At 61.5% G+C, this 57,372-nt stretch carries 59 protein-coding genes (1 of these 59 only partly in view); 29 read left to right on the top strand and 30 right to left on the bottom strand.

Going from position 1 to position 57,372, the window contains the following annotated elements; translation table 11 throughout:
- The 7 genes from AB433_RS18885 to AB433_RS18855 all read right to left on the bottom strand — a co-directional run.
- A protein-coding gene (locus tag AB433_RS18885) for a hypothetical protein (protein ID WP_007016047.1) crosses the window boundary here: on the bottom strand, positions 1-788 show its 5' portion. The gene continues 388 nt to the left of window position 1, outside the view; only the first 788 of its 1,176 coding nucleotides appear in the window; it begins with the start codon at positions 786-788; its stop codon lies off the left edge, out of view.
- On the bottom strand, positions 785-1,648 hold the full coding sequence (locus AB433_RS18880) for a DsbC family protein (protein ID WP_007016046.1): 864 nt from the start codon (positions 1,646-1,648) through the stop codon (positions 785-787). Before AB433_RS18880 ends, AB433_RS18885 begins: the two co-directional genes overlap by 4 nt.
- A gap of 8 nt (positions 1,649-1,656) precedes the next feature.
- Positions 1,657-3,033, bottom strand: coding sequence for a TraB/VirB10 family protein (locus AB433_RS18875; protein WP_047824635.1), 1,377 nt, complete (start codon positions 3,031-3,033; stop codon positions 1,657-1,659).
- Positions 3,033-3,842 (bottom strand): type-F conjugative transfer system secretin TraK, encoded by an 810-nt coding sequence (locus AB433_RS18870; protein ID WP_007016044.1) that lies wholly within the window; start codon positions 3,840-3,842, stop codon positions 3,033-3,035. Before AB433_RS18870 ends, AB433_RS18875 begins: the two co-directional genes overlap by 1 nt.
- Complete coding sequence (locus tag AB433_RS18865) at positions 3,839-4,411, bottom strand: type IV conjugative transfer system protein TraE (RefSeq protein WP_007016043.1); 573 nt, start codon at positions 4,409-4,411, stop codon at positions 3,839-3,841. The genes AB433_RS18870 and AB433_RS18865 overlap by 4 nt, the downstream gene beginning before the upstream one ends.
- A gap of 1 nt (position 4,412) precedes the next feature.
- Positions 4,413-4,697, bottom strand: coding sequence for a type IV conjugative transfer system protein TraL (gene traL, locus AB433_RS18860; protein WP_007016042.1), 285 nt, complete (start codon positions 4,695-4,697; stop codon positions 4,413-4,415).
- Positions 4,698-4,772: 75 nt separating this feature from the next.
- Positions 4,773-5,099, bottom strand: coding sequence for a hypothetical protein (locus tag AB433_RS18855; protein WP_039859106.1), 327 nt, complete (start codon positions 5,097-5,099; stop codon positions 4,773-4,775).
- A gap of 342 nt (positions 5,100-5,441) precedes the next feature.
- Here AB433_RS18855 and AB433_RS18850 point away from each other — a divergent pair, with 342 nt between their 5' ends.
- The gene (locus AB433_RS18850; protein ID WP_007016040.1) at positions 5,442-5,807 is read left to right on the top strand and encodes a hypothetical protein; all 366 of its coding nucleotides are present in this window, start codon (positions 5,442-5,444) and stop codon (positions 5,805-5,807) included.
- A gap of 92 nt (positions 5,808-5,899) precedes the next feature.
- Positions 5,900-6,421 (top strand): hypothetical protein, encoded by a 522-nt coding sequence (locus tag AB433_RS18845; RefSeq protein WP_007016039.1) that lies wholly within the window; start codon positions 5,900-5,902, stop codon positions 6,419-6,421.
- Positions 6,422-6,479: 58 nt separating this feature from the next.
- On the opposite strand, the gene AB433_RS18840 is transcribed toward AB433_RS18845, so the two are convergent.
- Complete coding sequence (locus AB433_RS18840; protein ID WP_082135091.1) at positions 6,480-7,328, bottom strand: lytic transglycosylase domain-containing protein; 849 nt, start codon at positions 7,326-7,328, stop codon at positions 6,480-6,482.
- On the opposite strand from AB433_RS18840, the gene AB433_RS20730 reads away from it, so the two are divergent.
- The gene (locus tag AB433_RS20730; RefSeq protein ID WP_156170933.1) at positions 7,327-7,566 is read left to right on the top strand and encodes a hypothetical protein; all 240 of its coding nucleotides are present in this window, start codon (positions 7,327-7,329) and stop codon (positions 7,564-7,566) included. The genes AB433_RS18840 and AB433_RS20730 overlap by 2 nt on opposite strands.
- Before the next feature lie 227 nt (positions 7,567-7,793).
- Here AB433_RS20730 and AB433_RS18835 read toward each other — a convergent pair whose 3' ends face one another.
- On the bottom strand, positions 7,794-8,378 hold the full coding sequence (locus tag AB433_RS18835) for a TetR/AcrR family transcriptional regulator (RefSeq protein WP_047824633.1): 585 nt from the start codon (positions 8,376-8,378) through the stop codon (positions 7,794-7,796).
- 115 nt (positions 8,379-8,493) lie between these two features.
- On the opposite strand from AB433_RS18835, the gene AB433_RS18830 reads away from it, so the two are divergent.
- Genes AB433_RS18830 through AB433_RS18820 form a run of 3 tightly spaced genes read left to right on the top strand, consistent with a single transcriptional unit; the run spans position 8,494 to position 14,255 of the window.
- Positions 8,494-9,639: an efflux RND transporter periplasmic adaptor subunit gene (locus tag AB433_RS18830; RefSeq protein ID WP_007016036.1), complete on the top strand. Its 1,146-nt coding sequence runs from the start codon at positions 8,494-8,496 to the stop codon at positions 9,637-9,639.
- Positions 9,640-9,642: 3 nt separating this feature from the next.
- A complete protein-coding gene (locus AB433_RS18825) occupies positions 9,643-12,828 on the top strand; it encodes an efflux RND transporter permease subunit (protein ID WP_047824630.1) in 3,186 nt (1,061 codons plus the stop codon).
- Between the two features lie 2 nt (positions 12,829-12,830).
- Positions 12,831-14,255 carry an efflux transporter outer membrane subunit gene (locus tag AB433_RS18820; protein ID WP_039859099.1) on the top strand — a complete coding sequence of 475 codons (1,425 nt, stop codon included), beginning with the start codon at positions 12,831-12,833 and terminating at the stop codon, positions 14,253-14,255.
- A 34-nt stretch (positions 14,256-14,289) separates the two neighbouring features.
- Here AB433_RS18820 and AB433_RS18815 read toward each other — a convergent pair whose 3' ends face one another.
- The 3 genes from AB433_RS18815 to AB433_RS18805 all read right to left on the bottom strand — a co-directional run bounded on the left by AB433_RS18815 (position 14,290) and on the right by AB433_RS18805 (position 16,529).
- Positions 14,290-15,279, bottom strand: a complete 990-nt coding sequence (locus AB433_RS18815; protein ID WP_007016033.1) for a 5'/3'-nucleotidase SurE — start codon at positions 15,277-15,279, stop codon at positions 14,290-14,292.
- A gap of 211 nt (positions 15,280-15,490) precedes the next feature.
- Positions 15,491-16,105 carry a hypothetical protein gene (locus AB433_RS18810; protein WP_007016032.1) on the bottom strand — a complete coding sequence of 205 codons (615 nt, stop codon included), beginning with the start codon at positions 16,103-16,105 and terminating at the stop codon, positions 15,491-15,493.
- A 148-nt stretch (positions 16,106-16,253) separates the two neighbouring features.
- On the bottom strand, positions 16,254-16,529 hold the full coding sequence (locus AB433_RS18805; RefSeq protein ID WP_039859059.1) for a hypothetical protein: 276 nt from the start codon (positions 16,527-16,529) through the stop codon (positions 16,254-16,256).
- 241 nt (positions 16,530-16,770) lie between these two features.
- Between AB433_RS18805 and AB433_RS18800 the strand changes: the two genes are divergently transcribed.
- Positions 16,771-17,163, top strand: coding sequence for a hypothetical protein (locus AB433_RS18800; protein ID WP_138921583.1), 393 nt, complete (start codon positions 16,771-16,773; stop codon positions 17,161-17,163).
- Positions 17,164-17,812: 649 nt separating this feature from the next.
- On the opposite strand, the gene AB433_RS20240 is transcribed toward AB433_RS18800, so the two are convergent.
- Together AB433_RS20240 and bla are read right to left on the bottom strand one after the other, a co-directional pair.
- Entirely contained in the window at positions 17,813-18,166 is a 354-nt protein-coding gene (locus AB433_RS20240) for a hypothetical protein (RefSeq protein WP_156170932.1), read from the bottom strand.
- 760 nt (positions 18,167-18,926) lie between these two features.
- Complete coding sequence (bla, locus tag AB433_RS18790) at positions 18,927-19,958, bottom strand: class A beta-lactamase (RefSeq protein ID WP_375782405.1); 1,032 nt, start codon at positions 19,956-19,958, stop codon at positions 18,927-18,929.
- On the opposite strand from bla, the gene AB433_RS21105 reads away from it, so the two are divergent.
- From AB433_RS21105 to AB433_RS18765, 5 genes are all read left to right on the top strand, one after another.
- Complete coding sequence (locus tag AB433_RS21105) at positions 19,942-20,199, top strand: hypothetical protein (RefSeq protein WP_218916974.1); 258 nt, start codon at positions 19,942-19,944, stop codon at positions 20,197-20,199. The genes bla and AB433_RS21105 overlap by 17 nt on opposite strands.
- A 278-nt stretch (positions 20,200-20,477) precedes the next feature.
- Complete coding sequence (locus AB433_RS18785) at positions 20,478-22,934, top strand: bifunctional diguanylate cyclase/phosphodiesterase (protein ID WP_053059308.1); 2,457 nt, start codon at positions 20,478-20,480, stop codon at positions 22,932-22,934.
- Between the two features lie 52 nt (positions 22,935-22,986).
- Positions 22,987-24,356, top strand: a protein-coding gene (locus AB433_RS18775) for an IS3 family transposase (protein WP_148650901.1) whose coding sequence is annotated in 2 segments (ribosomal slippage) — positions 22,987-23,334 and positions 23,337-24,356 — 1,368 coding nt in all. Because the reading frame shifts where the segments join, the coding sequence is not laid out codon by codon here.
- Positions 24,357-24,430: 74 nt separating this feature from the next.
- Positions 24,431-24,715: an RrF2 family transcriptional regulator gene (locus tag AB433_RS18770; RefSeq protein ID WP_082135088.1), complete on the top strand. Its 285-nt coding sequence runs from the start codon at positions 24,431-24,433 to the stop codon at positions 24,713-24,715.
- Positions 24,716-24,872: 157 nt separating this feature from the next.
- Complete coding sequence (locus tag AB433_RS18765; RefSeq protein ID WP_047824622.1) at positions 24,873-25,826, top strand: alpha/beta hydrolase; 954 nt, start codon at positions 24,873-24,875, stop codon at positions 25,824-25,826.
- A gap of 25 nt (positions 25,827-25,851) precedes the next feature.
- Here AB433_RS18765 and AB433_RS18760 read toward each other — a convergent pair whose 3' ends face one another.
- A complete protein-coding gene (locus tag AB433_RS18760; RefSeq protein WP_047824620.1) occupies positions 25,852-26,271 on the bottom strand; it encodes an OsmC family protein in 420 nt (139 codons plus the stop codon).
- Positions 26,272-26,389: 118 nt separating this feature from the next.
- On the opposite strand from AB433_RS18760, the gene AB433_RS18755 reads away from it, so the two are divergent.
- Positions 26,390-26,725, top strand: coding sequence for a hypothetical protein (locus AB433_RS18755; RefSeq protein WP_047824617.1), 336 nt, complete (start codon positions 26,390-26,392; stop codon positions 26,723-26,725).
- 65 nt (positions 26,726-26,790) lie between these two features.
- Here AB433_RS18755 and AB433_RS18750 read toward each other — a convergent pair whose 3' ends face one another.
- From AB433_RS18750 to AB433_RS18715, 8 genes are all read right to left on the bottom strand, one after another.
- On the bottom strand, positions 26,791-27,144 hold the full coding sequence (locus tag AB433_RS18750) for a GNAT family N-acetyltransferase (protein WP_047824615.1): 354 nt from the start codon (positions 27,142-27,144) through the stop codon (positions 26,791-26,793).
- Entirely contained in the window at positions 27,141-28,106 is a 966-nt protein-coding gene (locus AB433_RS18745; protein WP_047824613.1) for a quinone oxidoreductase family protein, read from the bottom strand. Before AB433_RS18745 ends, AB433_RS18750 begins: the two co-directional genes overlap by 4 nt.
- Positions 28,103-28,981 (bottom strand): pirin family protein, encoded by an 879-nt coding sequence (locus AB433_RS18740; RefSeq protein WP_047824611.1) that lies wholly within the window; start codon positions 28,979-28,981, stop codon positions 28,103-28,105. Before AB433_RS18740 ends, AB433_RS18745 begins: the two co-directional genes overlap by 4 nt.
- Positions 28,982-29,005: 24 nt before the next feature.
- On the bottom strand, positions 29,006-29,605 hold the full coding sequence (wrbA, locus tag AB433_RS18735; RefSeq protein WP_047824610.1) for an NAD(P)H:quinone oxidoreductase: 600 nt from the start codon (positions 29,603-29,605) through the stop codon (positions 29,006-29,008).
- A gap of 37 nt (positions 29,606-29,642) precedes the next feature.
- Complete coding sequence (locus AB433_RS18730; RefSeq protein WP_047824608.1) at positions 29,643-29,924, bottom strand: GNAT family N-acetyltransferase; 282 nt, start codon at positions 29,922-29,924, stop codon at positions 29,643-29,645.
- The gene (locus AB433_RS18725) at positions 29,921-30,559 is read right to left on the bottom strand and encodes a YceI family protein (protein WP_221403571.1); all 639 of its coding nucleotides are present in this window, start codon (positions 30,557-30,559) and stop codon (positions 29,921-29,923) included. The genes AB433_RS18730 and AB433_RS18725 overlap by 4 nt, the downstream gene beginning before the upstream one ends.
- A 72-nt stretch (positions 30,560-30,631) precedes the next feature.
- Positions 30,632-31,312, bottom strand: a complete 681-nt coding sequence (locus AB433_RS18720) for a hydrolase (RefSeq protein ID WP_047824606.1) — start codon at positions 31,310-31,312, stop codon at positions 30,632-30,634.
- Between the two features lie 83 nt (positions 31,313-31,395).
- On the bottom strand, positions 31,396-32,265 hold the full coding sequence (locus tag AB433_RS18715; protein ID WP_047824604.1) for a pirin family protein: 870 nt from the start codon (positions 32,263-32,265) through the stop codon (positions 31,396-31,398).
- A 114-nt stretch (positions 32,266-32,379) separates the two neighbouring features.
- On the opposite strand from AB433_RS18715, the gene AB433_RS18710 reads away from it, so the two are divergent.
- The gene (locus AB433_RS18710) at positions 32,380-33,306 is read left to right on the top strand and encodes a LysR substrate-binding domain-containing protein (protein WP_047824601.1); all 927 of its coding nucleotides are present in this window, start codon (positions 32,380-32,382) and stop codon (positions 33,304-33,306) included.
- A 280-nt stretch (positions 33,307-33,586) separates the two neighbouring features.
- Here the strand turns inward: AB433_RS18710 and AB433_RS21600 are convergent, their stop codons facing one another.
- The 4 genes from AB433_RS21600 to AB433_RS18695 form a co-directional block, all read right to left on the bottom strand.
- A complete protein-coding gene (locus tag AB433_RS21600; RefSeq protein ID WP_260182011.1) occupies positions 33,587-33,712 on the bottom strand; it encodes a hypothetical protein in 126 nt (41 codons plus the stop codon).
- Between the two features lie 3 nt (positions 33,713-33,715).
- The gene (locus AB433_RS18705; protein ID WP_047824599.1) at positions 33,716-34,708 is read right to left on the bottom strand and encodes an IS481 family transposase; all 993 of its coding nucleotides are present in this window, start codon (positions 34,706-34,708) and stop codon (positions 33,716-33,718) included.
- Between the two features lie 248 nt (positions 34,709-34,956).
- On the bottom strand, positions 34,957-35,463 hold the full coding sequence (locus AB433_RS21470; protein ID WP_245626766.1) for a site-specific integrase: 507 nt from the start codon (positions 35,461-35,463) through the stop codon (positions 34,957-34,959).
- A 609-nt stretch (positions 35,464-36,072) separates the two neighbouring features.
- Entirely contained in the window at positions 36,073-37,281 is a 1,209-nt protein-coding gene (locus AB433_RS18695) for a tyrosine-type recombinase/integrase (protein ID WP_047824597.1), read from the bottom strand.
- 48 nt (positions 37,282-37,329) lie between these two features.
- On the opposite strand from AB433_RS18695, the gene AB433_RS18690 reads away from it, so the two are divergent.
- The gene (locus tag AB433_RS18690; protein ID WP_245626765.1) at positions 37,330-38,568 is read left to right on the top strand and encodes a hypothetical protein; all 1,239 of its coding nucleotides are present in this window, start codon (positions 37,330-37,332) and stop codon (positions 38,566-38,568) included.
- A 521-nt stretch (positions 38,569-39,089) separates the two neighbouring features.
- On the opposite strand, the gene AB433_RS18685 is transcribed toward AB433_RS18690, so the two are convergent.
- From AB433_RS18685 to AB433_RS18675, 3 genes are all read right to left on the bottom strand, one after another.
- Positions 39,090-40,352 (bottom strand): replication initiator protein A, encoded by a 1,263-nt coding sequence (locus AB433_RS18685; protein ID WP_047824593.1) that lies wholly within the window; start codon positions 40,350-40,352, stop codon positions 39,090-39,092.
- A gap of 61 nt (positions 40,353-40,413) precedes the next feature.
- Positions 40,414-41,274, bottom strand: a complete 861-nt coding sequence (locus tag AB433_RS18680; protein WP_425389125.1) for a ParB/RepB/Spo0J family partition protein — start codon at positions 41,272-41,274, stop codon at positions 40,414-40,416.
- Between the two features lie 291 nt (positions 41,275-41,565).
- Positions 41,566-42,759: an AAA family ATPase gene (locus AB433_RS18675; RefSeq protein WP_047824590.1), complete on the bottom strand. Its 1,194-nt coding sequence runs from the start codon at positions 42,757-42,759 to the stop codon at positions 41,566-41,568.
- Between the two features lie 202 nt (positions 42,760-42,961).
- Between AB433_RS18675 and AB433_RS18670 the strand changes: the two genes are divergently transcribed.
- The 14 genes from AB433_RS18670 to AB433_RS18610 form a co-directional block, all read left to right on the top strand.
- On the top strand, positions 42,962-43,720 hold the full coding sequence (locus AB433_RS18670; protein ID WP_245626764.1) for a DUF7146 domain-containing protein: 759 nt from the start codon (positions 42,962-42,964) through the stop codon (positions 43,718-43,720).
- A gap of 59 nt (positions 43,721-43,779) precedes the next feature.
- Positions 43,780-47,991, top strand: a complete 4,212-nt coding sequence (locus AB433_RS18665; RefSeq protein WP_047824586.1) for a strawberry notch-like NTP hydrolase domain-containing protein — start codon at positions 43,780-43,782, stop codon at positions 47,989-47,991.
- A 113-nt stretch (positions 47,992-48,104) separates the two neighbouring features.
- Complete coding sequence (locus tag AB433_RS18660) at positions 48,105-48,686, top strand: DUF433 domain-containing protein (RefSeq protein ID WP_047824584.1); 582 nt, start codon at positions 48,105-48,107, stop codon at positions 48,684-48,686.
- Positions 48,683-49,057 (top strand): DUF5615 family PIN-like protein, encoded by a 375-nt coding sequence (locus tag AB433_RS18655; RefSeq protein WP_053059307.1) that lies wholly within the window; start codon positions 48,683-48,685, stop codon positions 49,055-49,057. The genes AB433_RS18660 and AB433_RS18655 overlap by 4 nt, the downstream gene beginning before the upstream one ends.
- A 175-nt stretch (positions 49,058-49,232) precedes the next feature.
- Positions 49,233-51,287 (top strand): ParB/RepB/Spo0J family partition protein, encoded by a 2,055-nt coding sequence (locus AB433_RS18650; protein ID WP_053059306.1) that lies wholly within the window; start codon positions 49,233-49,235, stop codon positions 51,285-51,287.
- Between the two features lie 82 nt (positions 51,288-51,369).
- On the top strand, positions 51,370-52,269 hold the full coding sequence (locus AB433_RS18645; protein WP_047824580.1) for an ArdC family protein: 900 nt from the start codon (positions 51,370-51,372) through the stop codon (positions 52,267-52,269).
- A gap of 105 nt (positions 52,270-52,374) precedes the next feature.
- On the top strand, positions 52,375-53,031 hold the full coding sequence (locus tag AB433_RS18640) for a hypothetical protein (RefSeq protein ID WP_047824578.1): 657 nt from the start codon (positions 52,375-52,377) through the stop codon (positions 53,029-53,031).
- A 128-nt stretch (positions 53,032-53,159) separates the two neighbouring features.
- Positions 53,160-53,429 (top strand): hypothetical protein, encoded by a 270-nt coding sequence (locus AB433_RS20950; RefSeq protein WP_179945003.1) that lies wholly within the window; start codon positions 53,160-53,162, stop codon positions 53,427-53,429.
- A complete protein-coding gene (locus tag AB433_RS21865) occupies positions 53,315-53,644 on the top strand; it encodes a DUF6927 domain-containing protein (RefSeq protein WP_053059305.1) in 330 nt (109 codons plus the stop codon). The genes AB433_RS20950 and AB433_RS21865 overlap by 115 nt, the downstream gene beginning before the upstream one ends.
- Positions 53,641-53,877, top strand: a complete 237-nt coding sequence (locus tag AB433_RS18630; protein WP_047824576.1) for a hypothetical protein — start codon at positions 53,641-53,643, stop codon at positions 53,875-53,877. The genes AB433_RS21865 and AB433_RS18630 overlap by 4 nt, the downstream gene beginning before the upstream one ends.
- Positions 53,878-53,947: 70 nt before the next feature.
- On the top strand, positions 53,948-54,361 hold the full coding sequence (locus tag AB433_RS18625; protein ID WP_047824574.1) for a DUF3768 domain-containing protein: 414 nt from the start codon (positions 53,948-53,950) through the stop codon (positions 54,359-54,361).
- Positions 54,362-54,428: 67 nt separating this feature from the next.
- Entirely contained in the window at positions 54,429-54,701 is a 273-nt protein-coding gene (locus AB433_RS18620) for a hypothetical protein (RefSeq protein WP_179945002.1), read from the top strand.
- 139 nt (positions 54,702-54,840) lie between these two features.
- Positions 54,841-55,359: a DUF736 domain-containing protein gene (locus AB433_RS18615; RefSeq protein ID WP_047824571.1), complete on the top strand. Its 519-nt coding sequence runs from the start codon at positions 54,841-54,843 to the stop codon at positions 55,357-55,359.
- Between the two features lie 330 nt (positions 55,360-55,689).
- Positions 55,690-57,372: ATP-binding protein (locus AB433_RS18610; RefSeq protein ID WP_245626762.1), on the top strand; the 1,683-nt coding region annotated here is incomplete at its 3' end.

Genomic DNA, 57,372 nt, shown 5'->3' with positions numbered 1-57,372 from the left:
CCTGATGTTGCCAGTACCGGGGTCGGCGCGACAGCGGAAAGCTGCATCCACCCGCCTTCGTCGGCGACCGTGTGGACGACACGCGGTTCATGGAAATTGCCCGCACCATCGACATAGGAAGGAAACACGACCTTGAGCACCCTGCGCTCGCGATGGACCAGGTCAGGGCGCACGGCGGCGAGTCTGCCCCGGCCTTCCTGCCCGCTGGCGGAGGTCCTGGTGCTGGAACGCCGGGGTTGCCCCTCGAAGGTCGGTCCTGCGGGAAACCGGGTTTCGGGCACCATGGGCCGCGCGTTCTGGATCAGGCTCAATGCCTGGTCGTCGATCACTGTCGATGGCGCGCAGGTGCCGCCCGGCGCGCTGCACGAAAAACTGCCTTTGACGTTGCTGCCCAGAAAGGTTGTGCAGGCGGCGAGCTGGGTCGCGGCAAGCCCGAAGGCGGCAACGCCCGCCGCGCGGAGAAACCGCGAGCGCGGTTCGCCAGTCGCAAGCTCACCGAGCTGACATGCAAGCGCCCAGAGGGCCAGGCCCTGGTCGAGCGTGAGCGGGCTATCGGACAGGGCGACATATCCATGCGAAAATCGCCAGGCACGTTGACGCAGATGAGCGCATTCCTGGTCGGTCAGCACCCTGCCCTTACCCGGCGAGAACGCGGTTGCGACATCGCGCCACAGGGCGATAGCCAGCTCGCGACCGAGATCGCCGGCGGGTATCCGCACCTGCCCTCTCGAGCGACGCCCGACCGCACGACGCAGGCTCGCCAGTTCGGGTCTGGCAAGCAGGGTCACGAAGAGGCTCCCTTGAGCCAGGTCTCGAGGACGGCGCGCGGACGGAAGCCTTCGATTACCGCGCCGTCAGAGCGCACGATCACCGGCGTTCCGGCAATCCCCTGCTCGCGCGCGAAGCGCTCGTTGGCATCGAGCGGCGAGGTGTCGCAGGGGCTACTGCCGATGATCGGTGCCCCGGCATAGGCTGCCTTGATCGCCTTGCGCCGGTCGCGCGCGCAGAACACCTGGTTGGCCAGATCGCGGCTGCCAAGCAGCGAAATCGGCCGCTCGATCACCCGCACATTCATCGCTTCGAGTTCACTCGCGAGCGCGCGGCAATAGCCGCAGCGAAAATCGCTGAAGACAGTCACTGTCTTGCCCGAAGGGTTGCCCCAGACGATGCCGCCGGCCTCGGGCAGTGCGGCAAGCGACATCGTCCGGGGGTTGCCGGTCGCAGCCGTTCTGGCTGTGGCGGCCGTGCTGATCCCGCGCCGGGGCGCTTCGACGTCCTCGGCTTCGCGCCGGCGTCCTGCCGCGCCGCCAACCAGCAGGTCGGGATTGACTTCGAGCAGGCGCACGGCGGTGAGGTCCTGGCGCGTTTCCATGTCATAGACCCGCCCGATCAGGAGGTAGCGCGCACTCCTGTCGACATAGAAGAGCTGCGAGCCCGCAGTCACTTCGCAGATTCCCTCGACCACCTGGCAATCGATCTTCGAGACCTGCGTGCGTGGCAGGCGCGTCTTGAGCAGCTGGGCAACCGCCGTATCGACGTTGGAAGGCTGCGCGCGCTTGCCCTCACCGGCATTGGCCCAGACCAGCGAGGCGCCGCTTCCGAGCGCGATGGCCGACAGGGCCCAGCCAAGGCGTTTGAACTGCATCATCTTCCTCCTCATCCGTTGATGAACACGCCTTCGAGGAAGACGATTTCGACATCGATGCCGGTCGGCATCTCGATCACGGGCTGGTACTGTTCGGCCCGCTCGATCAGATATTTGGAGACCATGTCGGCCGAGGTCGCGACGCCCTCGCCGAGGCCTCCCTCGAGAATCTCGCCGGTGCCGAGCCGCTGGCGCTTGCCATCGACGGTGACATTGGTGCCGGTAAGGATCGAACTGGTGTTTGCCGAGAACCCGCGGCCGAACCCTCCGGCAAGCCCGGCAAGGAACGCCTGGCCGACCAGTGCGCCCTCGCGGCTGACCACCCGGCCCCTGACCCCGGTCTTGCCGCCAAAGGCTATGAACCCCTTTACTTCGGAGACCGCGTAGCGCCCGTTGGGCTGCGGGCAGGTCATGCGCTGGAGCTTGACGTAGACCTTTTCCGAAGAAAGGTCTCCGCGCGCCGCCCCGTTTACCAGGCATCCGGAAATATTGGTCGTGAGCAGACGCCCATTGTCGTAGACCGAGCGTGCAGGCCCGGTGATGCGCAGCACCACGGGCAGCGGATCGGTCTGGCTCTGGACGCCGGCATTGGCGTCGACCCCGACGATGACGCGCGCCAGAGCAATCGAATTGGGCGGCAGGTAATTGGCGCTGTCGGTGTAGACCGTATTGCCTTTCGGCACGGGCGAGCCATTACTGCTCACCGCGCCCTCGCCGAACGAGACCAGCGCGACCTCGCTGCTCCGCCCCTGCAGGCCCGCCGCAGCGGCGGCTGCTTGTCCTGCGGGGGTGGCGCTACCGGCATTGCCGCGCGGGCTCCCCGCCACCTGGTAGCCTGGCGGGCTGGTGCGCCCGTAGAGCGAAGTGGGTCCGGCATTGCCGCCGACCGGTGACTGGCGCGCGGCGGCGAGCGCTGCCCGCAGTTGTTCGTTCTCCGCCTGGTAGGCGGACAGCACGCGCTCGGTTTCTGGCGAAACGCTGCCGCCCTGTTCACGCGCGAGCTGGGCTTCGAGCTGGTCGGCGCGTTCGGCCTGGGCGGCCAGCGCGCGCATGTTGGTGTCCATCGACATCATCTGCGCTTCGGACTGGGCGCGCCATTCCTTCTCGGCCATGTTCTTGTTGACCATCTCGTCGACCGAGACGCCCTCGACCGCTTCGGCAAGCTCGCCCTCGCCTTTGCCGGGACCGTCGTCGAAGATGTAGAGCGAGCCGATAATGAGCGCTCCCGCCCCTGCTCCGCCAAGCAGCAGCATCTGCTTGCGCCGCGCGGCATCGTTGGCCGCCATGGCATCGCCGAGCGGTGCGGTATCGTCGTCATCTTCGCCGAACCCGTCATCGGCATGATCGAGAGCCTTTGGTCTTTTTTGAAAGAGGCGACGCAGGTCCATCAGCGGGCTCCGTTCGACTGGATGAGGTAGACGGCGGTTTCCTCGCCGGGGCCGATGGCGCTCACGGGGGTCATGAAGGCAAGGCTGCCGCGCGCGGCGAGCATGGTCTCATCGAGGTTCTGCGCCGTGCGTCCGGCATTGCGCACCTTGAGCACCAGGCCCTTCAGTTCCGCGCCGCGCCATTCGCCGACCTGCTGGACTTCGAGCGGGCCAAGCCGCACCGGCTCAAGCACCGAAGCGCGCATGTCGTAGCCATCGATGGGTTCGCCGCGGTACATCGCCTGGGCAAGCCGAACGGCGGCGTCCTCGGGCGATGTGCGCAGTTCCCAGTCGCGCGCGCTGTCTTGAGCGATCGCCTCGTTGGCAACGAAGACCTGCTCGGCGTCCTGCCCTCGCACCTGGCAGACGAACTTGTAGACATAGCCCTTGCGGGTCGTGCCAAAGAACGAGATCGCCGCGCGCGGAAACCCGTCTGGCACGGATATGTAGATGTCGCCGCGCACCGGCTCGTTGACGATCTTGAAGTCTTCGGCCGGATTGCCGGTCGATATCTTGGAAACCGAGGCGAACTGGTCGCCGGCAAGGCTGATACGAGTCAGATCCTTGGCCGACGCGACACATTGCACCGTGCCATTGTCGGCGGTGAGCACGTTCTGGTCGGCCAGCGCCGGGCTTGCGAGGCTTGCAAGCCCGATCGCGATGAGCATTGCCCCGATCGGGCGGCCGGCGAAGGCGAGCGGCCTTCCGGCAAGTGCGCTGCCGACACCAACTAGGCACCAGGCGAGATTGAAGGAGAGCGGCGCGATCATGCCTCGCCTCCGCTCTTGTCCTTGTCGGTCACCTGTCCGAACCCGGCGAGCTTGAGGCTCACACCAGAATAGGACCAGACGTAGCGAAAGGTGCGCGCCTCGGCGGTCACTTCCTTCGAACCAACCACGGTGTGGAGTATGCCATTGACCTCGCTGGTCAGCTCCTCGGGATCGACAGTGAGTTTTTCAATCGTGAAGTACTGAGAGACGTTCGAGCCGTTCTGCTCGCTCATGATCTTCATCAGTTCGGCCTTCATCCGGCCGTGGGTTCTGGGATCGGTGATCTCGAGGATCGATTCCATCCAGTACTGCAGGTTCGAAGGCGAGCGATTGAGCGTGAGCAGCGCGGCATCGCGCGTGACCAGCTCGAGATAGTCCTTGTCGACATGGCTTGAGGAAAGCGTCAGCGGCTTTGCGAGCACTGGCTGGAGCACCACTTCGCGGTCGCGGCTTGCTGCGGTCAGCGTTAGCAGCACGCAGACCCCGAACAGCAGCGCGCAGCCGATCGCTAGGAGATTGCGCTGGCGAAGCAAGCGCTGCGCCTGGCCATGCGAGATCGAGAGGTCCATCTCAGCCTGCCATCACGCGAAGGTGCGAGGGTGGCGTCGCCTTGAGGCCCATGAAGGAGCCCGGCAGGTACCAGTAGGCGGTGTGGATGATCCACGAGACCGCGCGGCCTGCCTTCAACTTGCGCAATCCCCACCAGGCCAGCACGCTTGCAAAGAGCCCAATCAGAATATGTTGAGACAGGACGCCCCAGGCGAAGGGCACGATCATCGCGATGAACTCGTCGAGCGTCCAGAAGCCGATCAGCTCCGGGTCATCGAGATGTGCTGGGACCGTGTACCGGTTCATTGCCGCCGCCACCCTCTTGGCTGTTCCGGCGCGGGGGCCATGCGTGAACCCCTTGAGCCGGAAGCTGTGAATGGATCAGATCGTCGCGGTGACCGCGGCGGTGACGATCGGCACGCCCGTGCCAGCGCCGACCCCGACGCCGACGGGGATCGCGACCTGACCGAGGCTGAAACGGCCCGAGGCGAGCCCGACAATGCCGCCGGCAAGCGAAAGCACGGTGATGATCTTGCCGCCCGAGCCTTCGAGGAAGCCGGTGAATGCCGTGAGTGCGGTGTTGAACGTCCCGTCCGCGCCGGCAAAGGCCGCGCTGCTGCCCACCAGACCCGCGATGGCGAATGCCGCCACGCCTTGCGCGAGTGCCTGGCCCTTCACTTTGCCCATCCCCTTGATCGTCAATTGCATCGCTTCGTCCTTTCGCTGCTTCAGCCGCGTTGTTCGCGGGGCCAGGTCAAAAGGACAGCGATCGGGCTCGCCGGGCAATCGGCAGGACGACCGGCAACCGACTTCGCGGGACATGGATTGCAGAATCGGGAATGCGAAGGGGGTCGCAATTTCCGTATTGGAAACGGCAGATGCCGGATCGGCAAACCGAGAGTTCCGCGCAGACAATTTACAATTTCCGAAAAGGAAATCACGAGTGCCATATTGGAACTCGGGCAATGCGAATCGCAGCCGAAGTGCGGCGACTCGGGATATTAACGGTTCTCGATCATACTCATGGGCGCAGGATCGCGCTTGGAGTTGATGTTGGTGGCAGGCGGAACGCGCAACATCCGCATAACCGTGAGCCAGGAATGCTTCGCGCTTCTGGCCGATGCCATGTGCGAATTTTCCAAGTCGACCGGCCGTTTCCAGAGCCTGCGCTCGACCGTACAGCATGCCTGCGCACGCGCGAAAGGCCTTGAAATTGCGCGCGAGGAGGTTGAGAAGTTCATCTCAGGCCTTCCGCTTGAAGGCTCCATCTCGATCTGGCTCGAAGTCAAACCCGACTGGATCGAAGATTACGATGCAGTCCGCCACAGGATCGCCGAGACTTGTGGCCGGGTTATGCACGACCGGGTCGTGATTGCCTTCGTAGTCTGGCTGGTCCGGACAAATAAACTCCTTTGATTTTTCTGCGAATTATTCGCAAAGATACTGGGTTCTACCCACTTGACATCTTATGGCATCCCATAGAGCGATTGGTTCGGGAGGGTCGTTCGATGCCGCATCGTTCCTTGACGCCTGATACGGTATTCATGCCGCGCCCATCGGCAGATGAGCCTTCCGCATTTTCGTTCGGACCAACCAAAAAACCGCTTACTGAGCAGGACCGCTACAAGCTTCTCATTATTGAGCAGGCCGCGAAACAGGCACTGCCGCTGGGCCATCTTGCAGACCGGATTGGTGCGGGACGCTCGCGTCTCCATAAGGTTCTGCGAAATGGTGCCGCACTGTCCGACGAACTGCGTGACCGGCTGTTTGATGCGCTCGAGCTCGATCCTGTCCGAGCAAAGTTCTGCGTTGTCTTCCTGCACAACCAAACGGCCTATGACGACCCGTCGATCTCGGTCGTCTGCGAAGCGATGAAGGGGTTTTGCAGCGAAGTACTCTCGTGTCGCCGCGGCGAACTGCATGTATCGATCCGTCCGCAGCTCATCCATGAGGCTCTGGGACGGACTTACGAGATGCTGCTGAAGCACCAGGAACGGGTGCTTGAGGTCGATGACAGACTGTTCGAATGAATTGGTCGGCTCGACAGGTCTCGGGCTGACACCGCGTCAGTTGGGACGGCCCAGCACCTCAATCGTAGCTGACCAGCTCGACGCTGCGATAGGGCGATGAATTGACGGCCACCATCGCTGCCCGCGCGCGATCGACAGATGGGGATTGTCCCTGGCTAAGTTCGGCGAGGCGTGCCCAGTTGGTGGTGATCGTGCGCACGTAGTTGATGGTTTCCGGGATGCGAGGGATTGTGCCGCGCCGCAATGAGCGGCGCTCGGGTCCGGCGTTGTACGCGGCGAGCGCGAGATCGACGCGGCCGAAGCGGTCGAGTTGCTGGCGCAGGTAGCGAGCACCGGCGCGCATGTTGGCGATCGGATCGAATGGACGAGAGAGGCCAAGCGAGCGAGCGGTGCCGGGCATGATCTGCATCATGCCCATGGCGCCAGCAGAACTGATCGCGCGCGAATTGTAGCCTGACTCCTGGGCAATCACGGCATCAAGCAGGCGAGTGGGAAGACCATGTTCGCATGCGATCCGGGCGACGGTGTCGAAGTACAGTGATCTGCGCGTCTCAGCTGTGAGCGAGAGCCACCATGTTGGAGTGTACGATGCACCGTCACAGGCCAAGCCTGCCGTTGCCGACCGTTGCCGCGGCAGGTTCAAATCATCGACGCGCGATCGAATTAATCCGCCGACAGGACTAATCTGCAAAACGGCTGCTTGCGTTTGTTCCTCCAATTCTTCTGCAAAGTGGTCGAGCAAGGAGGTAGAAACAGCCACGCCGCCTCTGCGCGTGTCGAAGGTAGATTTGGACTCGGGCTCAACTGCGTTGGCATTCGCGAATTGCAGCAGATCGACTTCGCGCGCACTGGTGGGAGCGGCACACGCAAGGACGAACAAGGTAGTTGGGAAGCCAAGGAAATTCATGTCGCGCACCGTTTGGTGCGTGCGGGTCGGCAGGTTGCGCGCGAAAGACCAAGCAGATGAGCGCGTGGGCGTCAATACTGCGCCGCACCCGATTGCCGTTGGTGGTCATTCAGAACCGCCTTCATCCGTTGCATCGGGAACGCTGTCCCGGGCCCACTTTATGCATTTGAAGCGCAATGTTGATGAGCCGCGTCTTGACCTGGACGGGAGACGTTGGTGCTATAACGATGCCATGTGATAATGCGGGCACGAGCGCGTTCCACCGTGCCGTTGCGCAAGTACTTGCGGATCGTATTGCGCGCCAGGCCCGTCCCGTCCCATGCGTCGCTCTATCTCCCGGATCAACTAGGCGCGGCTCAGTACGATATGAAGCGCCGCTACTAGGCATCTTTCCGGCCCGGTCTGGGTTGATCCATCAGGACGCAGGCCAGTTCCTGGTAGTCCTGACTGCGTGTAGCCTCTTTTTCAGAGGCCTTCCAGCGCGGCTGTAACCATTCTGGCACTCTGACGAGCGGTTTGAACAGCGCCAAGCCGAGGCTTTGATATGTTGCGATGCCCGAGACCAAACAGACAGCACAACGCCAACTCAGTCGCACCCTCAAGTTCTTCGTTGTTCAATCCGCCATTCGCAGTTCGTATGAATTGGCGCAAATAATCGCGCAACCGCTGACACGATTCGTCAATGGTTCTTCCGACTCGCCCGTTTCTAAAGCCTTCCGCAAGGATGTCGAATGCCAAGGCCTCTCGATTCTCCTCGATGGTTTTTTGGAAGAGCTCTTCGAAAGTTTGCCTGACCGTTAGCTCTCCATCGACCAACCTCTGCCGAAGGCTTTCGAACTCAGCGAGTTTGCGATCGAAATCGGCGCAAACAATCGCCTCGATTATCTCTTCCTTGCTCTTGAACGAGCGGTAGATCAGACCGACCGACATGTCCGCCCCTGCCGCCAGTTCGGACATTGATGTCCGATGAAAACCGTTTTCGCCAAAGAGCTTACGCGCCGCAAGCAGGATGCGATCCTTACTGGGCAGCTTGTGTTCGATCGCGGACATTTCACCACTCCCCGTCTATTTCACCTTGCAATCCTAGTTTTCGAAACCTACTCGACTGGCGAGTGAATGAGCGTTCATTTACTCGCCAGTACGTGTTTACAACGGAAAATGCACCATGCAAAATGGCATACAAGGCGTAATTCTCGCCTGTATCCTGACACTCTCGCTTGCGGCCTGTGGGCAGGAACAGTTCGAGCCGCCTCCTCCAACTGTGGGAATCGTCACGCTCGCGACAGGATCGACAGAACTGGCAAACGAACTGCCGGGACGGATTGCCGCTCGGGAAACGGCCGATGTTCGACCGCAGATTTCCGGTGTCATTCGCCGCAGGTTGTTTGAAGAAGGCAGCTTCGTCAGGGCGGGACAGGTCTTGTATGAAATCGAGGACGCACCTTATCGCGCGGCCGTTGCGCAGGCTCAGGGTGCCCTTGCTGTCGCCAGGGCAACGATCAACTCAACCGCTTCACAAGCGAGCCGCTACAAAGACCTTGTTGCGATCAATGCCGTCAGCAAGCAGGAATTTGACGATGCGGCAGCAGCTGCGGCGCAGGCCCGCGCCAACGTCGCAGCGCAGCAAGGTGCGCTGCGTGTCGCGCAGGTCAACCAGAATTTCACACGCATTCGCGCTCCGATTTCGGGGAGAATCGGTCGCTCGCTGATCACGCCCGGCGCGCTTGTCTCGGCGGCGCAAGCAAGCCCTCTGGCGACAATCCAGCGAACCGATTCGGTCTATGTCGATGTGACCCAGTCCGCCGCGCAGCTCATCGACCTCAGGCAGTCCCTGGCTGCCGGCGAACTGAACGAAAGTGATGGCGCACGCATAAAGCTGACTCTTCCAAATGGCTCGGTCTATCCCCTTGAGGGGCGGCTTCAGTTTTCCGATGTCACTGTCGACCCGGACTCCGGCGCAGTTGTGTTGCGCGCCACCTTTCCCAATCCCGACGGCCTGCTGCTTCCCGGCATGTATGTGCGTGCACGGGTTGTCGAAGGTGAGCGCATCAATATCATACTAGCCCCCCAGCAAGGCATCTCCCGGGATGTGCGCGGCCGCGCCACCGCCATGGTGATTGGCAAGGACAACAAGGTTGAGGTTCGTCAAGTCAAGACGGATCGCGCGGTCGGCGATAAGTGGATTGTGACGGACGGGCTCAAGCCTGGCGACCGGCTTATCGTCGAGGGTCTGATGAACCTGCGCCCAGGCACGGTAGTAAAGCCTGAAAAACCGCAGCAAGTGACCGCCAGCGCAAGCGGGACGAAGTAGCAAATGTCGCGTTTCTTCATTGACAGACCCATCTTTGCATGGGTCCTTGCCATCGTGTTGATGCTTGCGGGCGCAATTGCCTTGCGTTCCCTTGCTGTGGCCCAGTTCCCGTCGATCGCGCCCCCGACCGTGCAGATCATGGGCAGCTATCCGGGCGCTGACGCGGAAACACTGGAAAACACAACCACGAAAGTGATCGAGCAGCAGCTCAAGGGCATAGACAATCTGCGCTATTTCACCTCGTCCAGCGACGGGGCCGGAAATCTGACTGTCACCTTGACTTTCGAGCAAGGTGCCGACCCGGACATCGCGCAAGTGCAGGTCCAGAACAAGCTGGCGCAGGCAACACCCATGTTACCGCAGGAAGTTCAGCAACTGGGGTTGCGTGTAACCAAGTCCAGTTCGACGTTTCTGATGATCATGGCTGTCTATGCCGATGATGGTATTCACGATCAGAATGACGCGGGCGACTTTATCGCATCAACATTGCAGGACCGCCTCAGCCGGCTGACCGGCGTGGGCGATACGCAGCTTCTTGGCGCACAATATGCGATGCGCATCTGGCTCGATCCATACAAGATGGCAAACCTGAGCATCACGACAGCGGATATTCTGAGTGCGATCAGGGCGCAAAACGCACAGGTGTCCGCCGGTCAGGTCGGAGGCGCGCCCTCGCCCGGAGGGCAGGTGCTGAATGCCACGATCACGGCCCAGTCACGATTGCAGACGGTCGATGAGTTCCGCGAGATCATGCTGCGCAACAATAGCGACGGTTCGGTCGTCCGCCTGGCTGACGTTGCGCGAGTCGAACTGGGCATCGAAACGTATGGTTTCAGGGGAAAGTTCAATGGTCATCCGGCTGCGGCTGTCGGCATAAATCTGGCTCCTGGCGCCAATGCGCTCAATACGGTCGAGGCAATCAAGGCCGAACTGGATACATTGTCGGATGATTTTCCTGCCTGGGTGAAATACGAATTCCCGGTCGATAACTCGACATTTGTCGAATTGTCGGTCGAGCAAGTCATCTACACGCTGATCGAGGCCGTTGTCCTGGTCTTCCTCGTCATGTTCCTGTTCCTTCAGAACTGGCGGGCGACCCTGATCCCTACAATTGCCATACCCGTCGTTCTTCTGGGGTCAATCGCGATTCTGGCGCTGGCTGGCTTTACGATCAATACGCTCACCCTGTTCGGCATGGTGCTGGCAATTGGCCTGCTGGTCGATGACGCCATCGTTGTTGTCGAGAACGTGGAAAGGCTCATTCACACCGAGCAACTGAGTCCCAAGGAGGCCGCGCGACGGTCCATGGACGAAATCAGCGGAGCCCTGGTTGGTGTCGGGCTTGTCCTGTCTGCGGTGTTCATACCGATGGCGTTTTTCGGTGGTTCCACGGGGGTAATTTTCCGGCAGTTTTCCATCACCATTGCCTCTGCCATGGCGCTTTCGGTTCTGGTAGCGCTTATCCTGACCCCCGCTTTGTGCGCCAGCATCCTCAAGCCGTCCACCAACGGGCATAACCCGGAACGCAGCAGGACCGGACTTGCCGGATTGTCCGACAGGTTTTTCAACTGGTTCAACACTACCTTCGATCGCGGTGTAAGCCACTATGGCGGTGCTCTGGGAAAGGTCGAGCGGCGATGGGGCCAATCAATGGCGATCTACGCGCTGGTCGTCGTCGGAATGGCGGTAATCTTCCTTAGGCTCCCCAGTGGTTTCCTGCCTGACGAGGATCAGGGAACGATCATCAATCAGGTCTATTTGCCCGCCGGTTCCACCATTGAAGAGACGGAGCGTACTCTCGCCCGCGCGCGCGCGCACTACATCACCGAGGAAGGCGACAATGTCGCCAATGTATTCACGCTCGCCGGCTTCGGATTTGCGGGGCAGGGCCAGAATGTCGGCATGATTTTCGTTGACATGCGCGACTGGTCGGAACGCGAAGGAAGCGAAAACGGGGTTGCCGCTGTTGCCCAACGCGCCAACATGGCATTCCAGAAGATAACGTCCGGCATGATAATCGCCTTTGCCCCACCCGCTGTCCGGGAACTGGGCAATGCCTCAGGCTTCGAAGTGCAGCTTGTTGACCGTGCGGGCCTCGGCCACCGGAAAATGACCGAGGCACGCAATCAGTTCCTCGGCTTGGCGTCCACGGACCCCCGACTCTCGCAAGTGCGGCCCAACGGCCTTGATGATACGCCGCAACTCAAGCTGGATGTCGATCAGGCTGCAGCCGGATCTTTCGGAGTCGCCCAATCAGACATCAATGCCACTATCAGCACCGCAATGGGGGGCACTTACGTCAACGATTTTATCGATCGTGACCGCGTAAAAAAGGTGTTCGTACAGGCCGACGCACAATTCCGCACAAGCCCTGAATCCATTGGCGCGTTTCATGTACGCGGTAACAGCGGTACGATGGCGCCAATTTCGGCGTTCGCGACAACGGAGTGGGCACAAGGTCCGGCGAAACTGGAACGCTTCAACGGCGTATCGTCCATTCAGATCGTGGGCGCGCCAGCACCTGGCGTGTCGACCGGCGAGGCGATGGAAGCCGTCGAGGAACTTGCCACGCAATTGCCCGACGGAGTGGGTATCGAATGGAGTGGTATTTCATACGAGGAAAGAACTTCGGGTGGTCAGGCTCCGGCGGTCTATGCTCTGTCCATGCTGATCGTGTTCCTGTGTCTCGCCGCGCTGTATGAAAGCTGGTCCGTGCCAGTGGCAGTGATGCTCGTTGTCCCTCTCGGCGTACTCGGGGCGGTGGTTGCAGCAACCCTGGCAGGTCTGAACAACGACATCTATCTTCAGGTCGGCATCATTACCACCATAGGCGTATCGGCCAAGAACGCGATCCTGATCGTCGAGTTCGCGGAAGAAAAGATGCGTCAGGGGCTATCTCCGGTTCAGGCTGCCCTCGAAGCGGGCAAACTGCGCCTCCGTCCGATCCTCATGACCAGTCTTGCCTTCACTTTCGGCGTGCTGCCGCTGGCGCTATCAACCGGTGCGGGTGCGGGCGGCCAGAATGCAATCGGCTGGGCCGTGGTGGGCGGCATGGTTTCGGCAACGGTGCTGGCGATCTTTTTCGTTCCCTTGTTCTTTACGGTGGTGAAGCGCGTGTTCCGCCAGCATCAGGAACATCTCATCGCAGGGCGTGACGGCGATGAACCCGATATGCCGCGGGAGGCATGACCATGCGAAATACGAAGCTGCTCGCCACCCCTGCGCTGATACTTGCACTGACTGCGTGCAATATGGCGCCCAAATATGTACGCCCCGAACTGCCTGTGCCTGAAACAACTGCAGCAGCCGGACTTGCCGGGCCGGGTGAAGGTGCGGCCGGTACGGTCATGACCGTGTCAGCCGAAACCGCCTGGCATGACTTTTTCGTCGATCCGCGTCTGACGCGCGTCCTCCAGATGGCTCTGGACAACAACCGTGATCTTCGCATCGCCCTTGCCAATGTCGAGCAGGCACGCGCGCAATATCGAGTGCAGCGCGCAGATCTTTTGCCTACGGTTGGAGTTACGGGCAGCGCTGCCTATCAGGATCAGCCGTTTGCGGGCAGCACGGGTGGGGCCGTGTCGGGCCGGACCGATACCTATTCGGCTTCGGCAGGCGTGTCGGCCTGGGAAATCGATCTGTTTGGCCGGATCCGCAACTTGTCATCGGCAGCGCAGCAGGAATTTTTCGCCAGTGTCGAGAACCGGAACGCGGCACAGACAGCTCTGATCGCCGAAGTGGCGACGGCATGGCTGACAATGGCGGCGGATCAGGAACGGCTCCGAATTGCGCATGACCTTGAACAGGCGTTCGGGCAAACCCTGGAATTGACGAGGGCCCGGTTTGCCAAGGGTATCGCGTCCGAGCTTGAAGTTCGCCAGGCACAGACAAGCTACGATCAGGCGCGGGCCGATATCGCCGCGTCGACCACCCGTGTAGCGCAGGACAGGAACGCCCTCGATCTTCTGGCTGGCACGGCGCTTACCGCCAGCGATCTTCCATCAGGCTTTCCTGAAACGGACGTCACGCTTGATGAACTCCCGGCCGAACTCCCGTCAGAATTGTTGCTGAACCGCCCGGATATCGTCGCTGCCGAACACCGCCTTCGTGCCGCGAACGCCAATATCGGCGCGGCTCGCGCCGCCTTCTTTCCGCGAATTTCGCTGACCGCGGCGTTGGGCTCGATGAGCCTTGGCCTTTCAAACCTGTTCGGATCGGGTAGCGATTACTGGACGGTGACACCGTCTGCCGATCTGACCATTTTCGATTTTGGCAGGAACACGGGCAATCTTCGCTATTCGCGTGCCACCTACGACGCCATGGTGGCCACATATGAAAAGAGCGTCCAATCCGGTTTCAGGGAAGTCGCTGACGCACTTGCAAGACGCGCGACGATGGCGGACGAGCTCGAAGCACAAGTCTCGCTGCGGGATGCGGCCAGGTCCGCCTACAGGCTCTCCGATGCGCGATTTCGCGCAGGTGTCGATGGCTTTCTGGTGACGCTCGATTCCCAGAGGACGGTCTACAGTGCTGAACAATCGTTGATTGCGGCAAGGTTGAACCGTGCAACCAATATGGTGGAGATTTATCGCGCCATTGGAGGCGGCTTGAATTGACCTCTTTGGTTGGCCAACCCTGTTGCCGGCTGGCCTATTCGTCCGAGTTAAGCGCCCCCACCAGCCAGCGCCCCCAGCCCTCAAACGCAACAGGTTCGTATCCGGCTTGCATCGGGCTGACCGAGATTGCGGTCTTGTAGACAACGGACTCGTCGTCAGCCTGCATCGCGGTCGGCGTTCCGGTATCCCTTTGCGCAGAAAGCCCGGGCAGGTGCGGGATTTCCATGCCGTGCTCCTTGGCCATGGCAACCATTTCGGGTGAACTCGATGCCGCCATGTCGTCGACAAAGCGCAGTTCATAGGCATTGTACGTTCCGATGCGGGCACTTCGCCATTTCGCACCTTCCAGCTTGTCCGGAAAGTTGACATTGAGCGCCATGCCGCTGGGCAAGAGCGAAGCCTCTCCCGCCAGCTTGTCGAGCCGACCGACCAACTCGGCAGAAAGCTGCGCCACACGGGCCGAATCCGGGTTGCTGAAGGCCTTGTCGTCGACCGTACGCCCACCGGCGCTGAGCGCGATCGCCGGAATGCCCCGCACCGCTGCGCCCTGGGCGGCGCTTACCGTGCCCGAACTCAGAATGATCGCGCCGACATTCTGCCCCTCGTTGGGGCCGGACAGGACGAGATCCGGCGCCTTGCCCCACCGCTTCGCCGCCACGACATCGACACCATAGAGCATCGCCATGGTGGGCGTGCCGTCTACATAGAAAAAGTCGCCTGCGACAAGGTCTTGGCGCGTCATTGCGCCCGTTCCGGGGTCTCCCGGCTGCGCGGCATCGGCGCGGCAGGCTGCCTCCAATGGCACGACCGGCCTGCCGATCTTGAGCGCGGTGCCCATACCGCTCTGGTTGGTGCATGGCACCGACACCACAACATCGTGCCCTTCCGCCTTCAGGGCCTTGTAAAGCGCCACGACATTGTTCGAAAGGCCATCATCGTTAGTGATGACGATGTTGCGCGCCTGCGCCATGCTTCCTTGCGCGAATACGGTCAGCGCCAAACTGGCAACGAAGGCCCGCCACATATCTCTTCTCCCTTATTGATAGGACGCTATAGCTCTTCCCACAGCCTCTAGGAGGCTAAACGGCAACTATGAGGAGATATTACAGTTTGTCATTGGGTTTATTGCTCAGCAAGGGGCCACCTTGCCGCTTTCCTCTCAAGGTTTGACACCGCCGGGACGGCCTCCGCGGCGGCGAGCCTCGACCCCCCGAACGGGATCTCAAGGATCACTCTCACGCCGAATTCATCGCGCTCCTCCCGGCGTAGCATGGTCGTTTGTCCGCCAAGGGTCTGACGCCGGACTTAGGCACAAAGACGCCCCGCCCGTCCGAGCGCCAGGCATAGGAGCCCGCGGCGCCGATGGTAAAGCCGCCGCCGAGATCATATTCAAGCTTGAGTAGGGCGTGTGCCCTCAGACCGACGCCGCTATCGCTTTCGGTGGAGTTCAGCGCAAACTCATTGTCGAGCGGGAGAATAAAGCTGGACCGGTCGGTCTCGGTTATTTCTCGTTTGAAATCATAGAGGTAAGGGCCGATTTCCACATTCAGTTTCAGACCCAGCCTCTCGGCGAGGGACATTGCATACTCCATCTTGAGGCCAAGCCCGTACGTTCTTTCCTTGAGGTCGTGAACGCGGGCCTGGTCGAAGCTGAAGGCGAAACGTTCGACCGTGCAGGTGCCGGTCGGCGCGGTTCTGATGTCGGTGTCGCTCAATTCCACATCGACATAGCCGGACAGCACGAAACGTGCTATTTCCGCAAAGGCTTCACTACTCTCGAAGAGATTATAGGCGGTGCCAAAACTGAGCCGTGACCAGTCTACCTTGGTCGCGGAATCGAGCGTTGCCACGTCCTCGTCAGCAATCCCGGTGCTGCCCTCCGGCGAGAAGTTTCCGTAGGGGATTCCAGTGGTAACCCCTGAATTTGCGAGGATAGGCCCATTATCGTCAGGTCCACGTCAATCGCGTCGGTTTTTGCTAAGCGCTTCCAAGGAGACATCACACGTCATGCTCATCATTGCGTTTTGACGTAGTATTGCTCACGTCCTCATCGTGACCGCTCTTGTCGCTATAGAAAGCCAGCGCGAACAATCCGCAGCCCAGAAGGACGGAGAGGAACACACCCAGAACCGTCGCGATAACGGCATGGGTGCTCCATGCATCCATTGCTCGCAGATAGAGAAGCGCGCCGACGACCATCAAGACGCCTGCCATAATGATCCATTTGACCATACGTCGGAGTTGTCGCGCTGATTGCTGCCTATCGCTGCGCATGACGCTGATTTTCCTGCTTCCAAATTTTGTTGCTTGCGGCCATTACGCTAAAACATGCTAATATTATACCGATTTTCATGCCAAATAGACCGGCAATGAAAGGCGCCAGCGCGAAGACAACGTGAGCCCTCCATGATCCACGCATCTGCATCATCGCCAACCGTGCATTAGGGCGCAGTTCATGTTGACGCGATGATAAGTGAACGCCTCGATGATTATGCCAGACAGGGAGAGGGAACCAATGGTCACACGCTCATACAGGACAGCCCGGTTCGCGGGTATGATCGTAGCGGGCACGATGGCGTTTACAGCCGCCAGCAATGCGCAGACGGCTGAACCGGATAGGCGCCAGCCTCAGGCGGTCCAGTCCGAACCCGTTGAGACGGATACGAGAAAATCCGGCGAGAACCCGCTGCACGAGGCCTCCGGAACGACCCATGAAAATGCGCTTTACAAAGCCCCTCAGGCGGCGACGGATGGCTCGGGCGGTGGCAATGCAGACGATACGGAGGATGCCAATCAGCGCATTTGGCCCTTCAAGGGCAAGAAGCTGAGAAAGCTGCCGCACGATCTCGACACGACGCTGGACCCCATTGACGAAACCGATCCTTGCCCGACATTGCCCTGCAACTGACCTGGTATCCTGTTGTCAGGAAACGGCAAGAAACAAGAGAGCGGATAATCTACCGATGTCGCAAACGGTCTAACGCTGGCGAGATGTCAGGGGTTCGCTGGCCCGCCATGGTCCTTTCTCCGCCCGTTCAAGCGGTAGACCGCAGCCATCGCACAGGCCTGCATAGCCGCCATTCTTGCCGCGCGTGATCGAGGACATCGAGGGTCTGTGACGACCGATAAGGCAGAGCAAAGCCATGCTGATCCCTTAGCCGGGTCCCGTCAGTGTGTCAGCGTCTGCGCCCATCCTATCCCGTTTTATCGGATGCAGGAGGTGTTGGCGTTTCCAGGATCGGCCGCGGTGGCCGGTATCACATGCTTCCGGCGTCAATCCAGAATTGTCCATCGATCGCCTTGCCGGAATGTCCGCAAGAGCCCCGACAGCCGGCACCTCCTGTTGGACGCAAGCACATCTTGGCATCACACGCCCCGAAAACGCCAGGCTCCTGACGGACTGTAGCCGGCATGACGGAACATAGGCACAATAGCGTGCAAGTGCATGTGATCTCAGCAGCCGGCAGCCATCGAATGTCGATTGCGGGTCATTCGCCATACGGGCAAATCGAACGGTCCCCTTTGGCACGCGACGATTGCCCGTATAGCCGACGCCACTATAGCAAAATCACCGCCAAGATGAGAGCCACGACAATCACCAACGCGACTATCGTGGCGAGGGCAAGCTGCGACGGGCGCAACCGGTCGAGGTAATGATCGCGGCTTAGTTGCCGGTATTGCCGCATGATATCGGGATTGGAGGCGATCATCGCCTGATCCATGGCGGACGCCTCGCGCTTGAGATAGCTCAGCGTCCGGTTCAATTCCTCACCTTCCAGTTCCGGATAACGCGCAATCATGCGCTCAATCTCCAACCGGCGCGCTTCTGCCCCGGCGGCATGTTCCTTGATACAATTCATCTTGTTTGCATTTCCGTAGAATGCGGAAGATGTACGGATCGCCGCCAGCACCGGGCCCGGTTCGGCAAACTCGCGCCGTAGCGCGGTTGCGACAGCCGTTACCGGAACGAGGCAATCGTCCGCATGGCATTTCCGCAATGCGTTGTTCGCGCGAACAACAACAATCCCGTGCATCGATCACGGGAGCGACGGCTTATGCGACCGGCGGCGCTCTGGGATTGAGGGGAGAATATCGGGATCGCGGTCCGACAGGCGGTCCCCTCGGACTTTGCCAGCAAACTTCAGAGTCCGGATTGAAGCTGACGGAATCCAGAGCAATGCGTGTCGGAAGCACGAGCACAGGTGGCTCGGGCTTGTCAGAGCGCAATTTCTGTTGTGAGGCTGTCTGTTCCCTGCAGGCCAGGGCGACATCGCCTGTAAAGGCGCTGAAGGCCGAACCGGATTGCGGTCCAACGGACAGGTCAATCGGTGCGATCGTGTGCAAGGAAACGACAAGCAGGACGGCAAGCGTCACGCCGCGCCAGATCGTCTGTAACCTGTTCAATCCCATAGGCATGGTTTTGCTGCGCTAGCGCAGCAAACTAACGTTGTCAGCCCTGAAGGATTTTCCAGACGTGGATGCCATGCCCTGGAAAAAGCGCAAGGCCAGTCTCTGGAGGAGATCGAACCGATACGTTCATGCAGCCCCGGTGTCCCATTCGCGGCTCGCAAGAACTGCACTTCGCAAATCTGCTTGAGCGAAACAACGTCAGCAACTGCGCCAACGAAGGCGGTATTTTCCTCCAACGACCTCCAGCCGCCAGTTCGTCGTCTAGCGCCCGTGAAATTCGGCGACCGCGCCCGACACGGCCTGCATCAGGGCCATGCGCGCGGGCACCGTGGCGGTCGTATCGCGCAGCATCACGACGATGGCATAGCGCGTCCCATCGGGCGCCGTAGCAATGCCGATGTCATTGTAGCCGGCGGTCATCCCCCGAAAATTCTGCCCGGTCCCGGTTTTATGGAGAAATTTCCAGCCCTGCGGCAGGCCCGCCTTGAGCCGCTTCGGCCCGCTCCGGGTCCGGCTCATCACGTCCAGCAGATAGCTGGTCGATTCCGGGGAGAGGAGACTACCACGCGCCAGCCGGGTCAGCGCGCTGGCGATCGCCGAAGGCGTCGCTCCATCGACCGGATTAGCTAGATAGGCATCCATCGCCGCCTTGCGCCGTGCCTCGGGAAGCGCGGCGCGCGCTCGCTGAAATGAGCGGTCGACCGAATAAGCCTGCCGCCAAGTCAGCCCAGCGGTTCCTGACTGCAGCAGCCGCTCACCTGGTCCGAAACGAATGGGTCCCAGATCCTTTCGGGCGATAAAGCTTCGCACGGCATCGGGCCCGCCGATGGAGCGCAGCAGGCTGTCATTCGCCGTGTTGTCGCTTTGCGTGATCGCACTTTCGATGAGATCGCGAACAGTCATCGTTACCGAACCTTCGGAACGGACGCGGGCGGCGATCGGCTGATGGAACAGGGTCAGATCGCCGGGTCCGATGCGGACGTCATGGTCGAGGCTGAGCTGGCCCTGATCCACCGCATCAAGCGCGGTGAGTGCTACCCACAGCTTCGAAACACTCTGCTGGGGGAACAGGTCACCGCCGCGCTGGGCGATAGCCCACTCGCCGTCGACGCGCTGCACGGCGATCCCCGTCCTGCCCGGAAAGGCTCGCCATAGCTGAAATATACGATCGTTTAGACCCGGGGGCGGACGGCGGAAGCCGGGATCCGACGGTATTTGCGAGGTCTGCATCGAGCGATGGCCCGACATCCGCGCTCCATCCGACCCGTACGGTGCTTTGCGCGCGGGCGGCACGATCTTCGCGCCGCTGACGCAGCCAGCAAGCACTGCAGCACTTATAACCATCGCAACCAACGACCTGCCTGAAACACCTGAAATCATCAAAACTCCGCACTGCGTGGAAACATTCTCTCCCAACCTTTCAGTCGGCGCCTCCGCCCTGCACCCATCAGCCGCCCTTTCGGCATTTGGCACGTGGCAAATACTCGCTTCACAAATCAGGCCGCAGATGGCCGCCTTTCCGAAGCGAGGATAGCTCGCGCTGCAGGACGATCAACCGGCGCCTACCGCGACGCCCTCAGATGTCTGAGACAACCGATGCGTCCTAGAAAGGCGAAGTTGTGGATATGCTGCGATGTCGCGCACTATGGGTAGCACACGCTGCTGCCAGCCTTTGCGAACGATGCCATATTCAAATAGCACTCATATCTGTGTGTATTAGGTCTTCGGCAAGGCAGTGCTCGCTAGCGGTTAGCAGTGATGCCCAGGCTGCTTTACTGTATACGTGACGAACACGACCCCCGATTTCTGGCAGTGGCGCTGCTGATCTGTGTCGCGGCATCGATAGTCTCGGTACTTCTTCTGCGGCAAGCGCGCGACAGCGATTCCCGCGAAAGAGCCAAATGGCTGCAGGTCACCGGGATCGTCAGCGGCTTCGGAATTTGGGCGACGCATTTCGTCGCCATGCTCGGATACAATCCGGGACTGCCGATCGTCTATGCCGCGGCACCCACCATCGCCTCGTTACTGGTTGCAATTGGCGCCACATATTTCGGCTTTCGGATCGCGCTGGGCTCGCCCCGATGGTCCCAACGCTGGATCTCGGCGATCGTGATCGGCATTGGCATTGCCGCCATGCACTATCTCGGAATGCAAGCTGCCCGGTTCGCAGGGACGTTCATGTGGTCCACATCCTATGTCCTGGCATCGGTTCCGCTCGCCATCCTGCCAATAGCACCCGCATTGAAGCTGGCCTTGAGTCAGCAGTGTGGCGCAAGCGCCACCAAGGCCGCGCTGCTTGTCATCGTGTCCATATTGCTGCTGCACTTTACGGGCATGGCTGGAGTTCAGCTGGTCCAGGCACCCGTAGGCGCCATTCGAACCATGCTATTGTCGCCCACATCGCTGGCGCTGACGATTGCCGGGATGGCCTTTGCCACGCTGTCGCTCGCGGCGGTGATTGCATTGGTTAGCGCGAAGGCACGCACGACGCTGCGTAAAACCGAACGTGAGTTCAATATCTTCGTGAAGGGTATCCGCGACTGCGCCCTCTTCATGCTCGATTCCGACGGCCGCGTCGTGACCTGGAATGCGGGGGCTGAACGACTCAAGGGCTACACTGCAATGGAGGCCATCGGCATCATGCATTGCCGCTTCTATTCCGCGGAAGAACGGCGAGCCGGTCTGCCTTCGAAATCTCTCGAAGAAGCGCGCAGACATGGCGAATACCACGAAGAGGGATGGCGCTATCGCAAAGACGGAAGCCGCTTCTGGGCACATGTCACGATCGAGGCCGTCTACGATGAAGCGGGAGTGTGTCACGGATTTGCGAAATTCATGCGCGACATGTCGCGGTTCAAAAGCGATCAGGATCAACTGGTTGCCCTGACCCAGAGCCTGGACGCCGCCCTCTCCAACATGCAGCACGGTCTCTGCATGTTCGGCCCGGATGAAAAGCTTATCATGAGCAACTCGCGCGTAAGCGAGATATTCGAGGTTCCACCCGACAAATGCCCTCCGGGGACAACCTTTGAAGATGTCTTCCGCTGCGGGCTCGAACAACGCGCGGGGGGGCCGGTTCCGGCCGCGCTGCTGCACGAAGTGATGCAGCGGCACCGTGATTGTCTTCTCTCGCCGAGCGGAGGTGCCCTCATTGTTCCCTTCACCGAAAGCTGCATCCTTTCGATCGCTCATCAACCTATGGAAGGCGGAGGATGGATCACGACATTTGACGACATCACCGAACGCTATCGTGCTGAACGCCATATCGAGCACATGGCCTTGCACGATGGCCTGACCGGTCTGCCAAACCGGCTGAATTTTATAGACCGCCTCGAGGATGAAATTACCCGCGCACAAGGCACGGAAACCAAGGTTGCCGTGATCGGGATCGATCTCGACCGCTTCAAGGAAATCAACGACACCTATGGCCACGCGACCGGCGACAAGATTCTAGCGATGACCGCCGAGAAGGCAAAGGCCATGCTTGCCGATGGCGAGTGTTTCGCCCGTTTCGGCGGAGACGAGTTCGCCGCCTTCAAGCCTTTCGGGGATCAGGCCGAGCTATCCGAGTTCGTGAACCGCCTCGAGGCCTGCCTAACGACCACCATCGAACTTGACGAGCTCGCCGTTCACACTAGCGCCAGCATCGGCGTCGCCGTCTATCCGACGGATGGTGAGACGCGCGAGCATGTCCAGAACAATGCGGACCTCGCCATGTACCGGGCCAAGATCACCATCGGTCGCGTCGCGTGCTACTACGAGGAAGGCATGGACGAGGCCGCGCGTAAACGTCGGGTGCTCGCGAATGATCTTCGCGATGCCATCGCTCGCAATGAATTCACCCTGGTCTTCCAGGCGCAGAAGTCCGTGACCACCGAAGAGGTGATCGGGTACGAAGCGCTGCTACGCTGGCAACATCTCCGCGATGGCTGGATTCCGCCCACAGAGTTCATACCAATCGCGGAAGAGAGCGGAGAGATTGTCCGGATTGGTGAGTGGGTGCTACGAAATGCCTGCCGTGAAGCCGCTGGCTGGCCCGAACCCTGGCGTGTTGCCGTCAACATTTCGTCGATCCAGCTTATGGCAGTCGATCTCGTTGAAATCGTGACCGAGGCACTACTAGAATCGAGCTTGCCCGCCAGCCGGCTCGAACTCGAAATCACCGAAACCGCGATCATCTCGGACAAGCTGCGCGCGCTCCATGTGCTTCGTCAGATAAAGGCGCTTGGGGTCACGTGTCCGCCGTCAGCACCAATGGCACAGATTTGAGGTTGTGATTTAAGGAGGATTTGGGCTTCGTCGTAGTGACGAAGGAACGAAGATGAAGCCCAAATCCTCCTATTCAAAATCGCCGTCGAAGGCCCCTGCGGAGCAGGTGGTGAAGGATATCCGGCGGCAGACCCGGCGGCACTTCTCTGCCGAGGACAAGATCCGCATCGTGCTTGAAGGCCTTCGCGGCGAGGACAGCATTGCCGAGCTGTGCCGCAAGGAAGGCATCGCGCAAAGCCTGTACTACACCTGGTCGAAGGAGTTCATGGAAGCGGGCAAGCGCCGCCTGGCGGGCGACACTGCCCGTGCCGCGACCACCGGCGAGGTGCAGGATCTGCGCCGCGAAGCGCGTGCCCTGAAGGAATGCGTGGCCGACCTGACACTCGAAAACCGTCTGCTGAAAAAAAGCATGATCGCGGATGGGGGCGACGACGAATGAGGTATCCCGCATCCGAAAAGCTCGAGATCATCCGGATCGTCGAGCAGTCGCACCTGCCCGCCAAACGCACGCTGGACAAGCTCGGCATCGCCCGCCGGACGTTCTACCGTTGGTATGACCGTTATCTTGGGGGCGGGCCGGAAGCGTTACAGGATCGGCCATCGGCGCCGAGCCGCGTGTGGAACCGCATCGGTGACGACATCCAGAACCAGATCATCGAAATGGCGCTGGAAGCCGACGCGACCAATCTCAGCCCCCGCGAACTGGCGGTGCGCTTCACCGACGAGAAGCGCTACTTCGTATCGGAATCCACGGTTTACCGCCTGCTCAAGGCGCACGATCTGATCACCAGTCCGGCCTATGTCGTGATAAAGGCCGCCGATCAGTTCCACACCAAGACTACCCGCCCGAACGAGATGTGGCAGACCGACTTCACCTACTTCAAGATCATCGGGTGGGGCTGGATGTACCTCTCGACCGTGCTCGACGACTTCTCGCGCTATATCATTGCCTGGAAGTTGTGCACCAACATGCGTGCCGAGGATGTAACCGAAACGCTGGACCTCGCCTTGGCGGCTTCCGGCTGTGACAGCGCCACGGTGCTGCACAAGCCCCGGCTGCTCAGCGATAACGGCCCCAGCTACATCGCCGGCGAACTGGCCGAATATATCGAGGCCAACAAAATGAGCCATGTCCGCGGCGCTCCCATGCACCCGCAAACCCAGGGCAAGATCGAGCGCTGGCACCAGACCCTGAAAAACCGCATCCTGCTGGAGAACTACTTCCTGCCCGGCGACCTCGAAGCCCAGATCGAGGCCTTCGTCGAACATTACAATCACCAGCGCTATCACGAGAGCCTAAATAACGTGACGCCCGCCGACGCCTACTTCGGCAGGGCCCCGGCCATCATCGAACGACGAGAAAGGATCAAGCGACAGACCATCGAATATCGGCGCTTGCAGCACCGCAAGCTCGCCGCCTAACATCAACCCCCAGACGAGGCCCGCACTCCGCTAATCTACGCCGCGAGTTGTGCCGAATGTTCTGACGACGAACAATCCAAACCGTCCGCGGACGTGGTGGCGGCATGCGCCTGGCACGACCGGCGGACAAGATCGGTGTTGGAGAAGTGATACGTCACACTGAGGAAGGGTTTCAGCTCGCGGATTGCTCGGGTTGCGCGCTATCTCCTGCCTGTGGGCTGACCGGAGTCCTTGCCAAGGGGATGCAGGCGATGATGGCGGTATTCGATTCCTTCACCATCGCTGACCTTTTGACCGATGCGGATGCCATGCGGCGCCTGATCAACCGCCAGTCTCCTATCGGTGTCGGCACAACCTGAGAGCGCCTTCGAAGCGTTGCGAGCGCAGGCACTTGCATAGGTTCCGAATGGATCACACCGAATAACTTGTTTCGGTTTGTAAAAATTCCTTGGCCCGATGGTGCCAAAAATCGTCGATGGCTTTGCGCTAGGGAGCATGCCAAGTATAGGTTCGTGAATGTCAAGAGATAACCATTACGACAGTCAACTCGCCGCCATCCTCCCTACCCTCGACGGGTTCGTGCCGCGAAGCATGACGCTCGAAGACTTGCCCCGGTTCCGCAAGCTCAGCGCACCGACGCGCGAGGACCTGATTGGAGATGCGCCGGTCGATTGTACGGACCATATCCTTCCCGGTTTCAACGACGATGAAATCCAGGCCTCGGTGATCCGGCCAAAAGGCATGTCCGCGCGCGCCCCCGGAATCCTGTGTATCCATGGCGGCGGAATGATCATGGGCAACCGCTTCGCCGGCATGGCGCCAGCTGTCGCATGGGCGCTGGATCACAATGCGGTTTGCGTAACTGTCGAATATCGCTTGGCCCCAGAGTTTCCCGCACCATACGGCGTTGAGGATTGTTATGCCGCACTATGCTGGATGGCGAACGCGGTGGACGAGCTCGGTATCGATTCCGAGCCTTTGGTCATTTTCGGAGGCAGTGGCGGAGCCGGGCTCGCTGCAGGAACCACGCTGCTGTCGCGTGAACGCGGTGGCCCCGCGCTACGAGGCCAGTTGCTGCAGTGCCCGATGCTGGACGATCGCGACGCCACTGCTTCAACCCTGCGGCACGACGGCGTCGGTATCTGGGACCGGACCAGCAACCGCACCGCATGGGATGCCGTGTTGGGAGAGCAGCGCGGCGCCAATGCAGTCAACGCGGCCTGTGCACCAGCACGTGAGAGTGATCTGTCGGGTCTCCCTCCGACATTTATCGATGTTGGCTCCGAGGAAGTGTTCCGCGATGAATCTGTCGCGTTTGCGCAAGGGATATGGGCGGCAGGAGGCACATGTGAACTTCACGTCTGGGGCGGCGCGTTTCACGGCTTCTACGACGTTGCTCCGCAGACCGACATCGCACGCTCCTGTCTGGCGGCACGTGATGCCTGGTTGGCGCGGTTGCTGCGCAGTTAGAGACTACTCCTGAGCGGCTTGGCAATCAGCCAATCCCGGTCACGATACTGATCGTGCCAGTCAATGTCTTGTGGACAGGACATTTGCCGGCAACCTCGATCAGTTTGGTGTGCTCCTCCTCGGTCAGATCAGGCGCGGTAATCGCAACTGTCTTGTGAAATTCGTCAATCATTTGGTCCGTACCAGCCTTCATCGTCTTGCGGTGCGAAACCTGAACATCGACATGCTCCACCGACCAGCCCTTTCGTGCCGCATACCAGCGGATTGTCATGGCGGTACATTCACCAAGTGCGGCGGTGAGCAGGTCGTACGGCGATGGACCGAGATTCTTGCCGCCTTGGTCGACTGGTTCGTCGCCCATGATATGATGACCCGACACTTCGATGGCGACGGCGAGCGGACTGCCCTGTGCATCGCTGACGTTGGCCACAATCTTTTGCGCCATATACGTTCCCTTTCCTGGTTCTCGACGGAAGCACACAAATCCCTGAAGGAGTTAACCGATAGTTCAGTTGGTTTATTTCAAGAGTGACAACGATTAGAAATTACAGGGGAAACACCAGATGCAGCTTGTTCGTTGTCTGATCGCAGGGGTCGCCATCGCCAGCTTCACGGTTCCGGCTCTCGCAGCCGATCCGGCCAACCACAACACGACCCGATCCAACAAGGCATCAGGGATCGCTGCGAGCGAAAACGGAAATAGTCCTGCTGGGCCGGAAACCGGAGCTGGCGAAAATGCAGCGCCAACAAATCATAATACGACGCGGTCCAACAAGGCTTCGGGCATCATGGCAGAACGAGACGACAATTCTGCCACAGACGAGGCATCGGTCGAAAGTACGACCAGACTGGATGGCGAATTCAACGACAAGTACATCATCGAAAAGCGCAAAAAGTAACCAAGCGCTTCACCGGACCGGCTGACCGAACCTTCCAGGGCCGCCCCAATTGGTCTGCCTGCAGCTCAATCCGGATGCCTTCCGGAATTGCCGGGAGCGGGAATCCGGGGCTTTTCGCCTGGTCCTACTGTCATTACGTCCTGCCAGTCCGGGTGCTTTTCATAACGGGCGCGGACATAGGGGCACAGCGGGATGATCTGAAACCCGTTTCTGCGAGCGTCCGCGATCAGATAATCGACGAGAGCGGCGGCAGCGCCGCTGCCGCGCATGATTTCCGGCGCGCCGGTGTGATCGGCGCTGATGAGGCCCGGGCCGCGATGGGTGAAAGTCAGTTCCGCTTCATCGTCAATCCCCGCGACTTTCGCCACATAGCGTCCGTGGCGGCCATCATCCTGTTTGCTTAGCGTTATCTCGCTCATGCCGGCTCTCCCATGGTCAATACGGTTCGCAAATCCGGGTCTGCCCGAGCCGCCCATGCACTGGCGACATCGGCCAGGGGCACTTGCTCGACGACGATTGGTAGTTTGCCGTTTACGGCAAGGTCGAACACAGCGCCGATCGCCGCCTTCATCGCACCGCCAAGTGGAAAATTGCCGGTCCCGCTGCCGATCAGCTCGAGCCGTGATCCGCGTAGCGCATTGGAGGCAAGGGTAATGTCAGGCCCCGCCATCTGGCCCACGGTGACAAAGCGGGTGGCGTCGCCGGTACTGGAACGAACGTCGGGCCGGGCCAACTGGCCGATGAGCAGCTCGGCCGGACGAGCCCACAGATAATCGACGACCACGCCAAGTCCGCGATCGATTTCGCCGGCGAAAGCTTCCGAGATCTGATCCTCGGGCGCGGAAAGATCGATTGTGGCGTCCGCGCCCAGCATGGCCAGCACATCCTGACGCCGCCCGCAGGCAATCACCCGGCCCGCGCCAAGATGTTGGGCAATGGCGACGGCCATTCGCCCCGATGTGCCGGTCGCACCCAGGATCAATACATGTTCGCCTGGCTGCATCCTGCCGCGTTCGACCAGCGGCAACCACCCGGCAAGGCCCGGATTGACCACGGCGGCGGCCACGGCATCGCTCAAGGCCACGGGCACCGGCACGGTCAGGCTGGCGGGTGCACGCTCGGCCATGGCCCCATATGGGCGGCGCGGCGCCATGAAGTAGACGCGGCGGCCACCCTCCAGTTTGCCGACGCCATCGAGGCCCGGCACGATCGGCAAGCTCCTGGGACTGGAATAGTGCTTACCCGAAGCGATGAGGCGTTCGAGCTGTTTGATCGCCGCTGCGCGGACATGGACCAGTTGCTCGCCAGGCTGGACGTCCGGTTCGGTAAACTCCGCATAAGTGGGCGTCTGCCCCAGTACGTCGAGTACAGCCGCCTTCACTTGCCTTTTTCCGGAAATGGGATGAATTCCTGATTATCGGCATCGGGCAGTTTCATGCGCCCCGCCCTCCAGTCCTCTGCCGCCTGTTCGAGCCGTTCCTTGCGCGAAGAGACAAAGTTCCACAGCAGGAAGCGTTCGCCGATCGGTTCGCCGCCCAGCACCATGACCTGCGATGGCTGACTTGCTACGACCTTGCCTCCGCTGCGGCCATCGAGGACTGCCATCTGCCCCGGAGCAAGGACGGTTCCATCCACTTCGATCTCGCCCGCTGCGCAATAAACCGCGCGTTCGGGATAGGCCGATGTCACGCCGCGCTGTGCTCCCGCCTGCATCTCCCAATGCTGGTAGAATTGCGGCGAGTGAATGCGCGCTGCCGATTTCATGCCATCGGCCTCGCCGGCGATCAGGCGCCCCTTGAGGCCGCCTTCGCTCCATTCCGGCAAATCATCACCTTCCAGATGATCGAAGCTGGGATCGGATTCCTCCGCGTCGTCCGGCAGGGCGACCCAGGCCTGAATGCCGTGCATGGAAGCGCCGTTCGCGCGCGCATGTTCCAGACGTTCGCTGTGCGTGATGCCGCTGCCCGATACCATCCAGTTGACCTCACCCGGCCGCACTTCCTGTTCGAAACCCAGAGAATCGCGGTGCGTGATCTGGCCGGAATAGAGATAGGTCACGGTGGCGAGACCGATATGCGGGTGGGGCCGGACATCGAGATCCTTCGGAATGCCCGGCGCCAGTTCCAGCGGGCCGAGGTGATCGAAGAATATATACGGCCCCACCATGCGCCGCGCATGGAAGGGCAGAACCCTTCCGACCACGAAACCGCCGCCCAGGTCGTGCGTACGTCTGTCGATAATGCGTTCGATGGTCATGGATCCGGCTCCTCTTCGTTTGCTTCAACCGAACAGCTTGTTCGCCACTTCAGCCACACGGCGGCCCTGATAGCGTGCGCCCTCAAGGTCGATTTCACTGGGCTGGCGGCTACCGTCGGCACCAGCGATGGTGGTGGCGCCATAGGGCGCGCCGCCTACCAGATCCTTGTCATGCATCTGCCCGGCATGGCCATAGTCGAGGCCGACAATGGTCATCCCGAAGTGCAGCAGATTGGTGATGATCGAGAACAGCGTCGTTTCCTGTCCGCCATGCTGGGTGTTTGTCGAGGTGAAGGCCCCGCCCACCTTGCCGTTGAGCGCGCCGCTGGCCCACAATCCGCCCGCCTGATCGAGAAAGGCCGCCATCTGCGAGGACATCCGCCCGAACCGGGTGCCGGTGCCGACGATGATCGCATCATAATCGGCAATGTCGGACACCTTGGCGACGGGCGCGGCCTGATCGAGTTTGTAGCCGGCGCCTTTCGCGACCTCTTCGGGCACGGTTTCAGGAACGCGTTTGATGTCCACTTCGGCCCCGGCGGAACGCGCGCCTTCGGCAATCGCGTGCGCCATCGTTTCGATGTGGCCATAGGAAGAATAATAGAGAACGAGAACTTTGGACATTATTTGAAACCTTTGTACTTCGGTGAACTGAAATCGTCTATCCGGCTACGACGTCGCTATATTCCGGATGCCGGGCGAACCATTGCCCCAGGAACGGGCAACGCAGTACGAGCCGCAGCCCGTCTTTCCGTGCGATGTCGAACAGGCCGCGGGCCAGCCTTGAGCCGATTCCTTGTCCCGAAGCCGCGAACGGGACCTCGGTATGGGTCATGAGCAGGTTGCCTTCAGGGTCGGTTTGATACCAGGCGATCGCGGAATCATCGCTGCCATCAATATTGAGTATGAAACGACTGGCGCCGGGTTCGTGGCGAACGGTCATGGCGCCAGCGTCGCTTCGGCGGTGATGACGAGATCGATCTCGTCGCTGACCATCGGCACGAAAGCATTGATGCCAAAATCGGAACGTTTGACTTGCGTCGTTGCCGAAAATCCGACGGCAGGGGCGTTTGCAAGCGGGTGCATCCCGGCGCCGTTCAGTGTGGCCTGCAGCACAATCGGCCTGGTCACGCCCCTGATGGTCAGGTCGCCTTCGACGCTAAAGGCGGTGCCAAGGCCGGTAAAATTGACCGAGCGGCTGACGAATGTCACTTGGGGATATTTTACCGCATCGAAATAGTCAGCCGACCGGAAATGCTCATCGAGCGCGGGCACGCCAGTATCGACGCCGCTAATCGGAATTTGCACCGATACGCTCGACTTTGCCGGGTTGACGGCATCGAGCGTTATCGTGCCCTCGACGTGCCCGAAGGTGGCGCCGGGACGCGAAAAGCCCAGATGGTTCCAGGTCGCGCGCACTTGCGTATGCGTGGGATCGATCTGGTAGATACCCGATACCGGCAGCGCCATTTTCACGACGGGTGACGGGGCCGAAGCATCCTGCGCCTGTGCGGCAATCGCAATCGGCGTGACGATCAGCGCAAGGGCAAGGCTGGTGGCAATGGAAAGTCGTATCACATTCATATCCTTTCGCTGGTGGGGAGGCGCCAGCCCGGCCCCGCCATTTGCCTGGCGAGGCCGGGAGCACGATCAGCCTCGCGCGGAATCGAGCTGCTCGTTGTTGGTCACGACCTCCTGCGCCTTGGCGTAGGATTCGATCAGCAACTGATAGGGCGGGAAGATCAGCGTGTAGAGCTGTGCCCATTCCTGCGCATCGTCGCGGTGCCAGGTGCGTTGCAGTTCGGAGGCAACCGCCGCGGTATCCATCGGCACAACACCGGCCTGCACCACGCGCGCCAGCGTGATTTCCTGCGCCATCTTGGAATAGGTGCCCGAGGCATCAACCACGGCAAATACCTTGTAGCCTTCGGCTACCGCGCTGATCGCCGGGAAGGCCATGCATACGCTGGTGATGGTGCCCGCAATAATCAGCGTCTTGCGGCCCGTGGCTTTGACCGCATCGACGAATTCCGGGTTGTCCCAGGCGTTGATCTCCCCCTTGCGCGCGACATATTTGGCATGAGGCGCATTGGCGTGAATTTCGGGGATGAGCGGGCCGTTGGGGCCCTGCGGCACCGATGCAGTGGTGATGACGGGCATTTTGGTGAGCGTCGCCATCTTGGCCAGCGCGGTTGCATGGTTGCGCAGTGCCGGCATCGGCATATCGGCGACGGTCTGAAACAGACCGCTTTGATGATCGATCAGCAGCATCGCGGCGTCATCGGGATCGATCACCGGGCGCGCGCCGTTGAAATTTGCAGGTTGGGACATGGGATATCTCCTCTTCATATGTGCCCCGCGTGAAGAAGTGGGGGAGAGCCGGACGGGGGGCTGTTGCCGGCTCTCCCCTGCGGTCACGCCGTAGCCATCTGGCCGAAGCGTCCGCTGTTGAAGTCTTCCGCGGCGGCACGGATTTCCTCCTCGCTGTTCATCACGAAGGGGCCGTAACCGACGATAGGCTCGTCAATCGGTTCACCACTGAGGACCAGCACAGTGGCATCACCGTCGGCCCTCACGCTCACACCCTCGCCTTCACGCGACAGCAGGACCATTTCCGCTTCGCCCGCTTCCTGGCTGCCGGCCACAGTGATATGGCCGGACAGCACCACCAGCGCCGCAGTGTGGCCTTCGGGCAAGTCGAGCGTCAGATCGGCATCTGCCGCTAGCCGCAGATCCCACACATTGATTGGCGTGAAGGTCGTCGCCGGGCCCCTCGTCCCTTCGAACTCGCCAGCGATGATCCGTGCCTTGCCCACGTCATTGGGCAGGCAGACAACGGGAATGTCGGCCGAGGTGATCGACTGGTAACCGGGATCGCTCATCTTGTCCTTCGCAGGAAGATTGACCCACAGCTGGACCATGCGGAACGGACCACCGGACTTCGTGAAGCCTTCGGAATGAAACTCCTCGTGCAGGATACCGCCCGCCGCCGTCATCCACTGGACATCGCCGGGTCCGATCGTGCCGCCCTTGCCGGTGGAATCCCGGTGCGAAACTTCGCCTTCGTAAACGATGGTCACGGTCTCGAAGCCGCGATGCGGGTGCGACCCGACGCCGCGCGGGCTCGTGGCCGGCTCGAAGTAATGCGGCCCGGCAAAATCGAGCAGCAGGAACGGGCTGATATGCGCGCCCAGCGTATTGTAGGAAAAGAGCGAGCGCACCGGAAAGCCATCGCCGACCCAGTGACGGTTGGGATTGCTGTAACGTCCAAGAACGGTCTTCATTGCCTGTCTCCATTCGCAAGCGACTCACGCCGTTGCTGTCATGGAGAGTTATATGGACAGGACAGTTTTATAGGTAGATTGCCAAACAGGAATGACTGTCTCATAAACAGGACGATGTTCGATCTCAACGATCTCGCCTATTTCGTGAAAGTCGTGGACCATGGCGGCTTCGCGCCCGCCGCACGCGCACTGGGCATGCAGAAGTCCAAACTCAGCCGTCGCATTGCCGGGCTGGAGCAACGGCTTGGCGTGCGGCTGATCCAGCGCTCTACACGTAAGTTCGTTATTACCGATATCGGGCATACCTATTATCAGCATTGCCTTGCCATGCTGGTAGAGGCCGAAACCGCGCAGCAGGCGATCGATTCGGTGCAGGCGGAACCCGCCGGCCTGATCCGCGTTACCTGCCCGCCGGGGTTGCTGACCTATCGCATGGGTATGGCAATTGCCGAGTTCATGGCGGCATTTCCCAGGGTCGAGATAGAATTGAAAGCATACAACCGACCAGTGGATCTGATCGGTGAGGGCTTCGATCTCGTCATCCGCACCGGCGAGGTTAAGGTGGACAGTGCCAGCCTCGTGATGCGCAAGTTGGGTGAAGTCAGCCAGTGCCTTGTTGCCTCGCCAGAGCTGCTCAAGACAGCGGGATTACCTGAAAATCCGGTCGACCTGTCCCGCTACCCCGGTATTGCCGTAGGCCAGCCAGTCTTGGAGGCCAATGGCGCCCCTCATGCATGGACATTGCTCGACGAAACTGGCGCGACCGTGGACATTCCCTTCACACCACGTCTGGTCAGCGATGACCTGCCCGCCATCCGCGCGGCGGCTCTTGCAGGCATCGGCATAGTTCAGATGCCCAATCTGATGGCCACTGACGACATTGCCCAAGGGCGACTGATCGAACTTCTTTCCGGATGGAAGTCCCCCAATATTACGGTCAATGCCATCTTCCCGCCGCGCCGGGGCATGCTGCCGTCTGTCCGCGCGTTGATCGATCATCTCGCCGGTGATTGCCAGCCTTATCGGCATGGTACGGGTTAGCGCCGTTCTTAGGCCGCCTAGATGCTCATTCAAAGCCTCGCCTCGGCATAGGTCACCGTAATTGCGATTGCGTTGGCACCAGCTACGACTTGTTCGATGTCGGAGTCATGCTCAAATATACCGGACGGCAGTTATTGGCCAGAATCTGGCCACGATATTCAGCGCAATACCACCGCGCGGAACGAGACAACATCCGCTTCGTCGCCATTTTGCTAGGTGTTAAGATCAGGCGCGGCGGCGGGCCAAACACTGCCCCCGCGCCATAGTGCGACCTGTTCGCTCAAACCTTGTCGGTGAAGATCCGCGCGACGGTAACGGGTGCGGACAGGAAGCAGAAATGAACATAGCTGGTGGTGAGCGAACCGATACGAAATACGGCTTCCGCTCCCCTGCTGTCGGCTGCCAAAGTTTAGATGTTTGGTCTCGGGATTTGATGGGTCGGATCTGACGTAAATCGGTGTGGTTCTCGGAGCCACGCTTTGCAGATGGCTTCGTATGGTGTGAGGCCCTTCAGGGTCTTGAGACGTCGACCGAAGTTGTAGGCGGCAATGAAGTCGGCGAGGTGTTGCCGGAGTTGGTCGTGGCTGTCGTAGTGGTAGCGTTTGACCGTCGCGTCCTTGATCGTCCGGTTCATTCTCTCGACCTGACCGTTGGTCCAGGGATGCCGAGGCTTTGTCAGCCGATGGTCTACGTCCAGCTCGGCGCAGGCGAACTCGAACGCATGGCAGAGGAAGCGCTGGTTCTCTGCCTGCATCTTCTTGATATCGCCGGGCGTCCAGCCATCGCCCGTGGGGTCGGTGAAGTGCGTCCCATTGTCGGTGAGCACGGTGTGGATTTTATAGGGCACCGCGGCGGCGAGGTGACGCAGGAAGTCAGCGGCGATCCGACGGGTGGCCTTTTGGTGCAACTCGACAAAGGCGAACTTGGTAGTGCGATCAATGGCCACAAGCAGGTATAGACGCCCCTCCTCGGTACGGACTTCGGCAATGTCGATGTGGAAGTAGCCGAGCGGGTAGCTCTTGAACTTGCGCTTATTGGGCGCGTCGCCCTCGATCTTCGGCAACTGAGAGATGCCGTGGCGTTGGAGACAGCGATGCAGTGAAGAGCGCGTCAGATGCGAAATGCTGGCCTGCAAGGCATAGAGGCAGTCGTCCAGCGGAAGCAGCGTGTGCCGGCGAAAGGCCACGATCACCGCTTCCTCCTCGACCGACAGCACGGTCGATCTCGCGACCTTCGGGCCGGTCGGTAGATCGGCGGTCGCGGTCCGCTTCTTCCACTTGGCGACGGTCTTCTGGTTGATCCCGTAGCGCTTGGCCAGCGTCCTCAAGCTCGCTTGACTATGCTGTATCGCTCGACGGACTGCCTTAGTCGTTGTGGCGCTCCCATGGAGAACCTGGCCCATAGTGCTTCCTTCCAGCTGACACTGAATAATGCACCATCAAAGTCTGGGATCAAACATCCCTAGGTCATTGCTGTAGGCACTTGGACGGTCGCTCTGCCATAATTGATGGCAGCGAATTGCACCCATCACTCGGGCAGTCCCGACCCGAATGGTGGCCGTTACCCCCTCACCTCCCGCAGCATCCGCGCGGTCGCAGTGGAAGCCGGTGCAAGCTTGCGGCCGTAACGCAGCGCGGTAGACGTCGGCGTCTACCGCTGTGCTTGAGCGGTCGGGCCCGCATCTTCACCACTCGCGAACAGATCTTTCGTGAGCCCGACCCTAAGCGAAAGGGTGCTGAGCGCGGCATCGAGTTCCTTGCCGAAGAGATGGACCAGATGATTCTCCACCGCACGCATGGCCGTGCACTTGGTGATCAGTCGCACCGCCGCCGGCGTCAGCGGCTCCTCGCCGATGACATAAGTCGTCGAGCCGAGGACGGATTTCGATTCCGTGGACACTTTCGCCCCGGCAGGTACCCGCCACTGAAATTCCGGGGGAGGCGGCAGCGCTGCGGTTGGCGCAGCGGCGCGCGCTTTGGTGCGGACCAGACCGATACGCCGAAACAGCGGCCCGTCAAGAATTCCGCTTGCTTCACGCCAGGCCGCAAGCCGACGCATGATGTCGGGCGAAAGCCAGGCATAGGCCCCCTGCCCTTCCTGATCGGTCTTCGAACGCCGTCCGGTGAGCACGGCCGAACCATCGCTTTCGATTCGCATGCGACCCGCTCCAGCTCGCAAACCCGCAGTCTCGTGTAATAGGCAAGGCTGAGCAGCGCCGCATCACGCAGGCCCGGCACCGTTTCCGGACAGGCCTGCAGTAGCGTGCCCAAGGTGAACCCTTTGGCGGGGCCGACGCCGATGCCCGCGCCAAACCGCAACGGTCCCGCCTAGCGCTGGGCCTCATCGACCCGGCACCGGAAACCGCGCATCGCATCGCGCACGATCGGTCCCCGCGTTGGGCTCGGCTCGCAAGCAGGCCGTGCACCACGGCAAGACTGGCGAGATCATTGGCGAGCGCGTTGACGCTCGTCGGAGCGCGCGCCTCGAGACTGCTGCGGAAGGCGTGGCGACCGATCGTCGCTCCCTGACCCACGAGTGCCGCGAGCAAGTCGGTTAGCTGGCGACGGTAGCCCGTCCGCGATGCCTTCGCGGCAGTGGAGCCTCACCGGCGCCGCGGACGACCACAATCTCGCCCACCCGTGCCGAAGCGTTTGCAGCGGAGGAGACCGAGGGTAAGATTGCAGCCATGCGGATATGCTAGGCGCGCTAGTTGGCAATGTCACTATCGATAAAGTGCATTATCGATAGTTTAAACTGGCCTCTAAGCTAACGTAGTTTCCCCAAGAGCCTCCCTGCCGCGCCCTGTTCAGCCGCGAGGTTACGGTTGTACTGGAGCGGCATCCTTGGCGATTTCCATCGCAGTGCATCCATGATCCCGGCAAGGTCTTCGCCGGCAGCAAAGTAGTCCTGGTTGACACCGACCCGCGTCGAGTGCGCACTGATCTCGCGCACCTGCTTCTCAAACGTCGCCGCATCGAGATCTCCAAACGCGCCCACATCGAACGCACGGCGCAACATCGAGCGAATCAGCGGCGTGATCGAACCGGGGTGCAAGGCCCCCTCCCCTACATCGGATTCGATCCGCACCGGCTCTGCGTCCTTTGCCGCAAACCGTTCGGGCACCCAGCGCGCATTCCATCCCCGCTCCTTACCATTGCGGGCCTTCCGCGCTTGGCGGGCGGCATAGCGCCGCACGACCACGCGGCGGAATACCGGCCCCTCGCCAATTACGGCAGCTTTGAGCCAGGCCTCAAGCGCACGTACGGTGCGCGGAGAGAGATAGGCGGTGGCTCCCTCGCCTTCCTGGTCGCCCTTCGAGCGCGGAATTGCCAGCAGTCGCGCATCGGCGTCGATCGCCTCGCCAATGTCCTCCACCTGCACGGCGACCAGCTCGCTGGCACGCAGCCCGGTATCGTAGGCGAGGCTGAGCAGTGCCTTGTCGCGCAGATCGGTGAGGCCGTCGCCGAGTGAAGCCAGCACCGCGCGCACGTTGATCCCGCGCGGGGTATCGGACAATGGATCCTTCACCGCGCCCCGGAACCGCAAGGCGCGCGCCTGCTTTTGCGCGACCCCCTTCTCACGCCTATAGGCAGCGAGCGTCAGCCGCACCAGTTCGTCACCGGTCGGATCGGCCAAACCGCACAGCCGATGCAGCCGCGCGATCGAAGCCTTGTAGCGCGACAGCGAGGCAGGTGCCGCTCCTCCGCTTGCCCTCGTCGAGAGCCAGTCGGCGACGATCTGCGGCGAGGCCGGTATAGACTTCTCCCCCCTGCTCCGGCACCATGCGTCAAACGCCAGCACATCTGATCGAAACGCCCGCAACGTGTTGGGCGCGGCGGCACGGACATAGGCGGCCAGCAGTTCCGGGCTGGGCCCGGCACCCGGCCCATGCGCCACTAGCGCCAGATCGCGCGACAGCGACAGCGCTTCACCCCTGTCAGGGCGATCGTCATCGAGGGCGGTTTCCGGGGCCATCAGAAGGCGATTCTGCCCCCGATCTTATAGATTTGCAACATGTGATAAGTGCAATTATCACATGTCCATTCGCAGTACGTCCGGGCACTTGTGCAGTGTTCTGCGTTTCACTACACATTGGGCATGGAGCCGCTCACCGCATTTACCCTTGATGACGACGCTCCGGCTGAGGACGCAGCCCTCACCGAGGCGTCCTGCGCGCTTGTTCTGGGACGGCTAGACGGACTGGTCGCGGGCCTCTCCGATGACGAAAAGACTCTGTTTTGCATGCACTTGCTACGCCGGACGCTGATCGCCGCGCTGCTGCAATCGGGGTTCACCGATGCCGAAATGCGCTTCGATCACTGGTTCGCTGGACTCGAGCGTGCCCCGCTGGAGACCCCCCTCACCCCCTGCCCCGCGCACACCATCGTCCGCGCCCTGCTTACCGAACTGGGCCATCATCCCTGGGAGCTGCTGAGCGCGGCAGCCCGAACTATATCGGCCGCCGCGAGGTTCACTGCCGATGGCAGCGATAACAGCGCTGTAGGGCTTCCCACCAAGGCGCTTGAGGCTGCACGCGGGCTGATCGGGGAAGGCCCCCTCCCCTTTGTCTCTGCCTCGTCCTTGCCGTTCGCGGCGCTCGAACAGCTTAACCGGCGCCTGCGGCAATCGGCGCTGTTCGCGCCCATTGAACGCGGTGCCGCTGTGCTCCCACTGCTGGGCCGTGACGTCGCGATCGAGCGCGCAGGCATTCGCACGCCACTGTGGGCCCTCGATGCGCTCCAGGGCCGCCTGCTGGCCTCCTGTGGCGCCTGGCGGGTCCCCCTCCCCTGCCCCGGTGCGGTGACCGCCGAAGCACTCAGGCCGGTGCTGGGGCCCTGCTCGCGGCGGATCGTCATGGCCGAGAGGCTGGCAGCAAGTGTTCAGGGGCTGATCGAGCTGGCCGAAACTGCGCGCAGGCAGGCGATGCGCATGCACCACAGTCTTGGCCATTTGCGTTCGTCGGCGCGTGCTCCGCAGGTCTGGATGCTACTTGCGGGGTTTGCTCCGCTCGGGCTCGAACAGATGGGCGTGGCATTCGGGATTACACGGCGAGGCACCTATGCCGTTCGCGATGCGCTGGTCGATGCGGGGATGGCCCGGGTCGAGACGGTCAGGGGCAAGGTCCTGCTGGTAGCCACTGGCGAACATGAGAGAGCTATCCAGATGAGCAGCGAGCGGTCGGGCGCCCTGCCCTCCCCGCTGCTTGCCGAGTTCGATGCGGCAATGGATGAGATTGACAGGCTGCTCGAGCGCACGCGGTAGGCAGTTTATATGCTTCGTGATTACGTCCTAGCCGATCCCGCCCTTCCCCTGATCAATTCAATGAAATTGAACTTCTCCTATGGGTTAGAGGGGTTAAATGGTATTGTTAGAAAGTTAGATGGCCCAGAATTGGCGCGTTTGGCCCGGAAATCCACGAGTCGGGCACATCGAGCCGTTCCTGTTGTATCGACAATCCGTTCCCGTTGTGTCGGGAGTGCTGTTCCTGATGTGTCGGTTATCGGTTCCCGGAGTGTCGTTGACAGACTGCTTTGTGTTCCTGAAGTGTCGAAAGGCTACGCAATGCCTCAGGCTTGCACGAGTTTTTGAATCAGTTTTGCCGGAGGTCGTCACAAAGTGATTCAATTGGGCGCGTGGGAGCTGAATGGTCTACTTCGGGTTTGGTGCCAGGTTGTCTCGACACGACACTTCGGGAACGCGGACTGGCGCTGACCTGAAATTTGACCGGTTTGCCGGGGCAATCGGCACTGCTACGTTGGCTCCGCTCGGCGGCCTCGAGGGCCTCAGCCGCGCAATTCGTGCCGGTGTTTTTCGTGATGTCGCTTCACCCAGCCTATGAAGGCTTTTTGCCAATTGACCGGGCTTCGCTCGGCTGAAGCGTTCACCCAGGCTTCGAACTCGGCATGAAGATTATAGAGGTCCCAGCCCGGACATTCGCGGCGGAGGAGCTCAATCGTATCATCCGTCATGAAGCCACGTGTGGCGGCGTCGGAGAGCCCGGTGACGGTGCTTTTGATCAACGAGCGAGCGTCGACCAGAACCTCTTCCTCATCTCTTGGAGGCTTCACCGGCTCGGGAAGTTTCCTTGAGGAAACTTTCTCGACCAGTTCGGTTGTCGCGCCCTCCCCTGCTTTAGCATTGCCTGCGAGCTGTTCGAACGCGGATCGACCGTCGGCGATGTCTTCGGCAGATACCGTCAACCCTTCGCCTTTCGCGTTGTTACGGAGCATCCGGAGGAGTGGTTCTCCTCTTGCTGACTGTTCGACCACCAATTCATAGCCTGGCAGCGCGTTTTTCTCGGCAAGCTTCAGGAGCTCGAACTTGAACCGACGGTAGGCCCCTTCGGCACCGCTCTTTTCGAACAGTACTGGCATGGTGATGGCAAAGCCGCCCTCCCCTGCCCCGCCGGCATGTTTGCGCGCCACCTTGTAAAGCCATCGCTCACGCCCACCACTGATGCTGAAATAGGCACGGTCGATTGCCAGCACTCCGCCCTTCATGAGCACGCCTTCATAGAACCAGTTTGAGAGCTCAAGCGTCATGCCTTTGGAACGTTCAGTGCGCTCGTCGACCAGCTGCGTCCAGCCATCGAGCCAGCTGAACGTTGCCTCGCGACGATTCTCCGCGCGGATGTTGGTCTTGATTGTCGTCGATACGAGCCTGTCGAGGGCCTGGCCAAGTAGCTCATACGCTCGCCCAGTCGTTGGCCGCCCGATAGCCCGAAGCAAGTCATAGGGCATGATATGGAGCTTGCGAGGAATGTCGTTCTGCCCTCGCCTAGCCATGTCGGCGAGCATGCTTGCGCAATAAATCAGGATGTCCGCATCCCAAATCGTGGCCATGCCATAGTCAGGATTGGCGCTGACATGGACCCACAGCTTCCCATCCGGGCTGTTATAGTCAATTGGCTTGATGCGCTTCGACTTTGCCAGGCTGAAGAACGGTCGCTCCATCATCTCCCGCTGATCGCGGAAGTTGAGATCGGCGATATACGGCAGAAACAAATCGAACTGCTCGCCTACAGCTTGCTTGCGGGCGCGACTCACGAGAAGTTTCCTCGAGGAAACTTCCGGGCACTTGCGCCGACCAATGCAGCCGCGCCGTCCACTATTTCACCGAGATCCCGTTCTCTCGAAGGCCTTCCAGAACCTTCAGAACCGCCTCGGCGACAGCATCGTCGCTTGCACCGCTTGCCATCGGCAGGTGCAGGGTGATCCCCTGTCGGTTAACCGCCTTGACGGCCACGACAGGCCTACCGTGTGGACCGGCAATCTCCATCCGCAAATCGACCGGTGCTGGAGCCTTCACGGCATTTGCAGCCATGAGCCGACGCAAGGTTGCTGCGCCGGGGAGGGGAGGGGTGCCGCTGTCTAGTGCAGCCTGGTTTTCGCCAGCGATCGCTTTGGCTTCTTTGAGGATGGCGGTCGCGCGCGCACTATCGTCAAGAGCGGTGGCCAGCTTGTAAGCAGGATTGAGCGTCAGCTCGTGCAGGTTGGCAAATGCAACGAGCACATCGTCAGAGATCGTGGCTGCCTTCAACATCTTCGAAAGCCAGCCTTTTGAGAGCTTGAGCCGCTCAGCCATGCGGACGGCCTTGCCGCCATAATGCAATTCGAGTGCTGCAGCGTAGTTCCGCGCCCTCTCGATGTCCGAGATGTCCTTGCGGGCCCTGTTCTCGATATCGGCGAGGCGGAATGCTGCCTCATCGTCGAGTTCGGCAACCTGCGCGAGCAACCTCATGTCCGGGTACGAATGTGCCCGCAGCCAGGAGATGGCGAAGTGGCGCCGGGTTCCTGCGATCAGCTCATAGTCGTGGGCCGGATCGTCCTTGATGTGGCGAACAACCACGGGAACCTTCTGCCCACCTTCTGCTACGATCGAATCGATGAGATCGCGGCAATTGTCCTCAGTGAGCTTTGCTTGAATTCGCGCATTTCCAGCCCAGACCCGCACACGCGCCGGATCCAAAAGCAGTTGTGTGACTTGCCGGACTTCGCCGGTTGCAACCCGCGACAGCGCATTCTCACGTCCAAGGAGCGAAAGGCCTGCACGCGCACTGGCGCGCGTCGGCTCACCGCGAGAGGGAAGGGGGATCGCTGCATCCTGGGTGTCGCTCTTTGGCGCTTCCGCTTCCGCCTCGTCCTCAGCCAGAAGACTGGCGAGGTAGTCGCTTTGCTTTTTCGCCATCAGATCGCTCCTTCGCCGAGTGCCACTGCAACGAACAAAGCATGAACATTGCGGCATGGAACAGATATAGACTTATGCATTGATCACCTCCTGCTCGCTGGCAGGTGAGGCAACACCCCAGCCTTTACGCACGAGAACTTCGACCTGGGCGAGAGCTTCATCGAGATTGCCTTTGCAGCGCTTGTGCGTTCGTGCCGTGCCGATCGGACGCTCCAGTTCGTAAACCGTCATCATGCGCAATGCGGCATGGCTGATTTCCGCGCTTTCGAGTATTGGAACGGGCAGCAGGGCAGGGCCGAAGGTCTGCTCCATGATCTGCCTTACCATCGCGTGGCTCGGATCGTTGCTGTCGAACTTCGAACACAGAAGCCGGACGAAATCGTAATCGACAACGATTCCCGCTTCCGCCAGTTGCCCGGTCACCTGATCCATCATCGAAAGGAACTGCACGGTCGAGCAGAAATCTGGCGTCGTGGCTGCCAGCGGCACGATCAGTGAATTGGCCGCCTGCATTACCGCGAGCGAAATAGTTCCAAGTGCCGGAGGCGGGTCGAGGATCACGACATCGTAATCCCTGGCAAGGTCCTGCAAGCCCTGTTTCAACTTGCGGAAGCGAGAGGCTAGCACACTGCCACCATCGGCACCCGATGCGGCCAGCTCATACTCAACGTCGAAGAGTTCGAGATTGGACGGGATCAGATCAACGTTGGGCCAGGGCGTCTTCTGCACGGCATAGAGAAGGTCGGTCTGGGTAGGATCGATTGAGAGGTATGGATAGAGCGTCTGCTCTCGCGTGATATTGAAATGCGGATTGAAGCCGAACAAGGTCGTTGTCGTCGCCTGGCTGTCGCAATCAACCACGAGGACGCGATATCCCTGGACCGCGAAATAATGCGCAAGGTGGGTCGTCACAGTGGATTTGCCGACACCGCCCTTGAAATTCTGTACAGCAATAATTGCCGGGTTATCGAGCGGAGCGCGCGCCGGAGATGCGCCCAGAACTTCGCGCATGTTAAGCAGATCATTGATCCCGTATCCGGGGCGCCGTCCATTCTCTGTTGGCGGGGGAGGAGGCAGTCGCCCATCGTCTTCAGCCATGCGGATACGATTCGTTGAACAGCCAAGCAGGCTCGCGGCTTCTGCGATCCCGAATCGAACGGTAAGCTCCTTGCGCGATTCGGGCAGGAATGCTTGGCGTCGCAGTCTTTCGATCATGCGTTCGCCAGTTTGCGCCATTTCTGCTATGCGCTCGACTTCTGAATGCATTTTGATCCCAGCAAATAGACTTGAACGTTTTCTTTCTCCTATAACCATAATCTCATTCAGTCCAGCCGGGATTCGATCCTGAAGCGGGGTGAGGGGAGGGGGATCGTGCTTCGATTGCATGACCCTCGCTTGCAACAGACCCACATCCGAGCTGAAAGCCCTGGTTAGCCGACTCGGCGGCACCTGGTCCGGGAACACCGCCATGTGTCTTTGCCCGGCCCATGCCGACAGGACGCCCTCGCTGTCGATCCGGCAGGGTGATCGCGCAATTCTCGTTACCTGCCATGCAGGTTGCGACCGCTCGGACGTGTTGCGGGCCATCGGCCGAATCACACGCATACCGCATTTCGATCCGGCCAAGATCGAGCGAGCGCCTGCAAGGTCGCGAAACGCCTTCCTCAAAATCTGGCGCGAGGGTCGTCCCATCGAGGGTTCGCTGGCCGAATACTATGTCCGCCAGGTTCGTGGCATCGGCGGCGTACTCCAGGACCTGCGTTTCCATCCACGGTGTCCGAGAGGGCAGGGAGCCCTGGCTCGATTCGAACCGGCGCTGCTGGTCGGGATGCGCCGCGATGGCAATCTTGCCGCGATCCAGCGGATATTCCTCGATCCACGAACCGGGGCCAGCACTGCCAAACTCTGCCTTGGCCGCGCCATCGGGGCTGCATGGACCAACGGCACACCTGAGAGCGTTCTTGGCCTGTGCGAAGGGTTCGAGACCGCAGCAGCCTTCACCGATCTTGTCGGCATCAAGGCCTGGGCCAGCATGGGCGCCAAGCGGTTTCACCAGCTGACCATTCCGCGAACCGTTGTACGGCTGATCCTGCTCGCCGACAACGATGCGGAAGGGCATCGCGCGGCGAACCGCGCCCTTGCTGCCTACTCCCGGTCTGGCCTTGCCATCGAGACCCGTTGGCCTCCGCGCGGCGCGAACGACTGGGCCGATCTCCTGAAGCGGTGAGGGGAGGGGGGCGGAGGGGATGGGCCAGTCCGGCCCATTGCCTTGAGGGGACCCGCTCCATGACCGTCACGATCTCGCGCGCCGATGCCATCCTTTCCGCCGCCCGTACGCTTGCCGCCAAACTGTTGTTGGCCATTCCCATCGATCGCGCGGCGCTCAGCGAAGCGATGACCGAAGCCTGCGGCGGCTCCGATGCCGCCGGATTCTGGCAGCAGCGCGACAGTTTCGAGGCGCTTGAAGCGGCAGTGGTGAGAGCCGTGCCCGAACTGATCCGAGGTTGCGACGCGGCTGCATCTATCCGCGCGCTCGAGGCCCTGTCACGCGAGCTTCCGACCCATACCGTGCGCAGCGAGAGCCAGATCGCTTTCCAGCAGTTTTCGACCCCGCCCGCGCTGGCCATGCTCGCGGTTCACCTCGCACGCCTGACACCCGACGATGTCCTGCTCGAACCGAGCGCGGGAACCGGTATCCTGGCGATGCTAGCACAGCCCCATGTCGACCGGCTCTTGCTCAATGAATTGGAACCGACCCGAGCCGAGCTGCTCGAAGGCCTGTTCCCGGGCGTACCCGTTACCCGTCACGATGGCGCGAAGCTGACCGCGCTTCTTGCTGGTGCGCAACGACCGAGCGTTATTCTCATGAACCCGCCGTTCTCGGTCTCGCAATCGCGAGGCGAAGATCCCAATACGGCGGCCCGGCATTTGCGTTCCGCGCTCGATTTCCTGCGCCCCGGCGGCCGGATCGTGGCGATCATGCCCGACTGGTTCGCGCCAACCGTGCGAGGTGGCGATGCATTCTGCCATTCGCTGCAAGGCGCGCGCGTCGCGCTTTCGCTTCGCCTCGACAAGGGCGGCTACGCCAAGCACGGCACTGGCATCGCGGTGCGAATGCTGGTGATCGACAAGGTGGCGGGCGATGGCGCGGTCTCGACGATCAACCGCCAGTCAGCGGGCGAGTTGCTCGCGGCTATTGCTACGGTGCCCCCACGCATGCCACTGCGCGAAGCGCAGCAGTCGGCCGTTCCCCGTGCGGCCAAACTCGGGTTTTTCCGTTCAGTGAAGGCTGGACCGGCGCGCCCCGTCGTCATCCGCGCTGCCCAGACCAACGAAGTCAGGCCGGTCTCCTACGAGGTGCTGGGAGACCCGGCGCCGATGGGCGAACAACGCGGGGTCTATGCAGATTACCGGCCCTCTCGGATCGTGCTTCCCGAAGCAGGCGAACACCCGACCCACCTCGTCGAATCTGCCGCCATGGCTTCGATCGCCGCGCCAATGCCCCGCTATGTGCCGCACCTGCCCGAACGTACGGTCACCGCGCGCCTGCTTTCGGCCGCCCAGCTCGAAACCGTCATCTATGCAGGCGAGGCTTGGTCTCGCGATCTGCAGGGTCGGTTCAGCCATCCCGCCGGAGAGGTTGCTCTGAAGGAAGATCCCGACGGACAGCTCTATCGCACCGGCTTCTTTCTCGGTGATGGCACCGGGGCGGGGAAGGGGAGGCAAGCGGCGGCTTGCATCCTCGACCAATGGCTCAGGGGCAATCGCCGCCATATCTGGATATCGAAGAATGCACCGCTGCTCGAGGACGCGCAGCGCGACTGGTCGGCGATCGGCGGGCTGCCCGCAGACATTCTCGACATTGCGCGCTGGAAGATCGGCGAGGAAATCACCGCGCCCGAGGGCATCCTGTTCGTGCCCTACGGCACATTGCGATCATCGCGCGTCGAAGACACGCGGCTCGACCAGATCGTGCGCTGGGCAGGCGCTGACTTCGAGGGCGTGATCGTTTTCGACGAGGCCCATGAAATGGGCGGTGTTGCCGGTGGGGAAGGGGCGCTGGGCCAGAAGGAAGGCTCGCTCCAGGGCATCGCCGGGGTGCTGCTGCAGAACACTCTGCCGCGCGCCCGCGTGCTCTATGCTTCGGCGACCGGGGCCTCGGACGTCAACAATCTCGCCTATGCGGTGCGGCTCGGACTGTGGGGGCCGGGCACAGCCTTTGCTACGCGCGAGCAGTTCATCAGCGAGATCCGCGACGGCGGCATTGCCGCGATGGAACTGGTGGCGCGCGATCTCAAGGCATCAGGGCTATACCTCGCCCGGGCACTGAGCTTTGCCGGCATCGAATACGACATCCTGCGCCACGAACTCACACCCGAGCAGATCGAGATCTACGACACCTATTCGCAAGCCTGGACCATCATCCACCAGAACCTCAAAGCCGCGCTCGAACTGACCGGGATTGTCGATGGCCTTGAAGATCGCACCTTGAACAGCGGTGCCAAGGCCGCGGCGCGCAGCCGGTTCGAGGGCACCAAGCAGCGCTTCTTCAGCCAGGTGCTGCTTTCGATGAAGCTGCCATCGATCTATCCCGCGATAGACGAGCATCTGGCACAGGATGAAAGCGTGGTCGTGCAGCTGGTCAGCACGGCGGAATCGATCCTCAACCGGCGGCTGAACGAGCTCGAACCGGAGCGCGAGACGCTCGACATAACAACCGACTGCAAGGAATACGTCGTCGACTACCTTGGCCGCGCATTCCCAACCCGCCAGATGGAGGAATACGTCGACGAACTCGGCGATGTTCGCTCACGCCCGATGTATGACGACGCCGGCAACCCCGTTATCAACCCCGAGGCCGAGGCAAAACGTGACGAGCTGCTCGAATATATCTGCGCCATGCCGCCGATCCCGACTGCGCTCGATGCCTTGCTTGAGCACTATGGCGTCACGGCGGTGGCCGAAGTGACGGGGCGGTCCAAGCGCCTGGTGCGCGATGGCTCGGGTCAGCAGCGCCTCGAAAGCCGCTCGCCGCGCACCAACCTTGCCGAGACCAGCGCGTTCATGACCGGAGCCAAGCGCATCCTCGTATTCTCCGACGCTGGCGGCACCGGGCGCAGTTACCATGCCAGTCTCGACGTCAAGAACCAGCAGCGCCGTGTCCACTTCCTGCTTGAACCGGGGTGGCGCGCCGACCGGGCAATCCAGGGCCTCGGGCGCACGCATCGCACTCATCAGGCCTGCCCGCCACTGTTCCGCCCGGTCACCACCGACTGCAAGGGCGAGGCGCGGTTCACCAGCACCATCGCTCGCCGCCTCGATGCGCTGGGCGCACTGACACGCGGTCAGCGCCAGACCGGCGGTCAGGGCATGTTCGATGCTTCCGACAATCTTGAGAGCATCTACGCCAAGCACGCGTTGCACGACTGGTATTGCCTGCTTGCCACCGGCAAGCTCAAAAGCACCAGCTTGCAGGAGTTCGAGACGATCAGCGGGCTCGAACTGACCGACCGCGACGGTGTGCTCAGCGAAAACCTGCCGCCGATCCAGCGCTGGCTCAACCGCATCCTCGCGATGAAGATCGCGGTGCAGAATGCGATCTTCGACGAGTTCCTCACGCTCGTCGAAACCCGGGTCGCCACCGCCCGCGAAGCTGGCACCTTCGACATCGGGGTCGAGACCATTGCAGTGGAGACCTGCGAAGTCCTGTCCGACACGGTGATCCGTACCGATCCGGTGACCGGGGCGACTTCGCACCTGCTTGAACTCTCGCTCACCCAGCGCCGCAAGCTCACCTCGCTCGAACGCGTCATGGCGATGGCGGCGCATCAAGACAATCCGCGGTTCCTGCACAACTCCCGCTCGGACAAGGTCGCGCTGTGCATTCCTGCGCCCTCGCACATGGACGAGGAAGGCAACTACATCCGCCGGTTCGAACTCGTCCGCCCCTTGCGCAGCGAGTATATCCTCGCCGAACGGCTCGCCGAATCCGCGTGGGAGGATATTGCCCGCGACGACTTCGAGGCGCGCTGGCAGGCAGAGTACGCCGCCGACGAGAACCAGCTGGTCACCGAGACAGTCTATCTCGCAACCGGTCTGCTGCTGCCGATCTGGGGCGCGCTCCCCAAGGAAGACCTAACGGTCAATCGCATTGTCGACCAGACCGGCGCCTCATGGCTCGGTCGCCACGTCCACGACCTGTTCGTCGATGCCACGCTCGAGCGGCTTGGGGTTTCTCGCAAGGCCCAGGTCGATCCCGGCAAGATCGTCCAGGCCATACTTGGCGGCGGCACATGGAAAGCGCCGCACCCGAAGAATTTCACCATCCGCACCTCACGGGTCAACGGCGCGCGGCGGATCGAGATTGCCGATGTCGAACCCGGAAGGATCGCAGGGCTCAAGGCCATGGGCTGCTTCACCGAGATCATCGCCTACAAGACACGGGTGTTCGTGCCGATGGAGAAGGCGGAGGCGGTGCTGGAGGCTGTCGTTGGCTAAGCCGGTGGGTACACCCTGCTGAAATGGTCGGGACCAAAGCAGAGTCCTGCATCCTTGCGCCTTGAAAAATTCGCCAATTGCGTATATCTATCCCCTAGCTAGGGAGTAATTAAATGACTGGCCAGTTTTCTTCCCGGGAAGTGGCGGCTCTTGCCGATGTATCCGTGCGGTCTGTCGACAAGGCGATCGAAGAGCGTGTCCTTGCCGGGATTCGCGCCAAGGCGCGCGGGCGGCGGCGCATGCTGCCGCTCCACGCTGTGCCCTACGCGGCGATCGTCACGCGTCTGCCGGTAACGCTTTCGCTTGCCACAAAGCGCGATCTTGTTCGCAGGCTCTCCGAACGTCCGGTGGCGAGCATGACGAGCGAGCCGCTCGAAATCGCGCCTGCGGTCGTCGTCGATATTCCCGCGCTCGTCGGTTCCGATCTCGCCGAACGTGCCGAGCGCTACAGCAAGGCGCGCGAAGACCACATTGTCACCGACCCAGAAATCATGGGCGGCACTCCGGTGCTGCGCGGCACGCGCATGACAGTCTATTCGGTTCTTGGCAGGCTCGAAGGTGGTGATAGTGTCGAGGATATTCTCGATGACAATCCACACCTGAGCCGCGAGGCAATTGAGACTGCCGCGCTTTATGCCCGGACCCATCCGCTGGTGGGGCGGCCGGGCGGGCGGCCCTGGGCGAAAGCGGCTTGAACCTTTTTATCGACGAGTGCCTGTCTCCACTGCTCGCCCGCGTTCTCACTGAAACGGGCGAGCATAGTGCAATTCATCCAAGAGACATGGGCCGCCTCGGCGAGCCTGATCACGTTGTCCTTTCCCGCTGCCTTGCCGAAGATCGGGTCATCGTCACCGAGAACGCCATCGATTTCCGCAAGCTGGTGGCACGCGAGGAGATACACCCTGGTCTTATCATCCTGCCTAGCGCTCGCCGAGATGATGCCCTTCGCCTTTTGCAGGAAGCCCTTGGATACCTCACAGAATGCGGGGTCCCGTCGGATGTGATGGTCAATCATGTCCTTGAGGTCTCCCTGGACGGGACCTTTCGGCTTTTCGAACTTCCCTGACGATGTGACGACTTCGCTATCGGGGGCTATCCACCGCACAACCTCAATATGACCTGCACCGCCCGCGTTGCTGCCAACCGGGCGTCCCTTTCGTTCCTGAAGTGTCGAAAGGGGAGGGGGGTTGGAGGGGTTGAGCCGTTCGGCTCGATCCATTCCGGCCATGAGGAGCCCTCCCGTGAACGATATCCAGATGATCCCGCTCAGCAAGCTGCGCTTGTCCGAGGCCAATGTCCGCAAGAACGACAGCAACCTCTTCATCGAGGAGCTTGCCGCCAATATCGAGGCCAAGGGCCTCCTGCAGAACCTGATCGTGGTGCCCGCCAAAAGGCGCGGGTTCTTCGACGTCACCGCCGGCGGCCGGCGGCTGCGCGCGCTCAATGCATTGCTTGAGGCGGGCAAGGTGGCCAAGACCCACGAAGTGCCTTGCAAGGTCATCGACACCGACAGCGCCGAGCAGTCCGAACTTTCGCTGATCGAGAACGTCATCCGCCTCGACATGACCCCGACCGACGAGATCCGCGCTTACAAGCACTTCGTCAACGAGGGCAGCGACCTCGACGCGATCGCCAAGCGGTTCGGCCGCACGCGACGGTTCATCGAGGGTCGCCTGCGCCTGGCTGATCTCGCCGATCCGATCTTCGCCGCACTCGAGGAAGGCCAGATCACGCTCGATGTTGCCAAGGCCTACGCGACCACGCCCAATCACGAACGCCAGATGATGGTGTGGAACGAACTGGCCGATTCCTGGCAGGGCAACCAGCCCGATTCGATCCGGCGCATGATCACCCACAGCGCTGTGCGCTCGTCCTCGCCGATGGCAAGGCTCGCCGGTGAAGCAGAATACCTCGCTGCGGGTGGCCGGATCGAGCGCGATCTCTTCACCGAGGACTCGAACGAGACCTGGATCGACGCCGAAATCGCCCAGCGCATCGCCGGCGAGAAACTCCAGGCTTTTGCAACAGAGGTCGCCGAGACTTCGGGCTATGCCTGGGTGCGCCCGGTTCTTGAAAGCCGAGTGCCCTATGCGGCAACCGAAGACCTGCACCAGGTCCATCTCGAACCCGCCCCGCTTACCGACAAGGAACAGGCCGAGGCCGACCGCCTACTCGAGACGATCTCCGCCCTCGAAGCCGAAAGCGACGGCCTTGATGAAGACGACGAGACTGCGGCTGCAGACTTCCAGTCACGCTGGGAAGCAGCGACCGAAGCGTACGACGCCCTTCACGACAAACCCCCGGTGATCCCCGAGGAGATGAAGGCTAACCTCGGCTGCTTCGTCATCGTGCGCGAGAACGGCGAGCCGGCCATTGCCCACGGCCTCTACAGCGACAAGCCGCTCGAGAAGCGCAAGGCGCGTGGCAGCGACGCCAGTGGCGAGGGTAGTGCGCCTGACGGAGGCGGCGATGCCGGATCGGCGCCCAAACCGCTTTCGCAGAAGCTGGTCGAGGAGCTCGCCGTGCAGCGCCGCGACATCCTCTCGGTCAACCTCGCAGCCAACCCGGCGATCGCGCTCGATTACATGATCTTCGCGATTGCCGATGCCGGGCTCACCTACGGCGCACAGGCGCTCGGCACCACGATCCGCGCGCCATCGCCCTCGCTCTACCTTGCCAGCTATCCGGAGTCTCCGGCGCACACGCTGATGGCCGACATGCGTGAGACGCTCGATACCGCCTGGACCGAACATGAGCGCACGGTCGAGAGGTTCACCGCGTTCAGCGCGCTCGATGACGAAGCCAAGGCCGCATGGCTGGCCTGGTGCGTTGCCCGTACGCTCGAAGCGAGCATGGGCGTGGCGCGCAAACCCGGCCAGTCCGGTCCCGAACCGATCGAACTCCACGATCATCTGGCATCGCTGATGGAGATCAACGTCGCCAATCACTGGCGGCCCACCTCGGCCAACTACTTCGACCGGGTGAGCAAGCAGACACTGCTCGCGCACGTCACCGAAGTGGGCGGACCGACCATGGCGGCAATCTTCATGGGCGCCAAGAAGGGCGACCTATCCGCATCCTGCAAGAAGCTGTTCGCCGGTGAGACCATCGTCGCGCCCGAGGTCAAGCAGGCAGCGCTGGCCTGGGTGCCTGAGGCGATGCGGTTCCGGGTGCTGGGTGACACCGGGGCAGGGGAGGCGCAGCCCGACGAAGGCGAAGGTGAATCTCCGAACGAAGCGCCCGAACCGGACGTCACAGATGCCGCCGATGAGGTCCGCGAAACGGTCGACGCCTGATTATCCGAATGCTTTGCTATCCCCGCCTGGCCAAGGTGCCGGGCGAGGATGGCTTGCGCCCCAACAACACGGGAGTATACCCATGACCCGTAAGCCACGACCTGACGTTGCGCAGGTCATCACTGACCTCATCCTCGAGAAGATCGCTGCAGGCACCGCGCCGTGGCTCAAGCCCTGGTCGGCGACCAGCACTCGCCCGATGCGACACAACGGGATTCCCTACACGGGGATCAACACGTTTTTCCTTTGGGCGGTGGCCGAGGCCTGCGGCTACGCCAGTCCCTACTGGATGACGTATAGGCAAGCTGCCGAACTTGGCGGGCAGGTCCGCAAGGGCGAGTCCGGTTCCTACAGCGTCTTCTACAGTACCGCCCACAAGACCGACACCGACCGGCAGACCGGCGAGACCACTGAAAAGACCATCCGGTTCATGAAATGGAACCACGTGTTCAATGCCAGCCAGATCGATGGCTTGCCGGCGCACTACTACCCGGAGCCACCGGACCCCAAAGCCATCGGCGAACTGTCGGCCGGCGTGCGTGACTTCCTCGATGCGATTCCGATCCGGGTCGTCCATGGCGGCAGCAGCGCGCATTACACGCCTTCGACAGACACGGTGACGCTGCCGCAGCCACAGGCGTTCCATTCAATCGAGGCGTACTTTTCGACCCGTTGCCATGAGCTATCTCACGCCTCAGGCCATGCCAAACGGCTCAATCGCCAGTTCGGCAAGCGCTTCGGTGATCAGGCCTATGCTTTCGAGGAAGTTGTGGCGAGCCTGGCGCAGTCGATCCTTTGCGCTGAATACGGCCTGCCGAACGAGCTGCACGACAGCCACGCTTCCTACATCGATCACTGGCTCAATATCATGCGCGGTGACAAGACCGCCATCCTCCATGCCGCGGCCAAGGCCGAGCAGGCGGTCCAGTGGCTGCGCCAGTTCGATCCCGCGCTTGCGGACCCTGAACGCAAGGCGGCCTGATCGCTGAGAGCACATCGCCAATCTCTTCAACCGCGCTCGCACGGCGAGCGGGAAGGGGAGGGGGTGGGCAGCCCATGCGCCTTTCCGGCGCAAGGGAGCCATGCGATGAACTACGATCTCGACTTCCGCTACCGCCGGGCGCTCCAGCCCGATGGGCTGTCAACGATCCCGACCGCGACCCAGGCAGTGATCGATGCAATGCAGGACGCGCGCAATGCCGGAATCGACCTGGCACGCGATCCGGCGACCATCCTGCTTGCCCGCCATGTCGGACGCATTGCGCTCGGCCACGCCCCAGATGCGACCTTCGCCGAAGATGCGCCGCTGCGCCGCCAATGCATCGAGCGGATCGACGAATTGAAGTCGAAGCCCGCGCTGGTGGCGCTCGCCCGACGCGGCGTGGGCTACGACCCGGAAGCCAAACGCGTGTTCCAGCGCGAAGCCCGCTCGGCGCTCAGGATTGCGGCACGGCAGCTGGGTCTTGGTGCCGACGACTATGACCTGCGTGTCAATCCAGGCGGCGTCGCCGTCTCGGGCGAGATCACGCTTCATGCCGATGCGATCTACATCCAGGTCGCGCTCTCCTGCATGGGTGCGGGCCGCGAGGTGATGTTCCGCCGCTGCAACGGGCGGCAGGACTATATCGGCGAGCGCAATCACTATTGCGACATCGCGGTGCTGGCCGTTCCGGTCCGCTTCCGCGCGACCGTGGTGCGCGAGACCCGCCTCGAACTCGAACCCCGACAAACCGAACTCGTATAGGAGGCCCCGATGGGTTGGCTCTCGATGACCGCATCAGGCATGGCGCCGCATGCCACGCCCAAGGCATATCTCGATGCCCAGTTCACATTCCCGCCTGACCTGGACAAGGGCGGACCACGGGCCTGCGCGTGCTCAAGTCCTCGGTCCGTTCTGGCGCGTGGTACGCTGCCTGTCAGAGCTATGAGTCCGATGGCACCTCACTCGTCTTCGCGGCGATCTGCCTCATCCGCTGGAACCCCAAGGCGCGTGACGGCTACATCTTCGCATACAAGGACATGGAAGAATCCATGGGCCGTATCGCTACGATTGCCCGGCTTCGATTCTTGACCTGCTCGATTCGCCGAGGAACGAACACGCCGCGCATTGGCGCGAACATTGCCGCCAGCGACTGGCGCTGACCTCGCGCCGCAAGCCCCGGCCCGGCGACACGCTGGTGCTTGCCGAAGCCCTGACGTTCACCGATGGCCACAGCGAACGAACGTTCCGCGTGGTTGCCTCTGGCAACAAGACGCGGCTGTGCCGCATGACCGACGGCGTAGGCGTGCGGATCACGAACCTGATGAGCCGTGCCTGGACCATCGTCCCGCCTCCAGCAGCTCCGCACGTGTCATGAGCGAACCTGCCTTATCCACTCGCTCGCCCAAGCGCGCGCGGCTGTGCAGTATCGAAAATGCCAACCGTGTCGCGAGCCAGGTCGCTGAACGTATGGCCGCCGACACCGCCGTGGTGAAGACCGGCAATCCCCTGCAACCATTCCGCGTCGTCCTGGCGAGCCGCGCTTCGCCCGCGCGCATCGTCACCCGCGTCGTCATCTCCAGCAACGATGACGAACCCATTCCCGCCTGACCCGGCAAGCGCCGGCAAGGAGGGGAGGGGGATCGGACCGGGCGATCAATTGCAAAAGGAGCATTTTTCCATGGCCCAGCCTGCCCAGGCATCATGCCTTTCCGCCGAACAGTCCCGCGCCGGCGAGATCGCCCGGCTCAACGATGCCGCGCGTGCCGGTACGCTTGCGAACTCCCGCATGGTGTTCACCCGCAATCTCGTCGACCTGCTTGCGGGCGACGCGGACGATGCGGCCATTGCGCAGGTGCGCCAATTTCAGAACCAGGCTGCATTGCTCCGCCTCGTTCGCGAAACCCCGATCGATCCGGGCAACGACCCCAACGGCGAGAGGGACTTCGGCGTGGTGACATTCCTTGATCGCAAGATCTTCTGGAAAGTCGATGTCTACGAGAACGACGGCACATTTGAGTGGGGCGCAGAGGCGCCGTGGGATGAGCAGACCAGCTACCGGGTGGTCACCGTCATGCTTGCGACCGACTACTGAGCCAGATGTCGCGCTATTCGCTCAAACCGCTTCCCAACCATGTCGACCTCTTCGAGGTCGCCCTGGGTTGGGACCCCGGCTCGATACCTTCTTCGTCACCGTGTTCGCCGCAAGCGACGGCGCGCCCGATCCAGATGTGCGCCTGTGGCGCGGCACCACCTTCCGGGAAATCCCGAGCGCTTCCGCGCTGCTAGCGCTCGTCCGCGACTATGCCGAGGTGCCGGATGGTCTTGCTTCGCGCCTCGAGATCGACCGGCTGCGTAACCCTCATGATCAGACCCGGCCCATCAGCACGCTGATTGTCGGATTGCTGGGGGCAGGGCGGGGCGGTTCCCGGTGATCTCTCCGTGCCTCTCCTCAGAAGTGCTGCGGGCATGGCCCGCAGGTCTCGGCCTGACGGCCGGGAGGGAAGGGGGATGGAAGAATGGTGATCGGACAAGGGGTCCGGTCGCAATCAATCCTTCAAGGAGAACGTCCCCATGAATATCGGTGAAATCCGCAAGAACGCGAATGGCCAGCTGATCGGCTCTGTCGAAACGCTCACCATCACCCGCACCATCGGCCTTCGGCCGGTGAGCTCCAGCAACCCGCGCGCGCCCAAGTACGAGATCGTCGCGCTCAACGACCAGCGTCGCTGGGTCATCGTCGGCGCCCTGTTCGAACTCGCCTCGAACTCGACCGGCGAGATCTTCTACCAGGGCAAGATAGACGATCCGTCGATGTCGCAGCCGCTCTACATCGCCGTGTTCCCGCGCGAGGACGGCACCATGGCGGTCGCCTGGCAGCGTCCGCGTCGGCGCAACAGCCAGCTCGGCACTGCCGAATACGGCGAAGGCGACATGTTCGCTGGCGACGATGCCGGTTCCGACAGCGACAGCTCCGGCGACGGTCTCGGTGACAGCACCGCGACGCTCCCGGCAAAGCGCGGTCGTGGCAGCGCCAAGGACAGCGGCACCAGCGAAGACGAAGGCGCCCTGCCGCCGATGGTCGACGCCTGAGCCTGAACTGCTCCTCCGAAAGGACGGGGACCCAACCGCGGGTCCCCGTCCCCATGCAACGGCCGCAACCGCCCCACGCGGCCCGAGGCGGAACGTCGGCGCATCCCCCGCCCGACGTTCCGCCTCTTTATTTGCAGGGGAGGCTTTGGAGAATTCCGACAGGTCGAAGGGCTTTGAACGCGTACATTGCAGCTATTCTATTTGGGGAAATGGAGCATAGTTGAGCGGGCATGCTCGCCTACCGGTTGTTCAACGCCGGTGGTGAAGTCGCCGATTTATCTGTCGTGATCTGGACGACCATCATTTTTGTCGCGAGAATGTCTCAGCAATATGAGGACATTATGGCTGACGACACCCGCAGCATCACGCGATATTCATCTTCTGACGACCGATGCCTTGCTTGCCGATCTCATCGGCGGTCGAGCCGTCACACTTGGCAATGGAGAGCAATTAACACTGGCGTCGGACGACGCCCGCGCGGTGCTTGATTGGTATCGTCGCAACCGGGCCAAATGGCAGGGCAATTTGTCAGTGGGAGATACTGAGGCGGTCATCGACACGATCGGCACGCCACCTCCCACCATCTTGGCCACAGCAGATGCCGCGCCGGCTTCTCCGACCCGGGTGCTGCGGCTGGTTAGGGTTGAAGCGCACCGTTTTGCCGGGCTGCATGCCTATGGGCGCGTGACCGAACCGCCCGCCTCGTTCGTGTTCGAGCCTGGCAAGCCGATCACATTGCTCGAGGGCGTCAATGGGTCTGGCAAGACCTCGATCGCGAATGCTCTTGTCTGGTGCCTTACCGGTCAACTGATCCGCTCGCAGCGTGCCCCAGAGGATGGGACTCTTGATTTTGCGTGTGAGATCGCGAGGGACGATCACAGCGTCAGCACCCATCCGAATGTCGGCCATCACGCCGATGCCCCAAAAATCAACCGAACTACCCCCGACGGGCAACCTATCCCGGCGGACAGCTGGGTTGAGGTTACCTTTGCCGATGGCGACGGCGCGCCTCTGCCCCCGCTCCGGCGCAGCCAGACCCGGTCATCGCGCGGAAAGCTCAATGAGACTCCGCCCGACCTCGACGGAATCGATCCGATCGCGTGGCGGATCGCCACAACGATGCCTGCACTGCTGCCGTTTCTGGCGGTAGGCTCGGCATCCCAACTTGGCGAATCCGTGGCGCGCCTGACCGGACTTGCAGACCTCGTCGATCTCGCGAAGCATACCGAGAAAATGGCAGTGCGGATCAGGAAGACAGCGACGCCGGAGCTCGAATCCCAGCGCGATGGAATCGCAGACCAGTATCAGCAGGCTGTCGACGATCTCGCCGCCGTCATCGCCGAGACACCGGCAATTGCATTTGAAGGTGACGCGCCTGCCGTGACCGATGCGCAAGCCAGAGACCGGATTGGCGCGATTGGCACGCATTTTGTCGATCTGAAGGCAGCGGCGCTTAGGAATGCGCAGGAAGTTCTGGGCGACGGCTTCGACGCCGAGAATAAACAGGCGCGCGATGACCTTGAAGCGAGTATCCTGCCTGCTATCGAACGGCTGAAAACTGCGGGCGAGCTACCATCGATTGCCCGACTATCATCGCTCTCGGTGGACTCCAATGATGTCGCCGCGGTCGTCGCTTTGCTGGCGCAGGTAGAGGCCGAAGCCACAACCTTGGCACAGCTGGAGAGTGCCCCCGATCGCGCGCGCCGTGCGCAGCTCTACGCCAAGGTTTCCACTTGGATGCATGACCATGAGCATGTCGACGACGGCACCTGTCCCGTCTGTATTGGCCAACTCCACGGTGCCTGTGACCCGGTATCTGGCAACCCGGTTTCCGATCACCTCGCCGATGCTGCGCGCGACCGTGAAGTGGTCGCGCGGACTATCGCGGAATGGTCGGCGCACTGGTGCGGGCATCTCATTCAGGAACTACCGGTTGCGATCGCAAAGAGGCGCGAGGCGATCTGCCGGCTACACCAGCCACACTGCTGCGGGCAGGCCTGGCGGACGAGCTTT

Source organism: Croceicoccus naphthovorans, assembly GCF_001028705.1.
Taxonomy (GTDB): Bacteria; Pseudomonadota; Alphaproteobacteria; order Sphingomonadales; family Sphingomonadaceae; genus Croceicoccus; species Croceicoccus naphthovorans.
The sequence above is the reverse complement of the archived record's forward strand: the minus strand, read 5'-3'. Positions and strand labels throughout refer to the sequence as shown.

Bases quoted from the DNA above. Each gene is read 5' to 3' on its own strand.
- AB433_RS18880 (WP_007016046.1), bottom strand. From the start codon at position 1,648: ATGATGCAGTTCAAACGCCTTGGCTGGGCCCTGTCGGCCATCGCGCTC.
- AB433_RS18875 (WP_047824635.1), bottom strand. From the start codon at position 3,033: ATGGACCTGCGTCGCCTCTTTCAAAAAAGACCAAAGGCTCTCGATCAT.
- AB433_RS18870 (WP_007016044.1), bottom strand. From the start codon at position 3,842: ATGATCGCGCCGCTCTCCTTCAATCTCGCCTGGTGCCTAGTTGGTGTC.
- AB433_RS18865 (WP_007016043.1), bottom strand. From the start codon at position 4,411: ATGGACCTCTCGATCTCGCATGGCCAGGCGCAGCGCTTGCTTCGCCAG.
- traL (WP_007016042.1), bottom strand. From the start codon at position 4,697: ATGAACCGGTACACGGTCCCAGCACATCTCGATGACCCGGAGCTGATC.
- AB433_RS18855 (WP_039859106.1), bottom strand. From the start codon at position 5,099: ATGCAATTGACGATCAAGGGGATGGGCAAAGTGAAGGGCCAGGCACTC.
- AB433_RS18850 (WP_007016040.1), top strand. From the start codon at position 5,442: ATGTTGGTGGCAGGCGGAACGCGCAACATCCGCATAACCGTGAGCCAG.
- AB433_RS18845 (WP_007016039.1), top strand. From the start codon at position 5,900: ATGCCGCATCGTTCCTTGACGCCTGATACGGTATTCATGCCGCGCCCA.
- AB433_RS20730 (WP_156170933.1), top strand. From the start codon at position 7,327: ATGTCGCGCACCGTTTGGTGCGTGCGGGTCGGCAGGTTGCGCGCGAAA.
- AB433_RS18840 (WP_082135091.1), bottom strand. From the start codon at position 7,328: ATGAATTTCCTTGGCTTCCCAACTACCTTGTTCGTCCTTGCGTGTGCC.
- AB433_RS18835 (WP_047824633.1), bottom strand. From the start codon at position 8,378: ATGTCCGCGATCGAACACAAGCTGCCCAGTAAGGATCGCATCCTGCTT.
- AB433_RS18830 (WP_007016036.1), top strand. From the start codon at position 8,494: ATGCAAAATGGCATACAAGGCGTAATTCTCGCCTGTATCCTGACACTC.
- AB433_RS18825 (WP_047824630.1), top strand. From the start codon at position 9,643: ATGTCGCGTTTCTTCATTGACAGACCCATCTTTGCATGGGTCCTTGCC.
- AB433_RS18820 (WP_039859099.1), top strand. From the start codon at position 12,831: ATGCGAAATACGAAGCTGCTCGCCACCCCTGCGCTGATACTTGCACTG.
- AB433_RS18815 (WP_007016033.1), bottom strand. From the start codon at position 15,279: ATGTGGCGGGCCTTCGTTGCCAGTTTGGCGCTGACCGTATTCGCGCAA.
- AB433_RS18805 (WP_039859059.1), bottom strand. From the start codon at position 16,529: ATGCGCAGCGATAGGCAGCAATCAGCGCGACAACTCCGACGTATGGTC.
- AB433_RS18800 (WP_138921583.1), top strand. From the start codon at position 16,771: ATGGTCACACGCTCATACAGGACAGCCCGGTTCGCGGGTATGATCGTA.
- AB433_RS18765 (WP_047824622.1), top strand. From the start codon at position 24,873: ATGTCAAGAGATAACCATTACGACAGTCAACTCGCCGCCATCCTCCCT.
- AB433_RS18760 (WP_047824620.1), bottom strand. From the start codon at position 26,271: ATGGCGCAAAAGATTGTGGCCAACGTCAGCGATGCACAGGGCAGTCCG.
- AB433_RS18755 (WP_047824617.1), top strand. From the start codon at position 26,390: ATGCAGCTTGTTCGTTGTCTGATCGCAGGGGTCGCCATCGCCAGCTTC.
- AB433_RS18750 (WP_047824615.1), bottom strand. From the start codon at position 27,144: ATGAGCGAGATAACGCTAAGCAAACAGGATGATGGCCGCCACGGACGC.
- AB433_RS18740 (WP_047824611.1), bottom strand. From the start codon at position 28,981: ATGACCATCGAACGCATTATCGACAGACGTACGCACGACCTGGGCGGC.
- wrbA (WP_047824610.1), bottom strand. From the start codon at position 29,605: ATGTCCAAAGTTCTCGTTCTCTATTATTCTTCCTATGGCCACATCGAA.
- AB433_RS18730 (WP_047824608.1), bottom strand. From the start codon at position 29,924: ATGACCGTTCGCCACGAACCCGGCGCCAGTCGTTTCATACTCAATATT.
- AB433_RS18720 (WP_047824606.1), bottom strand. From the start codon at position 31,312: ATGTCCCAACCTGCAAATTTCAACGGCGCGCGCCCGGTGATCGATCCC.
- AB433_RS18715 (WP_047824604.1), bottom strand. From the start codon at position 32,265: ATGAAGACCGTTCTTGGACGTTACAGCAATCCCAACCGTCACTGGGTC.
- AB433_RS18710 (WP_047824601.1), top strand. From the start codon at position 32,380: ATGTTCGATCTCAACGATCTCGCCTATTTCGTGAAAGTCGTGGACCAT.
- AB433_RS18705 (WP_047824599.1), bottom strand. From the start codon at position 34,708: ATGGGCCAGGTTCTCCATGGGAGCGCCACAACGACTAAGGCAGTCCGT.
- AB433_RS21470 (WP_245626766.1), bottom strand. From the start codon at position 35,463: ATGCGAATCGAAAGCGATGGTTCGGCCGTGCTCACCGGACGGCGTTCG.
- AB433_RS18695 (WP_047824597.1), bottom strand. From the start codon at position 37,281: ATGGCCCCGGAAACCGCCCTCGATGACGATCGCCCTGACAGGGGTGAA.
- AB433_RS18675 (WP_047824590.1), bottom strand. From the start codon at position 42,759: ATGCATTCAGAAGTCGAGCGCATAGCAGAAATGGCGCAAACTGGCGAA.
- AB433_RS18670 (WP_245626764.1), top strand. From the start codon at position 42,962: ATGTGTCTTTGCCCGGCCCATGCCGACAGGACGCCCTCGCTGTCGATC.
- AB433_RS18665 (WP_047824586.1), top strand. From the start codon at position 43,780: ATGACCGTCACGATCTCGCGCGCCGATGCCATCCTTTCCGCCGCCCGT.
- AB433_RS18660 (WP_047824584.1), top strand. From the start codon at position 48,105: ATGACTGGCCAGTTTTCTTCCCGGGAAGTGGCGGCTCTTGCCGATGTA.
- AB433_RS18645 (WP_047824580.1), top strand. From the start codon at position 51,370: ATGACCCGTAAGCCACGACCTGACGTTGCGCAGGTCATCACTGACCTC.
- AB433_RS18640 (WP_047824578.1), top strand. From the start codon at position 52,375: ATGAACTACGATCTCGACTTCCGCTACCGCCGGGCGCTCCAGCCCGAT.
- AB433_RS18630 (WP_047824576.1), top strand. From the start codon at position 53,641: ATGAGCGAACCTGCCTTATCCACTCGCTCGCCCAAGCGCGCGCGGCTG.
- AB433_RS18625 (WP_047824574.1), top strand. From the start codon at position 53,948: ATGGCCCAGCCTGCCCAGGCATCATGCCTTTCCGCCGAACAGTCCCGC.
- AB433_RS18615 (WP_047824571.1), top strand. From the start codon at position 54,841: ATGAATATCGGTGAAATCCGCAAGAACGCGAATGGCCAGCTGATCGGC.